Annotated in this window: 51 protein-coding genes and 3 pseudogenes (1 of these 54 only partly in view); 35 read left to right on the top strand and 19 right to left on the bottom strand. The window is 65.0% G+C overall.

What is annotated here, in order from left to right; genetic code table 11:
• From LOS8367_RS07915 to LOS8367_RS07905, 3 genes are all read right to left on the bottom strand, one after another.
• On the bottom strand, positions 1-940 hold the 5' portion of the coding sequence (locus LOS8367_RS07915; protein WP_133056306.1) for a hypothetical protein. 497 nt of this gene lie to the left of the window's left edge; the window shows 940 of its 1,437 coding nt (coding positions 1-940); its start codon is at positions 938-940; its stop codon lies off the left edge, out of view.
• A gap of 77 nt (positions 941-1,017) precedes the next feature.
• The gene (locus LOS8367_RS07910) at positions 1,018-1,425 is read right to left on the bottom strand and encodes a TadE/TadG family type IV pilus assembly protein (RefSeq protein ID WP_085895959.1); all 408 of its coding nucleotides are present in this window, start codon (positions 1,423-1,425) and stop codon (positions 1,018-1,020) included.
• Between the two features lie 308 nt (positions 1,426-1,733).
• A complete protein-coding gene (locus LOS8367_RS07905; RefSeq protein WP_085895958.1) occupies positions 1,734-2,738 on the bottom strand; it encodes a 2-hydroxyacid dehydrogenase in 1,005 nt (334 codons plus the stop codon).
• Between the two features lie 245 nt (positions 2,739-2,983).
• Between LOS8367_RS07905 and fnrL the strand changes: the two genes are divergently transcribed.
• The 5 genes from fnrL (at position 2,984) to LOS8367_RS07880 (ending at position 7,582) form a co-directional block, all read left to right on the top strand.
• The gene (gene fnrL / locus LOS8367_RS07900) at positions 2,984-3,709 is read left to right on the top strand and encodes a transcriptional regulator FnrL (RefSeq protein WP_085895957.1); all 726 of its coding nucleotides are present in this window, start codon (positions 2,984-2,986) and stop codon (positions 3,707-3,709) included.
• A gap of 21 nt (positions 3,710-3,730) precedes the next feature.
• On the top strand, positions 3,731-4,219 hold the full coding sequence (locus LOS8367_RS07895) for an alcohol dehydrogenase catalytic domain-containing protein (RefSeq protein ID WP_306456257.1): 489 nt from the start codon (positions 3,731-3,733) through the stop codon (positions 4,217-4,219).
• A gap of 256 nt (positions 4,220-4,475) precedes the next feature.
• Positions 4,476-4,910 carry a universal stress protein gene (locus LOS8367_RS07890; RefSeq protein ID WP_165761417.1) on the top strand — a complete coding sequence of 145 codons (435 nt, stop codon included), beginning with the start codon at positions 4,476-4,478 and terminating at the stop codon, positions 4,908-4,910.
• A gap of 345 nt (positions 4,911-5,255) precedes the next feature.
• Entirely contained in the window at positions 5,256-7,154 is a 1,899-nt protein-coding gene (gene ftsH, locus LOS8367_RS07885; protein WP_242665536.1) for an ATP-dependent zinc metalloprotease FtsH, read from the top strand.
• A gap of 80 nt (positions 7,155-7,234) precedes the next feature.
• Positions 7,235-7,582, top strand: a complete 348-nt coding sequence (locus tag LOS8367_RS07880) for a TraR/DksA family transcriptional regulator (RefSeq protein WP_085895954.1) — start codon at positions 7,235-7,237, stop codon at positions 7,580-7,582.
• A gap of 311 nt (positions 7,583-7,893) precedes the next feature.
• Here LOS8367_RS07880 and LOS8367_RS07875 read toward each other — a convergent pair whose 3' ends face one another.
• Both LOS8367_RS07875 and LOS8367_RS07870 read right to left on the bottom strand, forming a co-directional pair.
• The gene (locus LOS8367_RS07875; RefSeq protein ID WP_242665535.1) at positions 7,894-8,631 is read right to left on the bottom strand and encodes a VIT1/CCC1 transporter family protein; all 738 of its coding nucleotides are present in this window, start codon (positions 8,629-8,631) and stop codon (positions 7,894-7,896) included.
• Positions 8,632-8,633: 2 nt separating this feature from the next.
• Positions 8,634-9,047, bottom strand: a complete 414-nt coding sequence (locus LOS8367_RS07870; protein WP_085895953.1) for a c-type cytochrome — start codon at positions 9,045-9,047, stop codon at positions 8,634-8,636.
• A gap of 139 nt (positions 9,048-9,186) precedes the next feature.
• Here LOS8367_RS07870 and LOS8367_RS07865 point away from each other — a divergent pair, with 139 nt between their 5' ends.
• Positions 9,187-10,041: a universal stress protein gene (locus tag LOS8367_RS07865; RefSeq protein ID WP_085895952.1), complete on the top strand. Its 855-nt coding sequence runs from the start codon at positions 9,187-9,189 to the stop codon at positions 10,039-10,041.
• A 14-nt stretch (positions 10,042-10,055) separates the two neighbouring features.
• Positions 10,056-10,883 carry a universal stress protein gene (locus LOS8367_RS07860; RefSeq protein ID WP_085895951.1) on the top strand — a complete coding sequence of 276 codons (828 nt, stop codon included), beginning with the start codon at positions 10,056-10,058 and terminating at the stop codon, positions 10,881-10,883.
• 2 nt (positions 10,884-10,885) lie between these two features.
• Here LOS8367_RS07860 and LOS8367_RS07855 read toward each other — a convergent pair whose 3' ends face one another.
• The 8 genes from LOS8367_RS07855 to LOS8367_RS18800 form a co-directional block, all read right to left on the bottom strand.
• Positions 10,886-11,509 carry an ABC-type transport auxiliary lipoprotein family protein gene (locus LOS8367_RS07855; RefSeq protein ID WP_085895950.1) on the bottom strand — a complete coding sequence of 208 codons (624 nt, stop codon included), beginning with the start codon at positions 11,507-11,509 and terminating at the stop codon, positions 10,886-10,888.
• Positions 11,510-11,519: 10 nt separating this feature from the next.
• Entirely contained in the window at positions 11,520-13,205 is a 1,686-nt protein-coding gene (locus LOS8367_RS07850; protein ID WP_085895949.1) for an MlaD family protein, read from the bottom strand.
• A 3-nt stretch (positions 13,206-13,208) separates the two neighbouring features.
• A complete protein-coding gene (locus LOS8367_RS07845) occupies positions 13,209-13,985 on the bottom strand; it encodes an ABC transporter ATP-binding protein (RefSeq protein ID WP_085896274.1) in 777 nt (258 codons plus the stop codon).
• A 14-nt stretch (positions 13,986-13,999) separates the two neighbouring features.
• Positions 14,000-15,112: an ABC transporter permease gene (locus tag LOS8367_RS07840; RefSeq protein ID WP_085895948.1), complete on the bottom strand. Its 1,113-nt coding sequence runs from the start codon at positions 15,110-15,112 to the stop codon at positions 14,000-14,002.
• 275 nt (positions 15,113-15,387) lie between these two features.
• The gene (locus LOS8367_RS07835; protein ID WP_085895947.1) at positions 15,388-16,599 is read right to left on the bottom strand and encodes an efflux RND transporter periplasmic adaptor subunit; all 1,212 of its coding nucleotides are present in this window, start codon (positions 16,597-16,599) and stop codon (positions 15,388-15,390) included.
• 4 nt (positions 16,600-16,603) lie between these two features.
• Complete coding sequence (locus LOS8367_RS07830; RefSeq protein ID WP_085895946.1) at positions 16,604-18,973, bottom strand: ABC transporter permease; 2,370 nt, start codon at positions 18,971-18,973, stop codon at positions 16,604-16,606.
• On the bottom strand, positions 18,967-19,755 hold the full coding sequence (locus LOS8367_RS07825) for an ABC transporter ATP-binding protein (RefSeq protein ID WP_085896273.1): 789 nt from the start codon (positions 19,753-19,755) through the stop codon (positions 18,967-18,969). Before LOS8367_RS07825 ends, LOS8367_RS07830 begins: the two co-directional genes overlap by 7 nt.
• Positions 19,756-20,188: 433 nt before the next feature.
• Positions 20,189-20,674, bottom strand: a complete 486-nt coding sequence (locus LOS8367_RS18800; RefSeq protein WP_503100518.1) for a DUF6639 family protein — start codon at positions 20,672-20,674, stop codon at positions 20,189-20,191.
• Between the two features lie 723 nt (positions 20,675-21,397).
• On the opposite strand from LOS8367_RS18800, the gene LOS8367_RS07815 reads away from it, so the two are divergent.
• A complete protein-coding gene (locus LOS8367_RS07815) occupies positions 21,398-23,338 on the top strand; it encodes a hybrid sensor histidine kinase/response regulator (protein ID WP_207569240.1) in 1,941 nt (646 codons plus the stop codon).
• A 73-nt stretch (positions 23,339-23,411) separates the two neighbouring features.
• On the opposite strand, the gene LOS8367_RS07810 is transcribed toward LOS8367_RS07815, so the two are convergent.
• On the bottom strand, positions 23,412-24,704 hold the full coding sequence (locus LOS8367_RS07810; protein ID WP_085895943.1) for a DUF2254 domain-containing protein: 1,293 nt from the start codon (positions 24,702-24,704) through the stop codon (positions 23,412-23,414).
• Between the two features lie 176 nt (positions 24,705-24,880).
• On the opposite strand from LOS8367_RS07810, the gene LOS8367_RS07805 reads away from it, so the two are divergent.
• From LOS8367_RS07805 to LOS8367_RS07785, 5 genes are all read left to right on the top strand, one after another.
• Complete coding sequence (locus tag LOS8367_RS07805; RefSeq protein ID WP_085895942.1) at positions 24,881-25,936, top strand: endonuclease/exonuclease/phosphatase family protein; 1,056 nt, start codon at positions 24,881-24,883, stop codon at positions 25,934-25,936.
• Positions 25,937-26,126: 190 nt separating this feature from the next.
• Positions 26,127-27,329, top strand: coding sequence for a sensor histidine kinase (locus tag LOS8367_RS07800; protein WP_085895941.1), 1,203 nt, complete (start codon positions 26,127-26,129; stop codon positions 27,327-27,329).
• Between the two features lie 145 nt (positions 27,330-27,474).
• Positions 27,475-29,292 (top strand): sensor histidine kinase, encoded by a 1,818-nt coding sequence (locus tag LOS8367_RS07795; RefSeq protein WP_085895940.1) that lies wholly within the window; start codon positions 27,475-27,477, stop codon positions 29,290-29,292.
• Complete coding sequence (locus LOS8367_RS07790) at positions 29,292-29,663, top strand: response regulator (protein WP_085895939.1); 372 nt, start codon at positions 29,292-29,294, stop codon at positions 29,661-29,663. Before LOS8367_RS07795 ends, LOS8367_RS07790 begins: the two co-directional genes overlap by 1 nt.
• Positions 29,664-29,954: 291 nt before the next feature.
• Positions 29,955-31,190 (top strand): GAF domain-containing sensor histidine kinase, encoded by a 1,236-nt coding sequence (locus LOS8367_RS07785; RefSeq protein ID WP_242665534.1) that lies wholly within the window; start codon positions 29,955-29,957, stop codon positions 31,188-31,190.
• Between the two features lie 168 nt (positions 31,191-31,358).
• Here LOS8367_RS07785 and LOS8367_RS07780 read toward each other — a convergent pair whose 3' ends face one another.
• Positions 31,359-31,814 (bottom strand): MerR family transcriptional regulator, encoded by a 456-nt coding sequence (locus tag LOS8367_RS07780; protein ID WP_085895938.1) that lies wholly within the window; start codon positions 31,812-31,814, stop codon positions 31,359-31,361.
• Between the two features lie 73 nt (positions 31,815-31,887).
• Here LOS8367_RS07780 and LOS8367_RS07775 point away from each other — a divergent pair, with 73 nt between their 5' ends.
• The 10 genes from LOS8367_RS07775 (at position 31,888) to LOS8367_RS07730 (ending at position 40,329) form a co-directional block, all read left to right on the top strand.
• Positions 31,888-32,286 carry a mercuric transporter MerT family protein gene (locus LOS8367_RS07775; protein ID WP_207569239.1) on the top strand — a complete coding sequence of 133 codons (399 nt, stop codon included), beginning with the start codon at positions 31,888-31,890 and terminating at the stop codon, positions 32,284-32,286.
• Positions 32,287-32,303: 17 nt separating this feature from the next.
• Positions 32,304-32,600 carry a heavy-metal-associated domain-containing protein gene (locus LOS8367_RS07770; protein ID WP_085895936.1) on the top strand — a complete coding sequence of 99 codons (297 nt, stop codon included), beginning with the start codon at positions 32,304-32,306 and terminating at the stop codon, positions 32,598-32,600.
• Positions 32,597-32,827 (top strand): mercury resistance system transport protein MerF, encoded by a 231-nt coding sequence (merF, locus tag LOS8367_RS07765; protein WP_085895935.1) that lies wholly within the window; start codon positions 32,597-32,599, stop codon positions 32,825-32,827. Before LOS8367_RS07770 ends, merF begins: the two co-directional genes overlap by 4 nt.
• Positions 32,828-32,838: 11 nt before the next feature.
• Entirely contained in the window at positions 32,839-34,251 is a 1,413-nt protein-coding gene (merA, locus tag LOS8367_RS07760) for a mercury(II) reductase (protein ID WP_085895934.1), read from the top strand.
• A 4-nt stretch (positions 34,252-34,255) separates the two neighbouring features.
• On the top strand, positions 34,256-34,618 hold the full coding sequence (locus LOS8367_RS07755; protein ID WP_085895933.1) for a hypothetical protein: 363 nt from the start codon (positions 34,256-34,258) through the stop codon (positions 34,616-34,618).
• A 46-nt stretch (positions 34,619-34,664) separates the two neighbouring features.
• Complete coding sequence (locus LOS8367_RS07750; RefSeq protein ID WP_085895932.1) at positions 34,665-36,011, top strand: dihydrolipoyl dehydrogenase family protein; 1,347 nt, start codon at positions 34,665-34,667, stop codon at positions 36,009-36,011.
• A 164-nt stretch (positions 36,012-36,175) separates the two neighbouring features.
• Complete coding sequence (locus tag LOS8367_RS07745; RefSeq protein ID WP_085895931.1) at positions 36,176-37,597, top strand: sensor histidine kinase; 1,422 nt, start codon at positions 36,176-36,178, stop codon at positions 37,595-37,597.
• A 7-nt stretch (positions 37,598-37,604) separates the two neighbouring features.
• Positions 37,605-37,973 (top strand): response regulator, encoded by a 369-nt coding sequence (locus LOS8367_RS07740; RefSeq protein WP_165761416.1) that lies wholly within the window; start codon positions 37,605-37,607, stop codon positions 37,971-37,973.
• A gap of 203 nt (positions 37,974-38,176) precedes the next feature.
• Positions 38,177-38,980, top strand: a complete 804-nt coding sequence (locus LOS8367_RS07735) for an alpha/beta fold hydrolase (RefSeq protein ID WP_085895929.1) — start codon at positions 38,177-38,179, stop codon at positions 38,978-38,980.
• A 35-nt stretch (positions 38,981-39,015) separates the two neighbouring features.
• Positions 39,016-40,329: a sensor histidine kinase gene (locus LOS8367_RS07730; RefSeq protein WP_207569238.1), complete on the top strand. Its 1,314-nt coding sequence runs from the start codon at positions 39,016-39,018 to the stop codon at positions 40,327-40,329.
• 230 nt (positions 40,330-40,559) lie between these two features.
• Here LOS8367_RS07730 and LOS8367_RS07725 read toward each other — a convergent pair whose 3' ends face one another.
• Together LOS8367_RS07725 and LOS8367_RS07720 are read right to left on the bottom strand one after the other, a co-directional pair.
• Positions 40,560-42,053 (bottom strand): site-specific integrase, encoded by a 1,494-nt coding sequence (locus LOS8367_RS07725; protein WP_085895927.1) that lies wholly within the window; start codon positions 42,051-42,053, stop codon positions 40,560-40,562.
• Positions 42,054-42,208: 155 nt separating this feature from the next.
• Positions 42,209-42,892 carry a fumarylacetoacetate hydrolase family protein gene (locus LOS8367_RS07720; RefSeq protein WP_085895926.1) on the bottom strand — a complete coding sequence of 228 codons (684 nt, stop codon included), beginning with the start codon at positions 42,890-42,892 and terminating at the stop codon, positions 42,209-42,211.
• 141 nt (positions 42,893-43,033) lie between these two features.
• On the opposite strand from LOS8367_RS07720, the gene LOS8367_RS07715 reads away from it, so the two are divergent.
• The 12 genes and pseudogenes from LOS8367_RS07715 to LOS8367_RS07660 form a co-directional block, all read left to right on the top strand.
• Complete coding sequence (locus LOS8367_RS07715; protein ID WP_085895925.1) at positions 43,034-43,753, top strand: FadR/GntR family transcriptional regulator; 720 nt, start codon at positions 43,034-43,036, stop codon at positions 43,751-43,753.
• Positions 43,754-43,845: 92 nt separating this feature from the next.
• Positions 43,846-44,808 carry an ABC transporter substrate-binding protein gene (locus LOS8367_RS07710; RefSeq protein ID WP_085895924.1) on the top strand — a complete coding sequence of 321 codons (963 nt, stop codon included), beginning with the start codon at positions 43,846-43,848 and terminating at the stop codon, positions 44,806-44,808.
• Between the two features lie 75 nt (positions 44,809-44,883).
• Complete coding sequence (locus LOS8367_RS07705) at positions 44,884-45,657, top strand: ABC transporter permease (protein ID WP_085895923.1); 774 nt, start codon at positions 44,884-44,886, stop codon at positions 45,655-45,657.
• Positions 45,644-46,444, top strand: a complete 801-nt coding sequence (locus tag LOS8367_RS07700) for an ABC transporter ATP-binding protein (RefSeq protein ID WP_085895922.1) — start codon at positions 45,644-45,646, stop codon at positions 46,442-46,444. The genes LOS8367_RS07705 and LOS8367_RS07700 overlap by 14 nt, the downstream gene beginning before the upstream one ends.
• Positions 46,445-46,449: 5 nt before the next feature.
• Positions 46,450-47,202 (top strand): ABC transporter permease, encoded by a 753-nt coding sequence (locus LOS8367_RS07695; RefSeq protein ID WP_085895921.1) that lies wholly within the window; start codon positions 46,450-46,452, stop codon positions 47,200-47,202.
• Between the two features lie 38 nt (positions 47,203-47,240).
• Complete coding sequence (locus LOS8367_RS07690) at positions 47,241-48,770, top strand: acyl--CoA ligase (RefSeq protein WP_085895920.1); 1,530 nt, start codon at positions 47,241-47,243, stop codon at positions 48,768-48,770.
• 22 nt (positions 48,771-48,792) lie between these two features.
• On the top strand, positions 48,793-49,773 hold the full coding sequence (locus tag LOS8367_RS07685; RefSeq protein WP_085895919.1) for a 2-dehydropantoate 2-reductase: 981 nt from the start codon (positions 48,793-48,795) through the stop codon (positions 49,771-49,773).
• Positions 49,774-50,042: 269 nt separating this feature from the next.
• Positions 50,043-50,936 (top strand): fumarylacetoacetate hydrolase family protein, encoded by an 894-nt coding sequence (locus LOS8367_RS07680; protein WP_085895918.1) that lies wholly within the window; start codon positions 50,043-50,045, stop codon positions 50,934-50,936.
• Positions 50,937-51,405: 469 nt separating this feature from the next.
• Positions 51,406-51,951 (top strand): YaeQ family protein, encoded by a 546-nt coding sequence (locus LOS8367_RS07675; RefSeq protein ID WP_085895917.1) that lies wholly within the window; start codon positions 51,406-51,408, stop codon positions 51,949-51,951.
• Positions 51,952-52,060: 109 nt separating this feature from the next.
• Positions 52,061-52,434: pseudogene (locus tag LOS8367_RS18650) on the top strand (transposase); the annotation flags it as partial.
• Positions 52,435-52,546: 112 nt separating this feature from the next.
• Positions 52,547-53,560 (top strand): annotated as a pseudogene (locus tag LOS8367_RS07665) (IS110 family RNA-guided transposase).
• Between the two features lie 284 nt (positions 53,561-53,844).
• Positions 53,845-54,264: pseudogene (locus tag LOS8367_RS07660) on the top strand (integrase core domain-containing protein); the annotation flags it as partial.
• 864 nt (positions 54,265-55,128) lie between these two features.
• On the opposite strand, the gene LOS8367_RS07655 reads toward LOS8367_RS07660, so the two are convergent.
• Together LOS8367_RS07655 and LOS8367_RS07650 are read right to left on the bottom strand one after the other, a co-directional pair.
• On the bottom strand, positions 55,129-56,043 hold the full coding sequence (locus tag LOS8367_RS07655) for a sulfotransferase domain-containing protein (RefSeq protein WP_085895915.1): 915 nt from the start codon (positions 56,041-56,043) through the stop codon (positions 55,129-55,131).
• Positions 56,044-56,104: 61 nt separating this feature from the next.
• On the bottom strand, positions 56,105-56,548 hold the full coding sequence (locus tag LOS8367_RS07650; protein WP_085895914.1) for a YybH family protein: 444 nt from the start codon (positions 56,546-56,548) through the stop codon (positions 56,105-56,107).
• Positions 56,549-56,724 lie beyond the last annotated feature (176 nt).

Below are 56,724 nucleotides of genomic sequence, written 5' to 3'. Positions count from 1 at the left end.
TGCCCTGCGTCGCACGGCCGAGCGAGGCGATCCGTCCGTCACAGGCGACGTCGTAGACCAAGCCTGACGGGATCACCGGCAGAAGCTGAAAGTCGTCGCGTGACAGGTGAACTACGGCACCCCGGGTCAGCGCGGTCACCGGGTATCCTATCTCCGCCAGAGGCAGGAGACTGCCGAGACCGGACTTGCCGTCGAAGAAAGCCGTCTTCTCAGGGCTCCGCGCCTCGAAAACGAAGGCGTCCTCCAAACGGTCGATCAACTGGTCGAGCTTGGGCACCGGCAGGTTCATCTCGTTCGAAGCCTGACCGGCCCCGGGATTGGACTTGTCGTCGCACTTGTTCTTGCAGTCGGTCAGGTTCGGCATGCTGACACTGGCGCCCGACGCGAAGCTGTTGTTCTGCGGCATCCAGACATTCTCCTGCGCGTGCACGCAGTAGCCGGCCGCGAAGCTGTTGTTGGCCGACAGGTGAAGCGTGCCGCCGGCAAGCAGCATGTCCGCCCCTTTGCAGCGCGTTGTCGGCACCTGCGCTGCCACGCCTTCGGCGGTCACCTCCCAGCCCGCCAGGCCGTCGCCGTCCGAAAAGAGCGAGGCCACCCTCAGGAAGGTGAAGGGAATAACGTTGTCCTGAGCTTTGCTGTGCTGGAGCCGCACCAGCGCCGCGTTGGCCGGACCACCAGTGGCGGAGCGCGCGGTGTTGGTGGCTGGATCGTAGCTCAGCAGTTCGATGTCCCGCTCGGGATCGGCCAGAACCTCGCCGACACGATCCGCGTCGAGATTGGCGTACACGGCCTGCCGGGCCGCGCTGCGCATCCCGACCGGATCGACTCCGGTGGCCAGGGCGACCACTGCGGCATGAGCCGAGACGTCCGCTGTCTGCTTCAGGAACTGCTTGTGACGCCAGGCATTAACCGGGTCGACCGCGAGGCCGGCAAGAGCCATCAGGACGAGGGTCCAGAACAGGCTGAAGACGGTCGAGCCATCCTCGTCCGACCACCATCGCAGGAAGGGCCGGGGGGTCATCTCGGCTCGAGGCTTTGCGTGACGGAGGCGGTGAGCTCGAAGCCCTCCGTGAGGTTCAGGACATCGATGGCCGCCACTTCGAGAGCCGGCTTGGCAAGCGTGACCGTCACGAGGCCATTGGCGATCTGGACCGTGGCTTCGGGGGCACCCCCGATCAGGGTGCGGGAGGCGATGTAGGCGTCCACCTCGGTAATGGTCATTGCATGCCGCGAGATCAGCCGGGCGGTATCGCGCGCGAGCGATCCGTAATCTGCCTGCACCATGAACAGCATGGCACCCTGGGCGGCCACGAGCAGGACGACCACCATCACCGGAAGCCACAGGACGAATTCGACGGTGGCTGTGCCCTGGTCGCTTCTGACCAGGGAGGCGAGGAGTTTGGGGGCCTCTGCGGAAGGGGGCAAGTGCCGTCATTCTGACGACGCGCGCGAAGGGGTCGTGCCATTGAACCTGCTTGTTGTCGGTCGTTGAGCCCCGATCTTGCCCCAGCATTGTGGCGGAGATCGGACCTCGGCCGGGCGGAATGAGAGCCACAGTTTTCGTCATCAGATGGATTGGGACACGATGGCCTGATGTCGGAGGGAGGGTCTGACTTGTTGGGGCTTCGGTGTATGCCGCAAGCAGGCGACACCGCTCGCGCGCTTCGAAGAGCGGGCTGATCCACGGGCGCTCCGATCCGAGGCTCGGATATGGATGGGCGGTCGCGGACCGTCTACGCCAGCGGACCCGGAACGGGATGAAGGGGGGCGCCGTCGCGCTCGTAGGCGGTGATGTTGGCGAGGGTGGTCTCGGCGATGGCGGTGAGTGCCTCGGTGGTGAAGAACCCCTGATGGCCGGTGATCAGCACATTGGGAAAGGTCAGGAGCCGCGCGAAGACGTCGTCGGGGATGATCCGGTTCGACAGGTCCTCGAAGAAGAGCTCCCCCTCTTCCTCGTAGACGTCGAGGCCGAGGCTCCCGATCCGGCCGCTCTTGAGCCCGCGGATAATCGCGCGGGTGTCAATCACCGCGCCGCGGCTGGTGTTGATCAGCATGGCCCCGGTCTTCATCCGCGCGACCGCCCGGTCGTCGATGAGATGATGCGTCTGCGCGGTCAGCGGGCATTGCAGGGTGACGATGTCGCTGGCCGCGAGCAGGGGGTCGAGCTCGAGATAGGCGACGCCACGGGCCAGGCAGTCGGGATCGGGGTTCGGGTCATGCGCGACGACGCGGCAGCCGAAGCCCAAGAGTATCCGCGCCAGAATCGACCCGATCCGCCCCGTGCCGATGACGCCGACCGTCTTGCCGTACAGGTCGAAACCCATCAGCCCGTCGAGTTCGAAATTGCCCTCGCGCACCCGGGCCCAGGCGCGGTGCGTCTTGCGGTTCAGGGTGAGGATCAGCGCGAGGCTGTGCTCGGCAACCGCGTGCGGGGAATAGGCCGGGACGCGGCACAGGGCGATGCCGGCGGCCTTGGCAGCGGCGAGGTCGACATGATTGAAACCGGCGCTGCGCAGCGCCACCAGCCGCACGCCAAGGGCCGCGAGCGCCTCCAGCACCGGCCGGTCGAGCCTGTCGTTCACGAAGGCGCAGACCGCTTCGGCCCCGCGCGCGAGCGCTGTGGTGCCGGGCGCGAGCCTTGCCGCGTGGAAGCGCAGGTCGTGCCCGGGATCGGCCGCGTTGGCCGCGGTCAGATACGCGATGTCATAGGGCTTGGCCGAAAAGACGGCGACATGCATGATCTGCCCTCCTGTTCGGATAAGGCCGCTGCTCTCTCTCTTGATCCATGAGCCTCGAGCCTGTCCCAGCCTAGCACGCGCGGGTCCATCGGCGGGGATTCGTGGCCCGCGATGCTCCCGGAGGGCCATCCGCCGAGAACGACCAAGGGGGGCTTTGGTGCCGAAGACGCGAAGTCGAATCGTCTCGCGCTACTCCTCTTCGTCGTTAGGTGGTAACCTTTGATGGTCCAGCAAGGAGAACCGGGATGACTCCCCGACTGAACCTGCGCTGCGCCGATTGCGGTATCCGCCATCGGGCCGTCTGCGCGCGGTGCGACGAGGCCGAGCTGGCGCGGCTCGAAGAGGTCAAGTTCTACCGCAGCTACGAGGCCGGGCAGAAGATCGTCTGGGCCGGCGACGAGCTGAGCTTCGTGGGCTCGGTGGTCTCGGGCATCGCCACCATGTCGCAGACGCTCGAGGACGGGCGGGTGCAGATGGTGGGGCTGTTGCTGCCCTCGGACTTCATCGGCCGGCCGGGCCGCGACATTGCGCCCTACGACGTAGCGGCCGCGAGCGACCTGACCCTGTGCTGTTTTCGCCGCGCGCCGTTCGAGCGGCTGCTCGCGGAGATGCCGCATGTCGCGGGGCGGCTTCTGGAGATGACACTCGACGAGCTGGACGCGGCGCGCGAATGGATGATGGTGCTGGGCCGCAAGACGGCGCGCGAGCGCATCGCGAGCCTTCTGGTCTCGGTCGCCCGGCGCGAGGCGAGCTTCGACATGGTGCCGCGGTCCCACGACCTGCGGCTCGACCTGCCGCTGACGCGCGAGGCGATGTCGGAGTATCTCGGCCTGACCATCGAGACGGTGAGCCGCCAGATCAGCCAGCTCGGCCGCGAGGGGGTGATCGCGCTCGACGACAGGCGGCGTATCCTCATCCCCGATCTCGACCGGCTGAAGCGCGAGACCGGCGACGACGCGATCCTGGCCTGACGCGCCCCCCGGTCGGGAGGCCTGCAACGGGAAAACTGCCAATGGCCGGCTCGATGCACGCGATGGTTCTGCCGAGGCCGGGCGCGCCGCTCGAATAACGAGAGGTCGAGCGTCCTCGACCGGGGGCCCGGCGAGATCGGTCTCAGGGTAGAGGCCAGCGGCGTCTGCCGGACCGACCTGCATATTCTCGTCGGCGAGCTCGCGGATCCCGTTCTACCGCTGATCCCCGGCCACGAGATCGTCGGACGGGTCGAGGCTCTGGGGACGGGCATGACGGTTCCGACGATCGGCCAAAGGGTCGGTATTGGTTGGCTCGGGCGCAGCTGCGGGCGCTGCGGATTATGCGAGGAGGATCGCGAGAACCTGTGCGATGCGCCGCTCTTCACTGGCTATGCCCGTGACGGCGGTCATGCCGAGCATTGCGTGGCCGAAGCACGCTTCGTGTTCCCACTGCAGAGTGCGGCCGATCCGGTGCCCTCCGTTCGTGGCATGAAGCGACTGTGCCGGTGAAAAACGGTGGCAGTGGATGCTAGGTCGGGGCTGCAGCTTCGACTTCGAAGGCGAAGAGAGGGGGGGCACCGATCGGGCGGCGATCCGGTCGGTGCTGCTCGACTCCACTGGTTCCGGCCTCGGGCCCGCGCGTCACCGGTCCGTGGTCGCCGCATGAGCGCTCCGGCCCCCGGAGCGTGAGCCGATGCTCCCGCCGGGCCGGCCCGCCGTAGCTGAGCGGGGCGGCTCCCGCGCGTTTAATCGAATGGAGGCTAGGATGTTCAGACATATCGTGGTGCCCGTTGACCTGCGGCATCTGGACCAGATGCAGCGTGCGCTGCGGGTCGCGGCAGACATGGCCCGCCATTACGGGGCGAGAGTCACTTACATTTCCGCGACCCCCTCGGCCCCGAGCACGATCGCCCGCAACCCCGAGGAGTTCGAAGGGAAGCTCCGCGCCTTCGCCGCCTCCCGCTCGGAAGTCGACGGCGCCCAAGCCGCCTCGCACATGTTCGTGGTGAACGACCTGTCCGGCGATCTCGACCATTTCCTGTCGAGGGAGATCGACGGGCTGAACCCGGATCTGGTGATCATGGCCAGTCACCGCCCCGGCGCAGGAGATTACTTCTGGCCGTCGCATGGCGGCCACGTCGCCGCGCATGTCGCGGCATCGGTCCTGCTGGTGCGCGAGGATGTGACCTTGCCGGGCTGAGCGGCTTCGGGCCGGTTGGCCGGGAAACGTCATGACCGTGACCGACGGGCCCGATGTCCCGGGGCCGGTCTTCATCGCGCCGGGGGATCGCAGGCGCGTCTCGGCGGGCCATGCTTCGGCCGCTCCACGAGGAGCGGCGTCAGCCGCTGCCCGGCTTCGGTTCGGCTTGCATACATTGGCGTTCTCCTTTCGCGCCATGGCATAGCGCCTAGCGGAGCGAAACGCCTTGACCTGCCGCCGACGGGTTCGGGCCCGACGCGATCGCCCGGTTTGACCTGTATCAAGGCCGGAGGACCGGCCATCCGGTAGACCCGTTCCGTGAACGGAGGCGGGAGGGGCGCGATGATGGACAAGGACAAGCGATCTCCGGAGCCCGGTCCGGGCTGGCCGCTTGCCAATCAGTGGCTGTGGGTCGGGGTCTTCTGGGCGCTGTTGATACTGGGCGCGATCTGGTTTCTTCCCGACGAGGTGCCCGAGGAAATCTCCTACAGCGCCGTCAAGCGCATGATCGAAACGGGCGAGGTCGCCAGTGCCGAATTGCAGGAGCACGGCATCGTCGTAATCGCCCCCGAAACCACGGGCGGCGGCGAGACGCGGTACCGGGCGGTGACGCCGGTCCAGGGAGATCCCGGTTTGCTGCCCCTGCTCGAAACGATGCGGGTGGAGGTGAGCGCGACAGAGCCGCAAGACATCACGCTGTTGAACCTGCTGCTGCCATGGGTCGTGATTTTCGGAGTGTATTTCTGGCTGCAGCGTCGCCTGATCGGGCGGATGGCCGGTGGCATCGGCCCGGGGGCAGGTGGCTTCGGCGCGGGCGGGTTGCTGAGCGGCCGCTTCACCAAGCCCAGCCGACCGGCACAGCAGGTCACCTTCGACGACGTGGCCGGGCAGGATCAGGCCAAGCGCGAGGTGGCCGAGCTTGTCGAGTTCCTGCGCGACACGGAGCGGTTCCAGCGCGTCGGCGCCGAGGTGCCACATGGCGTCTTGTTGGTTGGGCCGCCGGGCACCGGCAAGACGCTTCTGGCCAAGGCACTGGCCGGCGAGGCCGACGTGCCGTTCTTCTCGACCTCGGGCTCCGAGTTCATCGAGATCTTCGTTGGCGTGGGGGCGGGCCGGGTGCGCAAGATGTTCGAGGCCGCACGTGCCGCCGCTCCGGCGGTGATCTTCATCGACGAACTCGACAGCATCGGCCGGACCCGCGGCACCGGGCTGGGCGGGGGACATGACGAGCGCGAGCAGACCCTGAACCAGATCCTCGCCGAGCTCGACGGCTTCGGCGGGCGCGAGGCGGTGGTCGTGCTGGCCGCGACCAACCGGCCCGACGTGCTCGACCCGGCGCTTCTTCGTCCGGGCCGTTTCGACCGGCACGTCACGCTCGAACTGCCCGACCGGGCCGCACGGCGCGCCATCCTCGCCATCCATGCGGGACGCCTGCCCCTAGCGAACGTCGACGATCTCGATGCGATCGCGGCCGGAACCCCCGGGTTTTCCGGTGCGGACCTGAAGAACCTGCTCAACGAAGCCGCGATCATGGCGGCGAGGCGCAGCGGGACGGGCATCACCCATGCCGATCTGGAGGAGGCGCGCGACAAGGTGATGATGGGCACGGTGCGCTCGCTGGCGATCCGCCCCGAGGAACGGCACCGGCTCGCGGTTCACGAGGCGGGGCACACCGCCGCGGCCTTCTACACGCCAGGCGCCGACCCGCTGTTCAAGGTGACGATCATTCCACGCGGCCACGCGCTGGGCGGCACGCATATGCTGCCCGAGGCGGAGCGGCATACGCTCGACGAGGCCTATCTGCGCGGGCAGCTGGTGACGCTGCTTGGCGGGCGGGCGGCCGAGCGGACGCTGCTCGGGTCGGTCAGCTCCGGGGCCGACGACGACATCCGCCGCGCGACAGGCATGGCCCGCGCCATGGTGTCCCGCTGGGGCATGGACGAGGCCCTCGGCCCGGTCGACCTGAAGCAGAGCGAGGACCATCCCTTCATCGGCCAGTCCATCGCGCAGCCGCGCAGCCACGCCGACGAGACGGCGGCCCGGGTCGACCGGGCGGTGATGGCGCTGCTCAAGGCCGCGGAGCGCCGCGCGACCGAGATCCTCGAACGGCGCCGCTCGGAGATCGACAGCCTCGTCGAGGCGCTGGAGGCGCGGGAAACCCTCGATGCCGACGAGATCCGCCGCTGTCTCGATCCGGAAGCGAAAGTCACCGTGATCGCCCCGCAGGTGGCGGCGTGTCCCTGAAGCATGATTAGGTCCCTGGTCGGTTCGCCATGAACCGCGGCGCCCGAGCGGAACCGACCCGAAGAGCGAAAGGACCCGACATGGTCGAGGAGAACGCCCGTAGGTCCCGTATCGAGAAGCTGCGGGCTCATCTCGCCGAGATCGAGGGCAGTCTCGATCATGCGCTGGATCCGGATCTCGAGGATCAGGTGACTGATCTCGAAGAGGACGAGGTGCTCGAGAGCATGGGACATGCCAAGCTTCGTGAGCTGCGCCTTCTCGAAGACGCTCTCAATAGGATGGCCCGCGGCGAATACGGGATCTGCAAGCGCTGCGGCCGTGGCATTTCGGAGGCTCGGCGTTGCGCGGTGCACTACGCCGTGCTGGGCCATCGCCGATCTCGATGCGGAGAACGCCGGAGCGACGGGGGACGAGCGATCTGGTCTTGAGATTCTCCGTAGGGCACTGGGCGCACCGACCCTCCAGATCGCCGAGAACGCCGCGGTGGGTGGAGGCGTGGCCGTGGCCGAAATGCTCAAGAGCAGCGGTCAACACGGCGATGACGCCGCGAGGGGCGTGTATGCCGACCTCGTATAGGAAGGTATCCTCCGCCCGACGGAGGAGGTCCTCGTCGCCTTGGAGAACCCCGTGTCCGTCGCGGAGGCGCTGCTGCTGACGGAGGCCACGATGATCGAAGTGGCCACGCCTGCGACGGAGGAGCGCCCCCCGCGGAGTTCGGGTTGCGATCGCCGGATATCCTTTAGCCGATCCCGCGAAACAGCGATCCGACCAGATAGGCGATCGCGGCTGCCGTGCCGCCGATCGCCAGCGTCTCGAGGCCCGAGCGCCACCACGGCGCCAGCGACCAGCGGCTCTTCAGCGCGCCGATCGCGAAGAAGGCGGCCCCGGTCATGGCGACCGACAGGCCGAAGGCCGCGCCGAGCCCGAGCGCGAAGGGCGCGAGCGGCACCAGACCGGCGACGAGGAAGGCCGCGAAGGTCACCAGCGCGGCGGGCAGGGGGGTCGGGGCCCTCGGACTCAGCCCGTACTCGTCAACCAGCATCAGTTCCACCCAGGCGCGGCGGTTGCGCGAGATCGCGGTTACCGCGCGCTCCAGAACCGAACCGTCGAGGCCCTTGGCCGCGAGGATCTGTCGGATCTCCTCGCGCTCGCCTTCGGGATAGAGATCGATGTGACGCTCTTCGACCGCCCTGAGCCGGGCCGCGTCGTCGCGCTCGGCCTTGGTGCCGGCATAGTTGCCCGCCGCCATCGAGAAACCGTCGGCCAGCAGGTTGGCGGCACCCAGCGCAAGGATGATCGCCGGTGACAGCCCGGCGCCCTGCACGCCTGCGACGATGGCGAAGGTCGTCACCGCCCCGTCCATCGCACCGTAGATCGCGTCCTTCAGATGCCCGCCTTGCCCGGCCCGCGCCAGCCGTCGCGCGATCTCGGCCCGGCCGTGGCCGTGATCGGTGGGGCGCTGGCCGAAACGCAGCACGGTCAGCCCGCGACCTGGATGCTCTCGAGCCAGTGGATCAGATCGGTGATCGACTGGCTGGTCAGCACCGGCTGGCCGGACTGGGTCGAAAGCGTGCCGAAATCTGTGTCGAAGACCGGTCCGAAGACCGGCATTTCGCCGCCATGGCCAAGTAGGGGATCGCGGCCGTCGATCTGGCGCGTGGCGCGGGCGACCGGAAAGCTGCCGCCATTGCGCTCCGAAAGCCGCGTAAGATCCGGGGGCACGCGCTTGAGTACCTCTGCGAAGGGCCCGTCGCCGCGGGCCTCCGGGCCGTGGCAGGACTGGCAGAACACCATGTAGAGATCGTGGCCCGCCTCAATCGAAAGCGGGTCCTCCACCTCCTGCGCCTGCGTCGTGCCGGCGATGAGAAGAACGAATGGGAGTAACGGTCGCATGATCGGCTCCTTTGCTGCGACTCCAGCTTCGCCGGTGGACGCGTCATAGGCCTTGACCTGCATCAAGGCAGCCCCGGGGGTGCCGGACCAGACTGACCGACAGAGGGACGAGACGCGTTCCCGGGCGGAGATAGAAGGCATGGAGCGGATTCTGGTCGCGACGGATCTGACGGCGCAGGGCGCCCGCGCATTGCGTCGGGCGGCGATGTTGGCGGAGGCGCTGGGCGCCGGGCTGGAGGTCCTGCATGTCTTGCGCGACGATTTGCCGGACGACCTGCGGGCCGAGTTCGAACGCGCCGCGGGCGGGCGTCTCGCGACGGAGGTCGCGGCCTTGCACGCCAGGCTGAACGGTCGGGTCCGGAGCCGGCTCGAGTTCGGCACGCCCTGGATGACGATCCTCGACGCCGCTGCCGAGGCGGAGCTGCTGGTGATGGGGGCGCACCGCCATGCCGGGATTGCGGAACTGTTCCGCGGCACGACCGTCGAGCGCGTCGCCAAGGCCTGCGACACGCCGCTGCTCGTCGTCCGCGGCGACCCAGTCAGACCCTACGGCTCGCTGCTCGCGGCCACCGATTTCTCGCTCGCTGCGCGCGCCGCGCTCGAGGCGGCACTGCGTCTCGCGCCGAATGCGACGACCCGCCTACTGCATGCTTACAGCGTGCCCTTCCGCTTCCTGCTTGGCGGCGAGAGCCGACGCTCGCTGCTGCATGCCGAACGTCGCCGTCAGCACGAGACCGCCGAAACCGACATGGCCACATTCCTCGGCGGATTGGAGACGCGGCTGGCCGGCGCGGAGCGCATCTTCGTCGAGGATGCGCCGGAGGCCGCGATCCGCCGCGCGCTCGCAATCGCGCCGGCGGATCTGCTCGCGGTCGGCACCCATGCGCGGCCGCGGCTGTCCGAGGCGCTTCTGGGCAGCGTGGCGCGCGGGCTGATGGCGGATCCGCCCTGCGACCTGCTCGCCGTGCCACCGCCGTTCCGGTCCGCCGGATAGAAGGAGACCGAGCCATGACCATCAGGACCATTGCCCTGTGCTTCACCGACGCGGCCCAGGCCGAGCCGCTCGCGCGGGCCGGGGCCGCGCTGGCGCGCGAGAAGGGCGCGCATCTGCTCGGGCTCCACGTGGTGCCCGATCCGCAGATCTACCCAGCCGTTTCGTCGCACATGAGCGGCGAGGTCCTGTCGCAACTCCGCGACCGCCAGCGCGACGCCACCCGCGAGGTGCAGGCCGTATTCGATGCGCGCGTCGCGGCTGAGGGTATTGCGGGGGAGTGGCGCTGCCTCGGGGCGAAATACCTCACCCCCGCCGAACGGGTGGTCGAGAGCGTGCGCGCCGCTGATCTGGTGATGGTGGGGCGCCCCGACGGAGATCGCACCGGCCGAGGTGAGGAGGAGATCATCCGCGCCTCGGGTCGCCCGGTTCTGATGATCCCGCCGGGCTGGGAGCCCGCGCCGCTGGGGCGCGCCGCGGTGATCGGCTGGAGCGAGACCCGCGAGGCCGCGCGTGCGGCACATGACGCCGTTGATCTGCTGGAGGAGGGGGCGGAGGTCACGCTGCTCAGCGCGGCCAAGCTGCCCTACCGCGACGAGCACCACTACCCGGCGCAGGACATGGCCACGATGTTGAGTCGCCATGGCCTGACGGTGAGGGTCGTGCACCGCGAGGCCGGGTCATCGAAGATCAGCGAGATTCTCGAGCGCGAAGCGTGCCAGACCGGGGCGAAGCTGATCGTCACCGGAGCCTTCGGCCATTCGCGCGCCTACGACTTCGTGCTCGGGACGGTGACGTGGAGCCTCCTGCGCAACGCCGAGCGACCGGTGCTGTTCTCCAAGTGACCTCAGCTGCCGGCGCCGACCTCGCCCAGCACCCAGCCGGTGAATTCCCCGAGCGCCGCGCGCATGGCCCGGTCGAAGGCCGCGGCCAGCGCTGCGCTGTCGGTCGAAGGCGCTTCGGACACCGCCTCGATCCGGCGTGTCGAGACAACGGCCGCGTCGCTTTCGCGCACCAGCCGGACCAGCAACTCGATCTCGACCTGCGCGCCCTCGGCGGCGAAGGCCTCCGCTTGGAAACCGATGATCTCGGTCAGCACTGCGTAATCACCGCCCACCCCCAAGGGGCTGCGGCCGACATATCGCAGCGCGGCGCTGTCGCCGAGGCTTCGCACCATCAGCGTCTGGACCATCTGCGGTACCGGGTCGGCCCAGCGCGCATCGGGCAGGTACTGCGCCCGGAGCGGATCAGGACGGATCATGATCCGGTCGGTGGCGATGCTGCCGGAGGCCACGGGCAATTCGACGATCACGTCGAGCGGGCGCGGCGCGACCGCGGGCGCGGCAATCTCCGGCGAGCGCAGTTCGAATACCTCGAGTGGCGCCGAAGCCCGATCCAGGACATCCAGCGCGCCACAGCCGGACAACAGCAGAACGAGCCCGAAACCGGCCGCAGCTTGAACCCGAAGCATTCCATTCCCTTCACCTGCGGTAGGCGGGGGCCCGGTCGTCCAGCAGGAAGCGGGCGGGGTCCCGATCCATCCGGCCGACCATGCGGTCGAGGTTCCCGACCAGGGCACGCGCTTCCCGTGCGAGGCGAGCATAGCCCGGAAGCGCCTCGGCCGTGAAGCCGTCCAGCGCGGTTCCCGACCGCGCCACCGTGGCGGCCAGCGTCTCGAAGGCGGTCGCCGCCGCCTGGCTCGCGCGCCGCAGATCCGCGCCGATCCCGGGCAGTTCGGCGGAAACCGTGCCAATGGCGCTTTCGAGGCCCGAAGCGGTGCCCCGGACGTCCGAGATCAGCGGCGCGATCTCCTCTTCCACGATCCGCGCCGTCTCCGAGAAGGTGCGGTCGGCCGAGGCGAAGGCGGCTTCGCCGCGCTGCATGGCGGTCTCCAGCGAGCGCATGGCGTCCTGCGCGGCCGTAAGCCCGTCCGCTGCCCCCGTAACGAGGGCTTCGGCCGATCCGGCGAGTCGGGCGGCGCTTTCGGTGGCGCTCGCGATGTCGGGGCCCAGCGTCGAGACGAGATCGTCCATCGCGCGTCCGGTGCCGCGCAGATCCGACAGCATCGGCGCGAGATCCTCGTCGACCAGCCGCTCCGCTCGCGCCACGAGGTCGCGGGCAGAGCCCGAAAGGGCCGCGATCTCGCGCTCGGTGGTTCCGATCGCGGGGCCGAGCCGGACCGCGGCGTCCATGGCGCTCTGCAGCAGTTCCGCGACCTCGTCGAGGCGGGCCCCGGCCGCGTCCCCAGCTGATGCGAGCGTCTCGATCATGCGCCGGGCCTCGGGGCCCAGCGCACTGATCTCGGCCCGCAGTTCGTCGAGCATCTGCTGCAGGGCGGTGCTGGCGGCGCTGGCCTCCTCGGCCATGTAGCGGTCGGTCTCGGCCAGCAGATCCTGCGCCGCCTGAAGGGTGTCGGAGCCGCTTCGCATTGTCTCCCCGGCGGTCTCCGCCAGCGTGTCGATCCGGGCCATGGTGGTCTCGGCCCGGTCGGACAGGCGCAGGAGCCCATCGGCGAGATCGTCCCATGTGTCGTTGAAGCGCCGGGCCTCGGCCGTGACGCCTGTGATCGCCTCCGCCGTGCCGGACAGCTCGTCGAGCGTATCCGCTAGCGCCGCGCTCGCCCGTTCGGTGTTGTCGAGGATCCGCACGATGCGGTCGCGGTTCGCCTCGTCGAGCAGGGTGTCGAGGCGCTGCATGACCGAGAGCGCCTCGTCGAGCAGTTCGGGCGCGCTGCGGGTCAGCGATTGCAGCGTCGAGGGCCCGGCGACGATGCGCGGCAATGGCTCGCCGGGGGCGGCGGAAAGCAGCGGCGTGTCAGGCGATCCCGCCTCGATCTCGACATAAGACACGCCAGTCACGCCCAGCGCCTCGATCCGGGCGATGCTGTCGCGTCGGACCGGGGTATCGGCCTGCACCTGCACCACGACCCTTATGGCGCCCGTTTGTTCGGGGGCGAGGGCGAGATCGGTGACCTGTCCTACCAGCAGCCCGCCGAAGCGCACCTCCGAGGCGCGGCCGAGCCCGGAGACGCTGTCGAACTCGATCTCGTAGGTGGCGAACTGCCGGTCCAGCTCGACCCGGGCGAACCAGAGCAGGAAGGCAAGAATGCCGAGCAGGCCCGCGAGGGTGAAGGCGCCGACGAGGACGTAGTTGGCCTTGGTCTCCATGTGTCACCTCCCTTGCGGTGCGGCCGGGCCGGACCTGCGGGCGGCCCGGCCGCGGGGGCCGTGGAAATAGTCGCGCACCCAAGGGTGCTCGACCGCCAGCATGTCATCGAGCGTGCCCGTCGCGAGCACGCGGCGCTCGGCCAGCACGGCGACGCGGTCGCACAGCGCGTAGAGCGTATCGAGATCGTGGGTCACGAGGAACACGCTGAGCCCCAGCGCCTGCACGAGATCGCGCATCAGCCGGTCGAAGGCCGCGGCGCCGATCGGGTCGAGCCCCGCGGTCGGTTCGTCGAGAAAGACGATCTCGGGGTCGAGCGCGAGCGCGCGCGCGAGGCCCGCGCGCTTGCGCATGCCGCCCGAAAGCTCGGCCGGATAGGTTTCGGCCGCGTCGAGCGGCAGCCCGACCATGGCGATCTTGAGCTCGGCCAAGGCATGGCGGGTGTCCGGATCGAGCCCCGCGACGCCGCGCAGCGGCACCTCGACATTCTCGCGCAGCGTCAGCGAGGAGAACAGCGCCCCGTCTTGGAACATGACGCCCCACCGCGCCGCGAGCGCGGCGCGGCGATCCTCGTCGATCCCGGTCATCTCCTCGCCGAACACCGCGATCCGCCCGGCATTGGGTCGCCGCAGACCGACGATGCTGCGCAGCAGCACCGACTTGCCCGTGCCCGAGCCGCCGACCACGCCCAGCACCTCTCCGCGCCGCATATCGAGATCGAGCCCCTCATGGACGCGATGCGGCCCGAAGCGGTTCTCCAGCCCCCGAATGCGGATCACCATGTCGTCGGCCCCGGTCACAGGCCGACCTGCGCGAAGAGGATCGAGAACAGCGCGTCGATGACGATTACCGCGAAGATCGCGGTGACGACGGCGCTGGAGGTCATCCGCCCGAGCGATTCCGCGCTGTTACCGACCTGCATTCCGGCGCGGCAGCCGACGATGCCGATGATCAGCGCGAAGACCGGCGCCTTGACCAGCCCGACGACGACATGAATCGGCTCGACGCCCTCGATCAGCCGGGTGCGGAACATCGCGGGCGAGATGCCGAGCTCGGCCCATGACATGAGCGCACCGCCCAGGAGACCGCTCAGATCCGCCACCAACCCGAGGATCGGCAGCGTGATCACCAGCGCCAGGATGCGCGGCAGTATCAGCGCGTTGGCCGGGTCGATGCGCAGGGTCAGCATGGCGTCGATCTCCTCGCGCATTTTCATCGAGCCGATCGCCGCCGTGAAGGCCGAGGCGGTGCGCCCGGCGACGATGATCGCGGTGAGAAGGATGCCGAGTTCGCGCAGGATCGAGATGGCGATCAGCTCGACCACGAAGATCTCCGCGCCGAAGGGACGTAGCTGGGTCGCGCCCTGAAAGGCGAGCACGACGCCGATCAGGAATGCCATGAGCGCCACGATCGGCACCGCGCGCAGCCCGACCTCCTCGCAGTGATGCACGAGCGAGGTCAGGTGAAACCCGCGTGGCCGCCGGAGCGCTCCGAGCAGCCGTGCGGTGAAGATCCCGAGATATCCCAGCAGGTCGCGCAGGAAGGCAGCGCCGCCGGCGACCTTCCTGCCGAGCCGGTCGAGCAGCGCGGCGACGGTGAGCGGCGGCCGGGTCGCGGGCTCGGCCCGTGCGAGGTTCGCGCGTACGACCTCCACGAGTGGCAGGGCGTGTGGCGGCACCGATGCGATGATGAGGTCCGTCCCCTCCTGCCGCAGCCGCGCCTGTTCGGTCAGCAGCAGCCACGCGCCGGCGGAATCGAGGCGCTGCAGCGCCGAGAGATCAAGCGTGGCATGGGGGGCGAAGGGGGTCTGCGCGAAACGACGGCGGGCCTGTTCCAGTTCGGGCAGGCCGAGAGAGCCCGAGATTTCGATCTTTGGCTGTCCGGCCGTCGTGCCGATCTTGATGCTCATCGGTCGGGCCACCCCGACGCGCGGGCCTCGGACCGGCAAGCCGCGCCCCTCGGGCGCAGGGAAGCAGGTACGGGGCGAGCCGTGTGGGGTACGGGACGCGCCGCTATGCATTCGATCGCGGTGGGGATCATGGAGCGGCCTTTCCAGCGGAGGTGGGGCGAGTATCGCCGCCCGTGGACAACCCGGCTCTGATCTGGATCAAGGCAAGGGAGCCACGGGTCGATATGATGCCGCCCCGCGGTGGCGCGGCGCCTGTCGGCTCGGCGGTCTCCGGGTCACTCGCGCTCGGCCGCCCGGACCGCGACGCCCTCGGCGATCTTCTCGCCGGGATGCGCGATGACTACGTCACCGATCTCCAGCCCGCCCAGCACCTGCGCGGCCGTGTCGTTGCGCTGGCCGATCTCCAGCACGGCGCGGCGGGCGCGACCCTCCTCGACCACGAAGCTCGCCCAGTTCTGACCCTCGCGAAACAGCGCGGCGATCGGCACCTGCAACTCGTCCGGAGACCGCCACAGCACGATGCGCAAGCGCAGGGCATAGCCGTCCCCGAGCCCGACGGGCGGTGCGTCGGGCTCGGTGAAATCGAAAATCGCCTCGACCCGTTGCTCTTCGATCCCCAGCGCCGAGACCTCGGTCCGCGCCGATGGTTCGATCCGGCGCAGATGGGCGGGCGGCTCGCTCGCCCCGCCCCAGCGCGCGACATGGGCCAGGGCATCCTCGGGGAGGCGGACGGCATCGCGCGACAGCAGGTCCGCGACGATCTCCAGATCGTTCGGATCGCCGATGTCGAGCAGCCGCTCGCCGGCGGCGACCGGCCGCGCACTGAGCTGGTCGATGGCGAGGACGACGCCGGTGGCCGGGGCGCGGATCTCGACGCAGCAGCCGCTGCCATCCCCGGTCCCGTCGCCGGGACCGATCAACGCGGCGCGGGTCCGGTCGAGCGCGCTCTGCGCCATGATGCGTGTCGACAGCGCCGTGTCGCGGGCGGCCTGCGCGACCTTGAGCGCCTGCGTCGCCTCCTCAAGCCGGTCGGCCGGGGCGGCGCCGCGATCGACCAGCGTCCGGGTCTGGTCGTGACGCGATTTGGCGTAGCTGAGCTCCTGCAGGGCCTGCTGCAACCGGCTCTCGGCGGCGGTGAAGGCGGCCTCGGCCTCATGCGTGGCTGCCTCGGCCTCGACCCGGCTGCGCCGGTCGAGCAGGCTGGGTTCGATCGGCTCGACCACGGCGACCAGCGTCTCGCCGGCCACCACCGGGTCGCCGACCCGGACCGGCGAACGCCGGGCCGTGCCCGCGATCGGTGCCGAGACCTCCCAGACCTCGCGGATCCGCGCCTTTCCCTCGACCTCGAGCGTGACCTCCATTGGCCCGCGCGCCACGGGTACCAGCTCGGCGGTGACGGGCAGCGGTCGAAACGCGACCCAAAGGAGGCTCGCGACGATCAGCGCCGGGATGGCAAACAGGACGATCAGGCGGATAGGGCGGGCCATGGTTTCATTCCCTCGTCTTGAGGACGTCCAGAAGATCCAGCCGGTCGAAACGCCGCCGGACCAGCAGCGCGGCGGCCAGGATCGCGGTCAGCGTCAGCAGGCTCGCGCGCGCGAAATTGGCCGGGGTCAGCACCAGTGGAATCCGGTAGAGGTCGCTGTCGAAGCCCGAGACCATGCCCTGCGCGATCAGCGCACCGATCCCCCAGCCCAGCGGCTGCGCCAGAAGCGCCAGTACGGCGGTCTCGCCGAGCAGGATCGACGCCGCCTCGGTGCGGGTGAAGCCGAGGATGCGCAGGCTGGCCAGCTCGCGCGCCCGCTCCGAGAGCTGGATGCGGGCGCCATTATAGGCGACGCCGGCCGTGATCAGCCCGGAGATCGTCAGGAACAAGATCGTGTTCCAGCGGATGTTCTGCCGGATCGTCTCGCGGAAGCTGTCGCGGACCCCGGTCAGCATGACGCTCGCCGCCAGCGTCGGCAGAGTCTTGAGCGCCGCCTGGAACTCGGGCAACGCGGCGGGGTCCAGCGCCAGATGCAGGGCCGTGACCTGCGGTGCCCGGCCCAGCCGCGCCGCGAGCGCGTCGTGGTCCATATAGGCCCCGAGGCCGAGATATTGGCGCGTCACCGCCGCGACCGGCTCCCGGAAGTCGCGCTCCCGGTCCCCGGCGACCTCGACCTCGACCACGTCGCCCGGTCCGACCTGCAGCTGATCGGCCAGCTGGCGCGACAGCATCAGCGCCGTCTCCGGGGCGGCGACGACCCGGCCCTCGGTGTCGAGGATCCGGACCAGATCGCCGTCGGGGGGCTGGGCGGTGATCGAAAGGCGCTTGGACAAATGCCCGTTGCGCAGCGTCACGGCGAGATCGAACTGCGGCTCCACCCGGAGAACGCCGGGCAGGGCACGGGCCTGCAGAGCCGCCTCGGCCGGCGCTTCCGCGCCAAGGACCAGCGTCGCGTGCTGGCGGTTCGCCCGGTAGAAGGCGCTGTCCATCACCACGTCCATCGCGTCGATCATGAAGCTGGAGGCGACGAGGATCGCGACCCCGGCGGAGAGCCCCAGCATCGTCATCGCGGCACGGACCGGCCAGCGCAGCAGCCCGCGCAGCACCATCTTCGCCGGCTGCGAGAGCCAGCGCCCGGCCGCCAGCCGGTCGAACGGCCCCTTGCCGAAATTCGGTGGCGCGGGCGGGGCCATTGCCACCGCCGGGGCCAGTCGCGCCGCGGTCAGCGCGGCCCGCGCGGCCCCCAGCCCGGCCACCACGAGGGCCAGGAGCCCCGAAATCGCGTAGACGTCGAAACCATCTGGTCGGATCAGCCACGGAAAATCGAAGAACCGGGCATAGATCCGGGCCATGCCGCCCGCCAGCCAGCTTCCGGCGAGCCAGCCGATCGCGATACCGATGCAGGCCACCAGCATCGCGAGAAGCAAGTAATGCAGCGCGATCTCCGACTTGCGGTAGCCGACCGCCTTGAGCAGCCCGATCTCGGCGCGCTCCAACGCCACGATCCGGCCCAAGAGCATGTTGACCAGGAAGCCCGCGATCACGAAGAAAATCGGCGGCAGCACGACGGTCATGTTGCGCAGCTGTTGGAGTTCGGCGGCGATGAAGGCATGGCTTGGATGCTGGTCGCGCAGCCGGCTGCCGGTGCCACCCCAAGGGGCGAGCAGCGCATCGACCCGGTCCGCGACCTCCGCCGTGACAGCGGTCGCGTGCAGGGTCAGGGCGACGTCGTTGATGGCACCTTCGAGGTCGAGCACCGCGCCGGCGGCTCGTTCCGGCATCCAGATGATCGCGAACCCCGCATCGTCGGGCATCAGCCCGCCGGGGGGCAGGCTGTAGAGGAATTCCGGGCTACGCAGCGTGCCGGTGATGATCAGGTCGAGCCGCTGTCCATTGGCGATCGCCGCAAAGCTATCGCCGGGGCGAAAGCCATTGGCCTGAGCGAAGCGGGCGTTGACGGCGACTTCGCGGTCGCTGTCGGGGTCCGGCATCCGCCCCGAGACCAGCAGGGGCGCGTTCAGAAGCGGCGCACCGGCTGGCAGGGACAACAGCCGGCCCGAACCCGGCGCCGGTCGATCCGGCAGGTCGAGCGTGACCGGACCGACCTTTCGCACCTCGGCAGAGCGAACGCCCTCGATCGCGCGTATCTCCTCGACCAACTCGCCGGGCGCGCGGCGGACCGAGGCGAACATCTCGGCGAAGCGCTGGCGGCCGTAATAGTCGTCGAGCGTGGTTTCCAGCGCCCGGATCATGCCGAAGGCGGTCAGCAGGATCGCCACGCCGCAGGCCAGCACGAGCGCGATCGCCGTGACCTGGGACCACAGCCGGCGCAGGTCGCGAAGCAGCTTGCGGTCGATGGCGCGCGCTCTCACCATCGGATGCCCTCGGCCGCGACGCGGTCGGGGTTGCGCGCGATGTCGATGACCCGGCCGTCCTGGAAACGGATCACCCGATGCGCCATGCGTTCGATGTCGGAGTTGTGGGTGATGACGAGGATGGTGGTCCCGAAACGGGCGTTGACCGCTTCGAGCGCCGACAGCACCGCGACCCCGGTGCGGCTGTCCAGCGCGCCGGTCGGCTCGTCGCAGAGCAGCACCTCGGGGCGCTTGGCGATGGCCCGCGCGATGGCGACGCGCTGCTGCTCGCCGCCCGAGAGCTGGGCGGGGAAGTGATCGAGCCGCGCGTCGAGCCCGACCAGCGACAGGGCCTCGGCGGCAGGCATGGGATCCGCGGCGATGTCGGTGACCAGCTCGACGTTCTCGCGGGCGGTGAGGCTGGCCACGAGGTTGTAGAACTGAAACACGAAGCCGACATGATCGCGCCGGTAGCGGGTGAGCTGCCGCTCGGTCATCGCGGTCAGCTCCATGTCCCGGAACCATGCGGTCCCGCGCGTCGCGTGGTCCAGCCCGCCGAGGATGTTGAGCAGGGTGGACTTGCCGCTGCCCGACGGGCCGAGAAGCACCACGAGCTCCTCGCTCGGCAGTTCCAGATCGACGCCGTCGAGCGCGCGGACCTCGTTCGGCCCGCCGGCGCCGTAGGTCTTGCTCAGCCCCTCGGTGCGGAACGCGGCCAAGCTGCCCGTGCCTGCGTCATCGGTCGGCGCGCCGGTCTTCGGCCCCGCCGAGAGGTTGCGCTGTCGGTCGCCGAGATGATCCATGGGCATCCGGGCCCCCTGTTCCGAGCGCGCGCCGAACTCCTTCTTCGAGAGGCGCCTAACGCTCGTTCCGCCCCGCGGGCGTTTCGCCCGCCACGACGTCACCCCTCATCACGGGCTTCGCGGCTGAACCAGTGTCTCGCCCGATGCTGCGGCCATCGGCTCGAGGCCGCGTTGATCTAGGTCAAACGACCCCGGCGCAGGTCCGACCCAACCAGCGTCGACATCTACCGCATCGTCAACGACCGGCTGGCTGGCGACGAGATGACGTCATTCATCTGCTGGAGCCACAACTGGCGGTTCCCTCCGCTGTTCATGAACGCCGGGCCGGGCAGTGGTATCCTACCTCTCACCGCGATCGGCGGGAGCCAAGAGTAGCTTGGAAAGCACCAGATCCCGTATAGGGATCGGGGAACCCTTCAGTCCGACACCCTCGTCAGAAGCATTCCCTATCAATGAATGCCGCGCCGCCCATGATCCGTCCAATGAGCTGGCAGCCGTAATCCCGTGAGACACAGTGGTCGAAGGCGGAGGTTGCCTCGAATGCCTCGCGCGCCTCGGCCGGCAGCGACCGAACCTGCGTCGCATAAGCGGCGTATTCGGCCGTTGCCGGGCAATCGACGAATGGGCATTCTGCACTGTCGTAGGCCGCGTGCGTCAATTCGTGTACGACCACGCTATCGAAACAGGGCTCATCCGGTACGCTGGCAAAGGCGCGGTCCGGATCGCGGCGCTTGGCCATGAGCCCCGGCGACAGCAAGCGGATGAGCGCTTCGCCGCAATGGAAGATGCCCAAGCAAGGCTTAGGAGGAGGATCCACGGACCTGAGCGTGACCCCCTCGGGCACGGCAACATTGCAGGCCGCAAGCTTTGGAATCTCACGGGCGGCAATCCGGCAGATGCGGCCCCGAGACATTGACATCCCACCTTCGACGATAAGATCCGCAGTCTGGCAGACGGTCTCTTCCTCGCCTGCAACGCTTGCGGTGGCCGCCAAAAGCCCGTCCCCAGGAACCTGAGCACATCCTCCTCCTCTGGCAGCTCGTGAAAAGGGTATCACTCTGATCTAAGATACTTATTTCAATTAGAATACGGAATAAGGAATAAGGAAGTATATGGCGTCAACTGCCGGGTAAACAAAACGCCTTCTGTGTCACAGGCTGTGCCACAGTGCATCCGACCATTCGAAAGCAGCACTCGAAGGCTATTTGTAAGAGATGACCTCACTGGCTGGAGTCGGCGAAGGGGACGTGATGAACAGTAAATCCCGGACCGTTGCCGCAGCCCGGACTGAGATCCCCTGAACGGACATTCCCACCCTTCGCTGCGAGCGCTTGATAGGTGCTATGCCTGCCAAGCTACGGGTAAGAACGGCGGGAAGCGGACTTTCGCCGCACATTGGCTCAATGGTCATTCCCGGCGAAGAGCAGTCTCAATGCATCAAACTTGATTTTCAGGTCAGTGCGGCAACGGGATCGTGCAAACGTGTCATTGCCCCCTGAGGACTCTCCTTTGAACGAGCTCCAGTTGCCTGAATTGGTGTGCTGGACGCCGCTACCGATGCGCTGCAACATGTCAGGTGCCATAGTCTATCGGAGCGCTTCGCGGACAATCGTGGTGCTCCAACGATTCCGGGGAGATGCGCGTGACTGAAGCCGTGGCGATTCCGGTCAGCGAAGACGAACGTCATCGGCTTCTGCTCGAGGCGATCACCGACTATGCGATCTACATGCTGGATTCCGCGGGTCACGTCTCGAGCTGGAACCCGGGGGCAGAGCGCTTCAAGGGCTACACGGCGTCCGAGATCATGGGGGCGCATTTCTCTCGCTTCTATACTGAGGAGGATCGGGCGAGAGGGCTTCCCGAAGAGGTCCTGAGAACCGCTGCCAATGCCGGCCGCTACGAGGGGGAGGGCTGGCGGGTTCGCAAGGACGGCCACCGCTTCTGGGCGCATGTGGTCGTCGATCCGATCCGCTCGCCCACAGGGGACCTTTTGGGCTTCGCGAAGATCACGCGTGATCTGACCGAGCGTCGCGCCCGGGAAGAGGAACTGCGGCGAAGCCAGGAGCAGTTCCGCCTCCTGGTGCAGGGTGTGACTGACTATGCGATCTACATGCTCGATCCGAAGGGACATGTGGCCAGCTGGAACGCCGGCGCGCAGCGGATCAAGGGCTATGCCCCATGGGAGATCCTCGGGGAGCACTTCTCGCGTTTCTATACCGAAGAGGATCGCGAGGACGGATTGCCTTCGCGCGCGCTCGAAACCGCCAGACAGGAAGGGCGGTTCGAGCATGAGGGCTGGCGGGTGCGCAAGGACGGCACGCGGTTCTGGGCCAGCGTGGTCGTGGACGCCATCCACGACGATGAGGGCGAACTGATCGGCTTTGCCAAGGTGACCCGCGACATCACTGAGAAGCGGGACGCGCAGAAGGCGCTTGAGGTTGCCCACGAGGAGCTTCTTCAGTCGCGTAAGATGGAAGCGCTCGGCCAGCTGGCAGGTGGCATCGCGCATGACTTCAACAACCTCTTGATGGCCATCTCGGGCAGTCTCGAGTTGCTTCAGCGGCGCCTTCCGGACAATCCCCAGATAGCCAGCCTCATCGACAACGCGCTGCAAGGCGCGCAGCGCGGTTCGGCCTTGACCGGCCGATTGCTGGCGTTCGCCCGCCGTCAGCCGCTGGAGCCACAGCTCGTGGACCTGCCGTGCCTTGTGAAGGGGCTGCGGGACCTCATGCAACTTTCGCTGGGACGTGACATCCGGATCGAGCTGTCGGCACAGCCCGCCGTGCCGCCGGTGATGGTCGACGCCGCGCAGCTCGAGCTGGCGCTGCTCAACATCGCCACGAACGCGCGGGATGCCATGCCCGATGGTGGTTTGCTCGGCATTCGGATCTCCCATGAGGAAGCTCCATCCGCTCATGGCACGGACCGGATGTTGGCTCCGAGAGTTTGTCTTGCCATATCGGATACCGGCGAGGGCATGGACGAGGAGACGCTCGCTCGGGCAGCCGACCCGTTCTTCACGACGAAGGGCCCCGGCAAGGGCACGGGGTTGGGCCTTTCGGTGGTTCATGGGCTGCTGGAAGAGTCCGGGGGGCGCCTGGTCCTGAAAAGCACCAAGGGCGAGGGCACGACGGTAGAGATGTGGTTCACCGCAGCCTCAGCCCCGCAGGGACAGCTGGCCGACACCTCGGTCCAGACCTCCGACAAGGGCACGGTCGACACGCCCCTCACCGTGCTCGCCGTCGACGATGATGCCTTGGTCCTGATGAATACCGTCATCATGCTGGAGGATCTCGGCTATGAGGTCATCGAGGCGAGCAGTGGGGCCGAGGCGCTGGCCAAGCTCGATGAGCACGAAGTGGACCTGCTACTCACGGATCATGCGATGCCGCAGATGAGTGGCGCAGAGCTCGCGGATGCCGCTCGTGAGCGTCACCCCGGCTTGCAGGTAGTTCTCGCGACCGGCTTTCTCGAACTGCCGAACGACAGCACCTGCGCGAACCTGCCGAAGCTTATGAAGCCATTCTCCATGGAACAGCTTCAGGCCGCCATTCGTGAGGCTACTAGTAGCAAACAGCCGTAGTGCTGATCATGGTGTGAAGGAGGAGCCTTGTAGAAAATCCCATGCGTCCAATCCACGTCCCCCGTATCCCCGATCAGGTGGCTGTCACACCCATCGGTTTTGCATCGCGTCTTGCAACAGAAGAATGCGCCCGTCGAATCCGTTCGAGATCGTGCGGAAAGCTCAGCTCCTGCTCTGCGCGAGCGAAGGCGAGAGCTGCCTGATCGCGAGCGGCTCGACTGATATCCGTCGCAGACAATTGGGCCAGTAGCGCAAGCGAACGCTGAATCCAGATCCCGACTTCGACCGATCCCACGCCGTCCTTGCTGACTGCGGCATAGGCATCTTCCAGCAGGTCATGGGGGGCCAGTGGCGGCACGAACACCCGTTCGAGCTGCGGTTGCGCACTGTCTTCGGCGTCCTGTTCGATGCTCCAATCCCGGATGATCCGCGCCATGCGAATGACGATGTCGATGGCCGTCCCGGGGTCGTTGATCCCGGGCGACAGCGCACGAGACCCGATCTCCGACATGACGATCAGGCCGAACCGTGGGTCGCTGGCATAGGTGCGGCGCTCCGCCATAACGAAGGCATCGAGCAGATCACTCATCTCGAGCACTGTCTCTCCGGCCAGAGGCTTGATCGTGGCGAGCGCCCGCTGCGGATGGACAAATGCCCCCGGCAGACTCCGCACGTAGACCACCGCGTCGTTTTTCTTGGCCCATCTGTCGAGGCGGCCGGTATCGATGTGCTGGATGAAGCCGAGGTCTTCGGAGTAGAGGTCGATCCCACCCTCCGGAACTGTGCCCACGGGCCGTCCGCCCAAAGGCGCGGTGCGGTGAAAATGGCCGAAGGCCTCGCGCGTCGCCGCATCCACCTTCTCGATCGTGTTACCCAACCGTCCAAGCCGCGCAATGTTGTCGACCCAGCGGACGAAGGTAAGGACGACCCAGGCGAAGATAGCGATTGTGAAGAGAAACAGCGCAAAGCGTCCGGCAACGCCGAAGTAACCCACCTTGATCGCGATGATGCCGACGATGCTGAAGATGAAGGCGCCGATAAAGCTCGACAGCGCTTCCTGTGACAAGCTGTCCGATATGATGAGCGCGAACGCCCGCGGCGTCGCACTTCCCCCAGCTGAAGCATAGGCCGATACCATGGAGGCGACGGCGAATGTCGCGACGCCCAGCATGCTGGCGGAGATCACCGTGAGCAACTTTTCGACCGTTTCGGTGCTGATGTCCGGCACGATGTCCTGTAGTGGAAGCCCGTCGGCGAGATGCGCCACGAACACCGCCGCGACCGCGAGAACCGCATTGCGGAGCGGCTTGATCCAGAGCTTTTCGCGCAGGTGCTGCACGGTGAACTTCAGGCGGCTTCGGATCATGACACTCGCTCCTCTTGGATCCGGCATCCTCGTGCCGCAACCCGCCGCATTACAAGGCCAAAGCGGGAGGGCGCTCGGCTGACAGAACTCGTGCGGCGGCCAGCGCTGATGCCGCTTGCCTGCTGCTTGGATCGCTATACCTCTACTAGGCTGTATTGCGCGAAGGATTGCCGATCATGAGGCCGTTATTCTGGCTGGTCTCCGCCTTCTTCGTGGTGCAGACGGTCTTTCCCCTGATCCGCAGTGCCAGATGGTGGGTTCGCATGAGCGATTTCCCCCGCCTTCAGATCGCGGCGGCGCTGGCGGTTCTGCTGGTCGGCTATCTACTTCTGTTCGGGATCGCCGACCGCTGGGATATCTTTTACTTGGCTGTTGTCGTGCCGGCGCTGAGCCTCCAGCTGTTTCGGGTCTTTCCCTATACGCTGGCAGCTCCGAAGCAGGTCATGCGGGCTTCGTCGCGGCGCCCGGAGAACCGAGTTCGGGTGATGATCTCGAACGTGCTAATGGAGAACCGGAAGTCGATCGATCTCCTTCAGGTAGTGCGTGAGGTCCGCCCCGACCTTCTGCTCCTCGTGGAGACGGACGACTGGTGGCACGAAAAGCTCCAGTCTCTTGATGACATGTTCCCGTATCGGATCAAGCGACCGCAGGACAATTACTACGGCATGGAGTTGTTCTCGAGGCTGGAACTCGAGGCTCGCGACGTCCGCTTTCTGCTGTCGGACAAGATCCCGTCCATTCGAACCGGCGTGCGTCTGCCCTCGGGCGTCTGGATCGACTTCTTCGGCATTCATCCTCGGCCGCCGGACCCGGATCACGACAGCGAAGGGCGGGACGCCGAACTGCTTCTGGTCGCGAAGGAAATGCGCCAATCAAAGCGCGCCGCTATCGTGGCCGGCGACATGAACGATGTTGCTTGGTCCCACACCACCCGGCTGTTTCAACGCATCAGCGGTGCTCTGGACCCGCGGCGTGGCCGAGGCATGTTCAGCACATTTCATGCCGGCCACCTCCTTCTGAGATGGCCGCTCGACCACATCTTCCACGACAACTCCTTCACACTGGTGGAGTTGCGACGCCTGCCCAACATCGGGTCGGATCACTTCCCCGTTCTCGTCGAGCTTCAATACGAGCCGAAGGCGGAAGCAGAGCAGGAAGCGCCAGTAGCCGACCAAGCCGATCGCGAGGAAGCAAAGGAGATGATCGAAGAAGGGCGCGAAGCCATAGCCTGACGCGGACACCTCGATCAGTTCAGGCGTCGGGCAGCATCTGGTTCCAACCTCTGTGAGCGGCATACCTTGTGCTAGATTCAATGAAGGCCCGGGCCCTCATGTCAGGCGCTGCGGCACGCCGGTTTCCAAGGTCGACGGGGCGCCCGGGGCGCAACGGAAACTGGGTTTGTCAGGGACCAATTGTCCCGTCATGCTGCGTGAAGCGGCTCAAGGGGTGGAAAGCATCAACTTGGAACACGTCAACCTGTCATACGATGCTGAATCTGCGCGTTTGTCGGCGGTGCGCCGGTATGCGGTACTCGATACGCCACCGGATGGTGCCTTCGACCGTATTGCCAGACTGGCGTCGGGGCTTTTGAATGCACCAATCGCCATCATCTCGATCGTCGACGAGGACCGCATTTGGTTCAAGAGCCATGAAGGGCTCGAAGGCGTGCAGGAAATTCCTCGCGAACCAGGTCTTTGCGCCTCGGCGATCCTGCAAGACGGGCCATGGATTCTTAACGATGCGCTGGTCGAGCCAGTGGCGCTTTCCAACCCACTCGTTGCCGGGGAGTTCGGACTCCGCTTCTACGCGGGCATCCCGCTCAGAACCCATGATGGACATGGCCTCGGCACGCTCTGCGTCATCGACAAGGCGCCACGCGAGTTCACGCCGGAGCAGACCGCAATCCTTCAGGATTTGGCGGCGGTGGTCATGGACGAGCTCGAGCTGAGGCGCGAGGCCATCGCCACACATGAGGCGCTTCGGCGCGAGATGCGGGAAAAGGAGCTCTTGGCCGGGGAAGTCGAGCACCGGGTCATGAACAGCTTGCAGCTCATCTCCTCGGTCGCGCGGCGCAAGGCGGCGCAACATGCAGGACAGACAGCCTCCGAGCTCAATGACATTGCTGCCCGGATCGGAGCCATCGCTCAGGCCAATCGGCACATTCAGCAAAGTCTGCCCGGTCTTGCCCAGCACGGAGACTTGGCTCTGTTTCTCCAGGTGCTGAGCCGGGAGCTTTTTCCACTGTGTCCGCAAGGTGGCCTGATCGAGGTGGACTGTCCCGCGCTTCATCTGGCTCGTGACCAGTTGGTTCCAATCGGCCACCTGGTCACGGAACTCGTATTGAACTCGGTCAAGAGCGGCGCCGGTTGCATCGGACTTCAGGGCGAACTGGCTGATGGGTATTTCCGGCTCGAGGTTGATGATGACGGCCCCGGCCTTCAGGAGGGCTTCGATCCGAGCAAGAGCAAGGGGCTCGGCATGGCTATTCTACAGGCGATGGCGCATAAGCTTGATGCAAAAGTGACCTGGGGACGGGGGCAACGCGGTGGTGCGCGATTTACTGTGAAGCTGCCCCTCAACATCGATGCGGCACGAACCGAGAGCAGGTCCGAGCGATCGCACTGATCCCCAGACTCTTAACCACACGGACTATTTTGACCGCCCTATACCGGAGGCCGCGACGTAGTGGCCATCTGGTTGATGAGAGGCACTGTGGCGTTAGCTTCCGTGGCGAAACCAGCCGCACCGATATGATTGCCGAGGAGGCTGCATGATCGAACTGTCTTCGGCCCAGTCTGCACCGGGTCTCGCTGAGCTCTTCGAGCACTCACCGGCCTGCCTTGGACTGTTCGAGGCCGAGGAGCCGTTTCGTGTCATCGCTCACAACCCGGCCTTCCAGAAGGTGCTGGACGAGCCGTTTCGAACAAAGGGCGTGGCTGGGCTGACGCTGCCCGAGTTCGCGAGCAATCCGGACCGGGTTCTGGCCGTATACCGGCAGGTCGCCGAGACCGGCGAGCCCTTCGTCGTCGAACGCTATCGCTATGACGGTCTCGAGCGCGGTCCGACATGGTGGAACTGGAGCCTGACCCCCGTGCGGCGAGATGGCCGCATCACTTCGCTCGTCCTGACCTCGGTGGAGGTCACCGAGGCCGTATTGGCCCAGCAAAAGTTGGAAGCGGAGATCGAGGCACGACGTGATGCCGAAGAGCTTCTGGCCGGCGAGCGGGAGCTGTTCCAGCGCATCGTCGACATCATTCCCGTGATGATCACCATGTATGACGCGGACAAGAACCTGCTTCTGGTCAACAAGGAGTTCGAGCGACTGGCGGGTTGGTCGACCGAGGAAGCTCGCGCCGAGCCCGTGTTCGAGATCTGCTATCCCGACCCCGACTACCGGGCCGAGGTGGCGCGGTTTATGGAGAGCTGCCAAGGCTGGAAGGACATCCGCCTTGTCACGCGGAATGGGCAAACCTTGCAGACAAGTTGGGCCAACGTCCGGCTGTCCGACGATCGGCAGATCGGTATTGGCCTGGACCTCACCGATCGCAAGGCGGCCGGAGATGCGCTGGAGGACAGCCGGCGCGAGCTGGCGTTGGAACGCGCGTTTCTTGAGGCCGTCATCGAAACGACGCCGGTGGGCATCAGCGTGGCACGTGATCCCCAGGGCAAGCCGCCGATCATAAACCGAGAAGCACGGCGCATGATGGGAGTGGACCACCTTAATGGCGGGCTGGAGCGCTATCGCCATCTGCCACTGCGCCATCTGGACGGCCACCGTTATTCCTTGGACGAACTCGCGATCATCCGGGCGCTGGAGCACGGGGAGGAGACCACCGGACGCGAGGTGATCTACGACACCAGCGCTGGCGAGCGGCGCTGGATCGTCAACGGTCGGCCCTTGCGTGATGAGACCGGCAAGGTCGTCGCCGCGATCACGTCCTTTCTGGATATCGAGGATCGACGTCGCGCCGAGGAAGCGCGGCAGCTGCTCGTCGACGAGTTGAATCACCGGGTGAAGAACACGCTCGCAATCGTGCAGAGCATTGCCGTGCAGTCGTTTCGTGACCTTTCCGACCCCCAGCAGGCCCAGTCGAAATTTCAGGCCCGTCTGCGCGCGCTTGCGGGGGCGCATGACCTGCTTACAAAGGAGAACTGGGCGAATGCGATGCTGTCCGATGTCCTCACCACCGCGCTCCACGCGTGTGGGATTGCGGCTGGTAAAAGCAGCCAAGCGGACCTGCTCATCGATACGGACGAGCGCCTGACCCCGAAATCCGCGGTCTCTCTCTCCATGGCCCTGCACGAGCTCGCCACGAATGCGATCAAGCATGGCTCGCTTTCCGTGCCAGATGGGAAGCTCAGGGTGCGGTGCGCAACGAGTCGCGAGCGCCCGGAGTGCATTCGGATCGATTGGCACGAAACCAATGGGCCGGCAGTCCCGAGCGAACAGAAAAGTGGTTTCGGTATGAGGCTGCTTCGCAGCACAGTGGAGCGAGAACTGATGGGTAAGCTGCGGATCGACTTCGGGACAGTTGGCACCACCTGCGTGTTTGACCTGCCGCGAACCAAACTCGGCGGGAAAGCGTGATGGGGGAGCTTCAGGGCAAGCGCGTACTGCTCGTTGAGGACGAGCTGTTCATCGCCATGCATGCCGAGGAGATCCTTCGGGATCTCGGGGCGGAAATCGTCGGCCCCGCAAGCTCGCTGCAAGAGGCTTGGTCGTTCGTCGAGAACGAGACCTTCGACTGCGCCATGCTCGACCGGAACCTGAATGGGGAATTCTCGGATGAACTCGCGCAAGAGTTGAAGCGTCGCGGCGTAGCCGTGATCTTGGCGTCGGGCTATGGTCCTATCGCTTCAGATCGAGACCTCATTGTCGTGTCGAAGCCCTACGACGAGAACATGATTGCTGCGGCATTTCGATTAGTGATGAAGGAGCAGTGCTTGGACTCGGAATGATGGAGACCGGTTCACGGCAGAAGTCATTACGCCCAGCGTAAGGGGGCGGTTCGGAAACGCTCCGGCGAAGCATTCGGGCGACATACTAAAGGCAAGTATGAGCTTCTTGCGACGCCCGTATGGACGGCAGAATGACCACCGCTCCCTCCTTTCTGAGCCCGCGACCGCCGACTTGCACCTGCCTCCCCAAGATAATGGCGGCCTCGCTTCCAGTCACAGCCTCGAAACCAGATCCTGCATTGCCGTTTGGCAGCCCCGTGTTACTGGGGGTGAAGGTAATGGAGACAGCGAGTGGACGGAGACATACAGCGGCGCGCCGCCATCCAGAATCATGCGGCCTTCCTGACCGGGACGCATGATTTTCAGGCCGACATCGAAATGCTGGCAGCCAGCGAGCTCGTGGGCACCATCCTCGAAACCGTCATGCTGGCCACCGACATGCGGTTCGCCGCCGTCGCTCGGGTGACGGCCGACCGCTGGGTCGCCTGTCGCACCGTGGACGAAGTCAACTTCGGGCTGGCCGAGGGCGACGAGATCGAAATCCAGTCGACTTTCTGCCAGTCAGTGCGGCAGACGGCCCAGAAAGTCTTGTTCAGCGATGTCGCCACCGACGAGACCTACAGGGATCACCCCATCGCGGCCAAGTTCGGCATCGTCAGCTACGCTTCCATTCCAATACATCGCAGCGACGGCACCATCTTCGGCACGCTCTGCGCGATCGACACCGTCCCGCGCGATGTGAAGCAACCGCGCGTGGTCGCCATGCTGGAGATGTTCGCGGAGACCATCGGCCGGGGGCTGGAGACCGAAGAGCGACTGGAAGCGCAGGAGCGGCTTGTCGAATACGAGCGCGAGATGGCGCGGGCCCAGGAAGAGTTCGTTGCAGTTCTGGGGCATGACCTGCGCAATCCCGTCGCCGCTCTCGTCGCCGGGCTCAGGCAACTTGACAAGGAGCCCCTACCGGAAAGGGCGCAGCAGATCCTGCCAATGATGCGTGCATCGCTCCATCGCATGAGCGACCTGATCGACAACATCATGCTGCATGCCAAGGCCCGTCTGGGCGGCGGCATCCGGATTTCCGCGATCCCGGACGCCCCCTTGGCGGACGCCATCCGACAGGTCGTCGACGAGGTCCGTGCGGCCTGGCCCAAGCAGGAGGTTTTGCTCGACCTGCACTTCGACAGGCCGATCAACTGCGATGCGCCGCGCGTGGCACAGGCGGTTTCGAACCTGTTGTCCAATGCCACGCGACACGCAGCGCATGGTTCACCGATATCGGTGCGGGGCGTGGTGCGGGAGAACGAAGTCGAGATTAGCGTCGCGAACCGCGGGCTGGCCATCCCGGAGGATGTCCAGCAGACCCTGTTCCAACCTTTCCAGAGAGGCGCGAATGCGACGAGCGAAGGTCTGGGACTTGGGCTCCATATCGCCTCCTCCATCGCAACCGCACACAATGGTCGGATTGAGGTAACCTGCAAGGACGGGACCACGACCTTCGCATTCAAGCTGCCTCTTTTTGCGCGATAGGCACTCGCACGGCTACTTGCTCTTCGGCATCGGCAGGCGACGTGCTCGGTCTTTTTGACCAAAGCCGCCCTCCGTCGAATACTTCCACGAACGGCCGGTTTGGGCCAAGACCGCCTATGCGGGGAGGGGCGGATACCGGACTTTCGCTGCACCGCACGTGGATGGCAGCTAATCGGATGCGCTCACCACCTCTTCCGACTTGGCCTGCCCTTCATTGAGAACATCGAGCAACGGGCAGTCGGGAGTATCAGACCCGGTGCAGCGGGCGATGGTCCGGGCGAGAACGGACTCGATCGCCTGAAGGTCGCGGATCTTGGCGCGGACCACGCCGAGATGGTGGCACCCCATCCGTTCGACCTCGGCGCAGGTGTGGCTGCCGCGATCAACGAGGGACAGCAGGCCGCGGATCTCTTCCATGGTGAAGCCGAGATCCCGTGCCCGCTTCACGAAGTTCAGCCGCTCGACATGCGCGGAGCCGTAGCGGCGATGGCCAGAAGAGGTGCGCGGCGGATCGGGCATCAGGCCGACGCTCTCGTAATAGCGGATCGTCTCGAGATTGCAGCCGGTCAGGCGGGCCAGATCGGAGCGCTTCAGGTCGCTCGCGGCGGCGTGATCGACCGGCATTGGATTTCTCCTTGATCCTGTAGCTACTACAGACCCTATCTTGCCTGTCATCAAGCGACAACGGGGCGACGCGATGACGGCGGAGACAATCAACACGGAACGACGGATGGGTAAAAGCCTCGACCGGACCGGGTGGGCCGCGACCGGCGCCGGGGTGCTTGGCGCGCTGGCGATGACCTCCTGCTGCATCCTGCCGCTGGTTCTGGTCAGCCTCGGTGTCACCGGCGTCTTCATCGGCCAGCTCACCGCGCTCTACGCCTACAAGTGGGTGACCTTTTCCTTCGCGGCAGCGGCGCTCGGCTATGGCTTCTGGAAGGCCTACCGACCGGTGCCCGCCAAAGACTGCGGCACCGGGACCAGCGCTCGTCCCGTGGATCGCGGTCTAATGCGCGCGCTTCTCTGGGGCGCCCTCGCCGTGGCGCTGCTGGCCCTGATCTTCCCCTATGCCGCGCCCCGCATCCTGACCTTCTGAACCGGAGTCCCCAGCCGATGAAACACCTCCTGCTCGCCGCATCGCTCAGCCTCGCACCGGTTGCGATCCAAGCCGAAGAAGCCGAGACCCGTCTCCACGTCACGGGCCTGACCTGTCCCTCGTGCAGTTACATCGTCGCCACTGCGCTCAAGCGCATCGAGACGGTGGAGATCGCGGAATTCGCCGAGGGCGAGGCCGAGGATGGCCTCTATGTATTGCGCTACGACGACCTCATCACGGATCCCGAGGCGCTGATCGCCGCTGTCACCGGCGTCGGTTACGGGGCCTCGCTTGTCTCCGGGAGTGGGTCATGAACCAGCCCGAGACGCCCTCCACCAAGAACGATCGCCTCCTGAAATACGGACTGATCGGCACCGTCGTCGCGGCGCTGTGCTGCTTCACCCCGATCTTGGTGATCCTGCTGGGCGCGGTCGGACTCTCCGCCCTGCTGGGCTGGCTCGACATCGTGCTTCTGCCAGCGCTCGCGGTGTTCATCGGCATCACCCTTTACGCGCTCTGGCGGCGCCAACGCACCAGCTGAAGAGAGAAGACATGACAGATTGCTGCACACCCAAAGGCGCCTACGACCTCGCCGTGGTCGGCGCCGGCTCGGCCGGGTTTTCGGCCGCGATCACCGCCGCCGAGGCCGGTGCGCGAGTGGCCCTGATCGGCGACGGGACCATCGGCGGCACATGCGTCAACTTCGGCTGCGTTCCCTCCAAGGCGCTGATCCGCGCTGTCGAGGGCCTGCACCACGCCCGCGCCGCGAACCGGTTCGACGGCATCGAGGCCGGGGCCCGCGTCACCGACTGGGCCGCGACGGTGGTGCAGAAGCAGGCGCTGGTGGAGGAGCTGCGCACGGCGAAATACGCCGACGTGCTGCCCCGGCACGAGAACATCGACTACATCGAGGGCCGCGCCCGGTTCGGCGACGCTGGCCAGCTAACAGTGAATGGTGCCGTCTTTCCTGCGACGAAGATCATCGTTGCGACCGGCTCCCGCCCGCATGTGCCCACGATCCCCGGTATCGAGCAGGTCGACGCCCTCGACAGCACCTCGGCGCTGGAGCTGACCGAACTGCCGGCCTCGCTGCTGGTCCTCGGCGCGGGCTATATCGGGGTGGAGCTGGCGCAACTCTTCGCCCGCGCCGGCGTCGCGGTGACGCTGGTCAGCCGCCGCGGCGTGCTGCCAGAGGCCGAGCCGGAAGTCTCTGAGGCGCTGGAGGGCTACCTCGCCGAGGAGGGTATCCGACTGGCGCGGGTCGCTGGCTACGAGAGCGTGGCACGCGAGGGAGGCAGCATGCGCCTGACCGGAACAGGCGGTGAGAACTTCGAAGCCGAGCGGCTGCTGCTCGCCACCGGGCGGGTACCGAACAGCGGCGGGCTGAACCTCGCCGCCGCCGGGGTCGAGACCGACGCGCAGGGCGGGATTACCGTCGACGCGCAGATGCGCACTGCCAACCCGAATGTCTGGGCCGCGGGCGACGTCACCGGGCGGGACCAATTCGTCTACATGGCGGCCTACGGCGCCAAGCTCGCGGCCCGCAACGCGGTGTCGGGCGAGGGGCGCAGCTATGACAACAGCACGATGCCCTGGGTGGTCTTCTCCGACCCGCAGGTGGCGGGCGTGGGGCTGAGCGAAGCACAAGCGCGGGCTGCCGGACATGAGGTCGTGACCTCGGTTCTGCCGCTTGATGCCGTGCCGCGCGCGCTCGCCGCTCGTGACACGCGCGGGCTGATCAAACTGGTGGCGGATGCGAGGAGCAAGCGGTTGTTGGGGGCACAGATCCTCGCCCCCGAGGGCGCAGACAGCATCCAGACGGCGGCGATGGCGCTCAAGGCTGGCATGACCTACGAGGAGCTGGGCGACACCATCATGCCCTATCTCACAACGGTGGAGGGGCTGAAGCTCGCGGCCCAGACCTTCGAGAAGGACGTGGCTGCGCTCAGCTGCTGCGCGGGGTGAGACCATGAGCGAAGGACCGAAACGCGATCTCCTCAGCTCGGCTCGCAGCGCCGTTCTCGCATGGTGGCTGCCGGTCGGCGTCATGGTCTTGGCAATCCCACTGCCCGATGCTCCCAAAACGGTGATCTGGGTGCTGGCCTTGGCGTGGATGGGCGGGGCCTGCCTGCTCAACGCCCGGCGCTGCGGCCGTGTGCACTGCCGCTACACCGGGCCCTTTCTGCTGGCGATGACGTTGCCGGTGCTGGTTCACGGCACCGGGCTGGTGCCGCTGGGCGAGGATGGTTGGCTCTGGCTCGGCCTCGCGATTGGTGGCGGCATGGCCGCGATCTGGGGGCTGAGTGAACGATTGCTGGGCCGCTATCGTTGAGACCGCGTTCCACACTGACCCGACCCATGAAGACCAAGGAGCAGAAATGACCGACACGCTCGACCTGATCGTCATCGGCGCCGGCATGGCCGGGATCAGCGCCGCGAAGAAATGCGCCCGCGCCGGCTGGTCCGTCGCCATCGTAGACGAGCTGCCCTATGGCGGCACCTGCGCGCTCAGGGGCTGCGATCCGAAGAAGATGCTGCGCGCCGGGGCCGAGGCGGTGGAGGCCGCGCGACGGCTCGCAGGCAAGGGTGTCACGGGCGAGACCCGGATCGACTGGCCGGCGCTGATGAAGCACAAGGAGAGCTTCACCGACCCGGTGCCCGAGAGCATGGAAAGCGGGCTGAAGGAGGCCGGGGTGCGGACGCTTCATGGCCGCGCGCGCTTCACGGCCGAGGATCGGATCGAGATCGACGGTCATGGCGAGATCGCGTTCCGCCACGCGCTGATCGCCACGGGAGCGAAGCCGCGGCCGCTGGATTTCCCCGGCGCCGAGCGGCTGATCGACAGCACCGACTTCCTGAACCTCGCCGAGTTGCCCCGCCGGATCGTCTTCGTCGGCGGCGGCTACATCTCCTTCGAGTTCGCCCATATCGCGGCGCGGGCTGGGGCGCAGGTGACGATCCTCGACCGCGGCGCGCGGCAACTGAAGATGTTCGACCCCGACCTCGTCGACATGCTGCTCGAGCGCAGCCGCGCCGCCGGGATCGAGATCGTGGCCGAGGCGGTGCTGGAGAGCGTCGAGGAGGCAGATGGCGCGCACCGCGTGGTCTACCGGAAAGCGGGCGAGAGCCATGCCATCGACGCCAACCTCGTCGTGCACGGCGCGGGTCGGTTGCCCGCCATCGACCATCTCGACCTCGCCGCTGCCGGGATCGAAACCGAGAATGGCGGCGTGAAGGTCACGCCCTGGCTGCAATCTCCGTCGAACCCGCGCATCTTTGCGGCTGGCGACACCGCCGCCTCGCCCGGCAAGCCGCTGACCCCGGTGGCGGTGTTCGAGGGCAAGATCGCCGCCTCGAACATGCTCAAGGACAAGCGGACCGAGCCCGACTACACCGGCGTGCCGAGCGTGGTCTTCACCATTCCCGAACTGGCTCGGGTTGGCCTGCTCGAGGAGGAGGCGCGCGCGAGGGGCGATGTCGAGGTGAGCTTCACCGACACCTCTGGCTGGTTCTCGCAGAAGCGCCTGGGTGAGAGCCATGCGGGCGCGAAGGTCATCACGGACAAGGACGGCAAGATCCTCGGCGCGCACATGTTCGGGCCCGACTACGCCGAGCTGATTAACGTCTTCTCCCTGGCAATCAAGCTGGGGCTGACGGCGGCGCAAGTGAAGGCCATGCCGGCAGCCTACCCGACCGGGGCATCCGACATCGGCTCGATGTTCTGAAGAACGAGCGGCCCCGCCGTATAATTCTCCAACGTCGGCTGAGGGCCGTTCCTACAGGTCACACTGTCCCACAATCGATCCAAGCGTATTTCCTTACCGGGATCGAACGCTACATATCGAAACCAGCGCTGCTTCGGTGCTGCTGCGACTCATGAAAGGGCAGTATGTTCGACACAGCGGCGCAGCCCGGCAAGGCGATCCTTCACGCGATTCCATTGCCGGCGATCATCATGACAAGCGATTTGCAAATCGTTGATGTCAATGCCGCCTTTGCCTCTGTCGTCGCCCGTGAACGAGTGACGCTATTGGGCAAGCAACTCTTCGACGAGTTCCCCTCACGGCCGGACAGTCCCAACTTGGAGGCCGCCATCCGAGCTTCCGTCCAGCGGGCCCTGGCCTCGGGCAGGACCGATGCGCTTCCGCCCGGCCGACATGACATCGTGCTCCCGGACATCGGCTACGAGACACGCTACTGGCGACTGTCGCATTCACCGATCCTCGAGGGCGAACGATCGGGCGATATCCTTCAGCTCGTCGAAGACGTCACTGCCGAGGTTACGAGCGAAAAGTTGCGAGAGGCGCGGGAACGGACGGCGGCGGAGGGGGCCGCGCTGTCGTTTTGGGATCTCAACCTCGTCACCGGTGATCTCATCAGGTCACCCGCAGTCGATCGGTTGCATGGCTTCGAGCCGGGGGAGGCCGGAGGCAACATCGAGGCCTTTCTCGATCGGGTACATCCCGACGACCGCGAGCAGGCGCGCGCGAACGCCTTTTCCGCGGCGGAGCGGGGGCCGGGCCCCACGATCCTCGAACATCGTTTGCTCTTGCCCGACGGTCGGGTCCGCTGGATCTCGGCCCGCGGAGAGATAGTGATCGGGCCGGTCAACGACGAGCCGCATCTCGTCGGCATGGTCGTCGATGTGACGGAGTTCCGCGAACAGGAGGCCGAGTTGCGCAACGCCCTCGCGAGCCAGAAGCTTCTGCTCGACGAGATGAACCACCGCGTCAAGAATTCCCTCCAAATGGTGGCAAGTCTGCTGAACCTGGAATGCGCGCGCGCCTCCGCCGAGACGCGAGGGAAGCTGCTTTCCGCCAGCGCCCGGGTGAACGCGATCGCAACCATTCATGCGAGCCTCTACCAAGACGGAGACGTGGCGAGCGTCGCGGTCGACAGCCAGTTGCAAGAGCTGTGCGAGCATCTGATCTCCTCGACCGGATGCGATATCAGGGGCATCCGCGTCGAGCTCGACGTGGCACCCCTGCGGCTTTGCCCGGACAAGGCGATCAGTATCTCGATCATCGTCAACGAGCTGGTCACCAATTCGTTGAAACACGCGTTCCACGACCGCGAGCAGGGCATGATCGAGGTCCAGCTGAAACGGGACGGCGGGGGGTCTTTGCTTCTCACGGTCCGCGATGATGGGCATGGGGCGCGGGACGGGCTCGACCGTGAGGTACGGCGCAGCTCCGGCCTTGGCGAGCGCTTGGTTCAGATGTCTGCCCGCAAGCTTGGGGGCCGAGTCGAGCATTCGCATGACCAAGGGGGATGGGAAACGACCGTTCTGCTTCCGGCAGCCGAAAGCTGAGGGACAGATGCGTGTTCTCATCGTCGAAGATGAGGTCTTCATCGCCATGGATCTCGAGGTCCAACTCATCGACATGGGCCAGCAGGTCACTGGCATCGCGGTATCGAAGGCCACGGCGCTCGAGATGGCCCGGGCCGACAGGCCGGATCTGGCGCTTGTCGACCTTCGTCTTTCGGGGCCGTCGAGTGGCATCGAAGCTGCCGCGATCATGCGGGTGGAGTTGGGTATCCCCATCGTTCTGGTCAGCGGCAGCCTGCACGAACTGACTGACGACGACTTGGCGGAAATCGCGCCCATTGCCTTGCTGGGGAAGCCATACAGCCCGACAAATCTGGCGGCCGTTCTGGCTAAGGCGGAAGGCGATTTGGGCAAGTGATCTCCCGGACGCCTTGGGCAAACGCGAGACAGAGGATTGAAACGCCAGGCACTCGGATTTGGGAGAGTACAGGTGCCGCGCCTGCGCGAGCTGGGAGGAAAGGCCTGGCGAGCCCCCGAGATGTTACCGATGGCGTTGCCGAACCGCATGCGATAGCACGAGTGAGGCAGCTGCGGAGTCTGGTACTGCTATTGAGGACTGGCATGATAGTCGAGCGCAACCAAGTCGTCGTGTCAGGCTCTCCAGAGGGCCAGCCCATCGTGTTCATTCATGGATTTGGCTGCGACCAGACAATGTGGCGTCAGGTTGCGCCGATGTTCGAAGATACGTTCCAAGTCGTCACTTACGACCTGACTGGTATGGGCAAGTCGGACCTCGCGGCCTACGACATGAAGCGCTATGCCGAACTTGAGGCGCATGTCATCGACCTTCTGTCGATCATGCAGGAACTCGATCTTGAGAACGTCGTGCTCGTCGGTCACTCGATTGGGGCCACCATCGCACTGCTTGCGGCCAACCGGGCGCCGGAGCGCGTGGCAAGCCTCGTGCTCGTTTCTCCGACGCCCTCCTTTCTCGACGATCCCGCGAACGGCTTCGGGGGCGGATTCTCCAATGCGGATCTGGCTGAGCTGATCACCTTTCTTGAAGTGAACCACCTCGGCTGGTCGACGCGGATGGCACCGACCATCGCGGGCCAGCCGGCAGGCGAACCCTCGGCGGAGGAGCTTACGCAAAGCTTCTGCCGCACCGACCCTTCCATCGCTCAGTACTTTGGTCGTGTGACCTTCTTTGCCGATGAAAGATCCGCCTTCGAGCAGGCAGCTCGGCCGGCGCTGATCCTGCATTGCAGAAACGATGCGCTGGTGCCGATGCAGGTCGCCGACTGGATGGGCGCGCGGGTACCTGGTGCGACCATGAAGGTGCTGGACACGACCGGCCATGCACCGCACATGACGGTGCCTTCGGACGTCGTCGGTGCGATGCGCGACTATCTTGCCGGCGCATGATGGCAAAGGACGCGAGCGAAGAGCGCCTGGAGACCTTGGCCGAGCTGGTCGAGGATGCGCCGTGCGGAATGGTGATCACCGACCCGCATGGGCGGCTGCGATACGTCAATGAAACGCTGAGCCGGTGGCTCGCTCTGCCGGCAAGGGCGCAAGACAGGCCCGCCCAGCTGCCCGACCTGATGACCTTGCCGGGGCAGCTGTTCTACGAGACCCATCTGGGCCCGATGATGCGCCTTCAGGGGTTCGCGCGCGAAATCGCTTGCTCGCTGAAGGTCGAGGGTGGCCCGCCGCTGCCGGTATTGATCACCGGGGTGGCCCGCTACGACGCGGCGGGAGATCCAGTCCGGTTCGACTACACGATCTTCGATGCCCGCGAACGCCGTGCTTACGAGGACGAACTGCGCCGAACGAGGCGCAAGGCGGAGGAACTGGCGGCGATCGTGCGCACGTCTCCAAATGCCATCCTGAGCGTCGATTCCACCGGTTGCATCAGCAGCTGGAACGCGAGCGCGGAACACTTGCTCGGGCGACCTTTCGACGCGGTTCTGGGGCGTCCGGTCCAAGAAGCTATTGAGTTCGAGGGTCGACCGGACTGGTTCGAACATGCCGTTGGCATCTGCGAGACCGCCGAAGACGCCAGCTTTGAAATGGTCGGTCAGCAGGGATACCACTTCGAAGTCACGGTGGCGCCCATCCAGGAGCAGGAGCAGACGCCATCGTCGCGGGGTTACTCCGTCGTGCTGCGCGACATCTCGAAACGAAAGAGGGCTGAACGTCGACTTCATCTGGCCCTGGATGAGATGAAGCATCGTGTGAAGAACACACTTGCCGTGGTCGCGGGAATCGCACGGCAAACTCTGCCTGCCGATATGCGCAGCGGCTTCGTCGCCCGGCTGCATGCGCTGTCCCGCGCACATGATGCCTTGGCGGAACAAGATCAGGAGGGGGCGGACCTGCGTGACCTTCTCGCGTTCACGGCAGAGGAGGCAGGTGGCCACGAGCGTTTCCGCATTACCGGACCAAGCGTTCTGTTGCCGCCACACCAAGTGACGAGTCTTTCGATGGCGCTGCATGAGCTTGCCACGAACGCCATCAAGTACGGCTCGCTATCGGCACCCGAGGGGCATGTGCTGGTCGAATATGATCGCGAGCGGCATGATGTAGGCCAAATTAGGCTTGTCTGGCAGGAGTTTAATGGTCCTCTTGTCGCCCCACCGACGCGTCAGGGGTTCGGCAGCAAGATGATCAACTCGGTGATCAAGGCTGAACTCTCTGCCAAGGTGCATTTCGACTACAGACCTGACGGTGTCCGGTGCGAAATCGTATTCACGCCAGGGACAGCCGAATAGGCTCATATGCAAGTACCGCCCAGCCGCGCCACTCGTCGTTGCGAATAAAGAAGTTCTATCCTCCCAATTTGCACACATCCGGTTTCCGGACATTTGCGATAAAGCCCTTTAACGGCGGCTTAGGGCCGATCGCAATCTATCATCGAAAGGCTGGAACCTGCTTTCACAGCGCATGCTCTAATTATTGGTCGAGCCCACTTACCTATCGCGCGAGAAGGTGGTCTGAGTATTCAGATCCGATCATCTGGCAAGCGAATGCCAATTAAGTCGCGGGGCTCTGGACCAGTCTTCGTGTTGCAATAGCTGCCAAGGGTGCGCGTCAGTGCTTTGCCAAAGGCCTCGGTGACCTTCCCAGTTTCGGTACGTCGCGCGATTTCTGGGAGGAGTAGGGGGCCATGAACGTCATCGAGCGACTTGATCCAGTCCACGAAGCCAAGGCCGAGTAGAAGCTGCGGAATCGGGATGATCCGCTCGGCGTCTTCCGTCTTGCCGAGGGCCTCGCTGGTGAACCCAAGGGCAAGACAGTGCACCTGGTTCCGCAGCCGCAGGCTGTTGCGTTTGAGCAGGAGGACTTCCTCGATTCGGGTGCCCACGGTGAGAAGAATGAGCGGCACCCAATAGAAGGCGTCGCGCACGATGACTGACCCGGGCTTCCAGCGGCGGTGCTCCGAGGCGCAGCCCGTGTAGATGGGACAGGTGAGGAATTGTGCAAGCCGCTCCTCGGTCCACGGCATGCGGAACTTGGGCTTGGTGACGCGAATATAGAGGGGATCGTCAGGTGTTGCTGCCTGGATTGCCTGCTCGACTTCCTTGTAGGAGAGGGCACTGGGTGCCTCTTTGCATCCGAGGTCGGAGGCCGCCTTGAAGAGACGGTTGAGCCCGTCGCGGTTGCGGCGCAGCGATGTCATGGTCAGCCGAGGCACCAGCTTCTCGACGAGGAGCGCGCGCTTTTCGAGGTCGCAAATGTCCGTCTGCGCACGGATCTCTTCGGTTGCGGCCTCGTCCGCCGCGTCGGCGATGTCGATCTCGTCCTGCTTCGTGAGCTGCCGGCGTTCTTTGACGGGGCGGCCCTCACTGCGGGCCTTTTCGGTGAACCGGTTCTTGCCGTGGCTCCGCCCTTGGCTTTTCGGCAGGCGTACCATCCAGGCAAAGAACTCTTCCTGTTTCTGTTTGGTGATCATGGCCACCGGAACGTCGCCGAGGAACTCGATCGCGACCTTGGCGATCGCGTTGATATTCCCCTTCATGCTTTTGGTGGGATAAAGCTTCAGTGCGCGCTCCCAGCATTCCGAGAGCCGGACGGGGCCGGAGGACACGAACGTGTCGACCGGGGCCGCACTGAAGCGGGCCACGAGAGGGGAAGCCTCCCTACGTGCATCCTCGCCATCAAGCGCCTTGCCTTCAATATCTTTCAAGTCGCGGAACAGGTCGACGGCGCGGCGGCCAAGGTCGCTGGGGATCGTCTCAGGCAGCGTGATGCCGAGAACCTGAGCGGCGGCTCGAAGCGGCTCTGCGACTTGGGCAAAGTCGTTGTGACGGGCGCGGCGCTTGAGCGTAAGGTTTTCCTGCTCGAGAAGCTCGATGCGGGCGTCGATCTCCTCATCGACGAGGAGGGGGCCTTGATCTTGCTCGATGAGGATGCGGGCAAGCTCCTGCCGCAACGCTTCCGTAAGAACCGCCGTGATCTTTTCGGCGGGCATGTCTTGGTAGGCGGAGTCGGGCATTATTCTTGTCTCTTCGCGCTCTACGATTGCGAGGAGACGAGCCGTCCGGCTCATCGCCTCGGATAGTAGAGCCTTGCGACGGCAAGACAAAGCCGGCCACGATCTGTGGCCGGCCGAAGTAAGGTTGCATATGGTCGGGCGAAACGTGGGGCTGTTCAGACCACCTGTACGGACAAGGTTCCAAGTCCTTCAATGCTCGCCTGCATGGTGTCGCCACGCGAGATGGCGCCGACGCCAGAGGGCGTGCCTGCCATGATCACATCCCCTGCAGCGAGGTCGAAGTATTCTGAAAGGTAGGAGATCATCTCCGGCACCTTCCAGATCATCTGGTTCAGATCGCCTTCCTGCACCAATTTGTCGTTGACCTTCAGTTCGATGCGGCCTTGATCGGGGTGGCCGGTCTGCTCCACCGGGACTAGGGGAGCGACGGGGCCAGAGCGCTCGAATGCTTTGCCGATCTCCCAAGGGCGGCCCATCTTCTTTGCGTTGCCCTGCAGGTCGCGCCGGGTCATGTCGAGAGACACTCCGTAGCCCCAGACGTGATCAAGCGCATTTTCGACGGCGATGTTTTCACCGCCGGATTTTAGGGCCACCAGAAGCTCGACCTCGTGATGCACGTCGTTGCTGTGTGGCGGGTAGGGAAACTCGCCCGAAGCATCGAGGTTGTTGGGATTCTTCTGGAAAAAGAAAGGCGGTTCGCGGTCAGGATCATGACCCATCTCGACTGCATGAGCAGCGAAATTCCGGCCGATGCAATAGACGCGGCGAACCGGAAACTGCCCCCCCTCAGACGTGGGGATGGCCGGGACAGGCGGAGTCGGGATAACGAAGTCGGTCACGTCTAGCCTCGCTGAGCTGGGATTCGAGACGACCCTAGCTGGCGCAATGACCGCGATCAATAGAAATCAATCACGATCTGATGCCCAAACAATGGCCAATCGCACATTGATCGCGATAAATCTTGACCAGAATCGGGATCAATGGTAGATATTGGTCGACCAATTCGGAGTGACATTGCTGTGGCCAATAGTGACCAGTCCAGCGATCCTACTGTTCAGTTGCGCGAGTATGTGGCGCGAGGCGGTTACGGCCCCGGTGCCAAGCTACCGCCAGAACGCAAGCTGACGGATGATCTCGGATTGTCGCGCTCGACACTGCGCAAGGCGCTCGACGTACTCGAACGCGAGGGGGTGATCTGGCGCCATGTGGGGCGCGGTACCTTCGTATCGCAGGATACCGAGGTTGAGCCTCCCGACGCGCTGGTCGATCTCGGGCGCAAGCTAACCCCTTTTCGGATGATGCGGGCGCGGGTGGCGATCGAGCCCGCAATAGCGCGGGAAGCAGCGATCAATGCTTCGGCCGAGGATATTGCTCAGATGGAAATGGCCCAGCAGGCGGCTTATTCCGCCGAAACCTGGCGCGCATACGAGAAGCAGGACGACCTTCTGCACCGTGCCGTGGCCGAGGCCGCCGACAATCCGCTGCTGTTGTATCTTTTCGATCAGCTCAACCAAGTGCGACGTGCCGTGGCTATGGGCAACGTGACCCGTCGGACGGCGCGGCCGTCGCGCGAGCACGTCAGCTTTGCCGAACACGAGGTACTGGTCGCTGCGATCCGGAATCATGACCCTCAGGCTGCCTACGAGGCGATGCGCACGCATTTGCGTTCTGTCTCGGCAAGGCTCTTCGAGGTGGGCTGAGAGGGCAGGTCGGAGAGGGTCGGCAGAATGAGAACGCTCCAAGGCGTCGGATCAGCGGATTGCGGAACTGTTTTTTTCAGGGAGGGACTTCAATGACTAAGATCACCAGGAAACTGGTAGGCGCCGTATTCGCAGGAGCGCTCACGGCCTCGGCCGCGCAGGCCGAAACGATCCGTATCGCGCTGGCGGAGACCCCGTCGGACGAAATGGCGGCCTTCTTCGTCGCACTGGACCGGGCCCGCGCGAACGGGCTCGACTACGAGTGGACCGCCTTCTCCGACGAGGAGCTTGCGATTCAGGCCGTACTGTCGGGGCAGATGGATGTCGGATTCGGCACGCCCTACTCGGCGATGCAGCGCTCGCGGGCGCCGTTGCGGATCATCTTCCAGCTTTCCAAGCTGGTCTTCTTTCCTGTCGCGACAAAGGAGTACCAGACCCTCGCCGACTTGGATGGCCAGCCGATCCTGCTGCATTCGCGCGGTGGTGGCACGGACTCGATCGCCAACGTCATCGAGGATCGCGAAGGCATAACCCTTGGCAAGCGCTCCTATGTTCCGGGCTCCTCGAACCGGGTCGTCGCCATGCTGGCAGGGCAGGCGCAGGCGACGATCCTCGACCTGGCCAACAAGAACAAGATCATCGAAGAGGCGGGCGACAAGTTCACCGCGCTGCCGATGTTTGAGGTCAACGCCAGCGACGAGGCGCTGTTCGCCAACCTAGAGTGGATGCAGAACAACGAAGAGGCGGTCGATATCTTCGTTTCCGCTTTGGCCAGCGTCTGGCGCGACATGGCCGAGGATCCAACGATCATCAGCCGCGAGACCGATCCGGATGGTCCGATCGGCGAACTGCCGGCTGAAGTGCTGGCGGGACTGGACAAGTTCTACACCGAAGCGGTCGAGGGTGGGCTTTATGATCCCAAGGGCGGCGGCCGGGTCGCCGCGCAGGCCGATCTGGAATGGTACGCCGCCGCGGGGCAGATCGAGGGCGATCCGGCTACCATGAACCTCGAGGATTATTGGTACTTCGCACCGCTCGACAAGGCTGTCGAATAGCCCTGCGATTGATCGCCCCGTCCGGCCGCGGACGCGGCTGGACGGCCTTCGAGACATCCTTGTGAGGATCGCCGCATGGACCGATACCAAAGCCATCGTTCGCTATTGCTGAAACTGCTGTCCGCCGTACTAGTCTTCGGCGCCTGGGAGGTCGCTGGGCGGATCCCGGTAAGCTACGCCTTTCCGACTTTCTTGGAATCCATGGCCGCGCTGGCGCGCATGACGTTCGATGGCACGATTTTCGTGGCATATGCCGAAACGTTGAAACCACTTTTGATCGGCATCGTCATCTCGGCGATCGTGGGCATCGGCATGGGGCTGTGGATCGGCCTCAATCTCAAGTCGGAGTGGCTATTCTCGCCGATCTTTGTCGTGATGCAGGCCGCGCCCCTTGCGGCACTGATCCCGATCCTGGTGATGATCTATGGCATCGGGCTGACCTCCAAGGTCTTCGTCGTATGCATCATGGCGATGCCCGTGATCGTGCTCAACACCAGCGGCGCGGTGCGCAACACGCCGGCCTCGCTCACGCAGATGGCCACCTCTTTTCTCGCGAAAGACCGTGATATCTTGCTCAAGGTCATTATTCCGGCGGCATCTCCGATCATCTTCTCCGGCCTGCGACTGGGCGTGTCGGCGGGCTTCATCGGGGCGATCCTGTCAGAGCTGAAGATCACGCCGACCGGCGTCGGCGACATCATTACCTACAGCCGGTCAATTGCGGATTACGAAAGCATGTACGCTGCGATCTTCTCGATCATCCTTCTGGCGGTACTGTTTCTCAACCTATTGGAAAAGCTCGAAAGCTACCTCTTTGAAGGGAATGATCGTGGTTATGTCTCAGATTGATTTGAAGATCGGAACCGCCGCCATGCCGGTCACCGACAGTGCCGTCTCCGTCCGCAACGTCTCCAAGTCCTACGGCCAGGTCGAAGCGCTGCGCGATCTTTCCCTCGAGTTCCCGCGCGGTCAGCTGACATCCCTCCTCGGACCTTCGGGCTGTGGGAAGACGACGCTGTTGAAGATCATCGCGGGGCTTCTTCCGGCCAGCTCGGGCACGATCGAGGTCGGCGGCAAGGCGGTGGTCGGGCCTGGGCCAGACCGAGCCTTCGTGTTTCAGGATTTTGCACTGCTGCCTTGGGCTAGCGTGATCCGCAACGTGGCCTTCGGGCTCGAACTGCGCGGCGTCGCCCGCTCGGAGCGCGAGGCCAAGGCCGAGAAGTATATCCGCGAGGTCGGCCTTGCGGGTTTCGAGAAGAGCTTTCCGCACGAGTTGTCGGGCGGCATGCGACAAAGGGTCGGGCTGGCGCGGGCGCTGTCGGTCGACGCGCAAGTGCTGCTTTTGGATGAGCCCTTCTCGGCGGTCGACGAACAGACCCGACGCAAGTTCCAGGAGGACCTGATCGCGCTGGTGCAGAACGAGAACAAGACCTTCATCTTCGTCACCCATTCTATCGAAGAAGCGGTCTATGTCTCGGACCAGATCGCGATCCTGCTTCCGCGTCCGAGCCGTGTCCACGAAATCATCAGGCCCTCGATTTCGCGTGCCCAGGGGCTGGGCAGCATCCGCCGCGACCCCGAGTATCTCGATATCGTCGATGAGATCTGGGCGTCGCTGCGCAGCTACGTGGAGTGAGCCCGATGACCATCCATGGATACAAGCTGCCGATGATGTCGTCCTTACTGGTCTGGGGGCTGTTGTGGGAAATCGTCGGGCAACTCGACCTGACCTTTTTCGTGCCGCCATTGTCAGAGGTGCTCGTCACTCTCTTCGGTCTCGTCCAAACCCCGGCCTTCCTCAGGGCGCTATCCACCACCGCCTATGCCTTCTGGGTGGGCGTAATCTCGGCAATCGTGATCGGCATCCCGGTCGGCATCCTGATGGGCAAGAGCCGACTGCTCGACGAGCTGCTGCTGCCTTGGGTGAACATCTTCCTCAGCGCGCCGCTCACGGCGCTGGTTCCGGTGCTGATGGTTCTGTTTGGCTTCGGGACCAAGACGATCATCATCACCACGGCGCTCTTCGCGGTTTGGATCATCATCCTCAACGCGCGGGCGGGGGTGCGTAACATCAACCGCTCGCTGGTGGAGATGTCACGCAGCTTCGGCGCCTCGCCCCTAGACGCCTTTTTCAAGATCTACTTCTGGGCGGCGCTGCCCGAAATCCTCGGCGGGGTGCGGATTGGCGTGATCCGCGCTGTGAAAGGGGTAATCATCGGCCAGCTGCTGATCTCGATCGTGGGGTTCGGCGCTTTGTTCGAGCTCTATTCGAGCAACTTCCTCATGGCAGAGTTCTGGGCTGTGTTGATCGTGCTCTTCGCGCTGGCGTTCACGCTCTCTGAATTCCTCGCGTTTCTCGAGCGCAAGGTCGCCTACTACGCCGCTTCCCGCTGATCTTCGTCGCCGCTCTCCGTGTTTTAAAGGACATCGACATGACTTTGACGCTTGCCGCACTTTTGCAGGACCACGAGGCTTCGGCGCCGGCAATCGGCGCTCCAGATCGGGAGTGGATGTCCTACGGAGAGCTGCGGGGGCTATCGTCGCTGGTTGCCGGGCAGCTGCATGCCCTGGGCATCGGGAGGCAGGACCGGGTGGCGATCGTTCTGCCCAACGGGCCGGAGATGGCGACGGCCTTCGTGACAATCGCGCAGATCGCTACTACGGCGCCGCTGAACCCGGCCTACCAGCAGGACGAATTCTCTTTCTACCTTCGAGATTTGCGCGCCAAGGCGCTGGTCGTTGCGGCACACGAGGAGGGGCCGGCGGTCGCAGCGGCGAAGGCCTGTGGCATCCGGGTCTTGCGTCTGCATGCCGACCCAGCCGCACCGGCGGGACAGTTCGAGATCACCGGCGCGGACGATCCCGGCGCTCGGCCCGAAACCGCGGCCCCAGAGCCCGGCGACACCGCGCTCATACTGCACACTTCGGGGACGACCTCACGGCCCAAGATCGTGCCCCTGTCGCAGGCCAACATCCATGCTTCGGCACGCAATGTCGCGGCCTCTCTGGCGCTCACCTCGTCGGACCGGGCCCTCAATGTCATGCCGCTTTTTCACATCCATGGGCTGATCGCCGCGGTGACGGCCTCGCTCTCGGCGGGGGCGTCGATCTGGTGCGCGCCGGGCTTCGATGCGCTACGATTCTTCGGGTGGATGGGGATGGCGCGACCGACTTGGTACAGCGCCGTGCCGACGATGCACCAGGCAATCTTGTCGCGGGCGTCGCGCAACGCCGACGTCATTGCCGCAACGCCGCTGCGCTTCGTCCGCTCCTCTTCAGCCTCGCTCCCGGCCCAGGTCATGCACGCGCTGTCAGAGACTTTCGCAGCCCCGGTGATCGAGGCCTACGGGATGACCGAGGCGACGCACCAGATGGCCTGCAACCCGCTGCCGCCTCGCGCCCAGAAGCCCGGCTCGGTCGGTATCGCCGCCGGTCCGCTGCTTCGGATCGCCCATGAGGCCGAAGATCGTCTGGTCGAGGGAACCGGGGAGGTGGTGATCTCAGGCGACAATGTGACCTCGGGTTACGAGAACAACCCCGAGGCCAACCGCACCAGCTTCTTCGAAGCCGAGGGACGACGTTGGTTCCGCACCGGTGACCAGGGCGCACTCGATCCCGAGGGCTACCTGCGGCTGACCGGACGGCTCAAGGAGATCATCAATCGCGGCGGCGAGAAGATCAGCCCGCTCGAGGTGGACGGCGTGCTGATGGACCACCCCGCGATTTTGCAGGTCGTGACCTTTGGCATGCCGCACCAGAAACTGGGCGAAGAGGTAGCGGCGGCGGTGGTCTTGAGAGAAGGCCAGTCAGCCTCCGAACAGGACATCCGTAGCTTCGCGGCTGCCCAAATGGCCGAGTTCAAGGTTCCTCGCCGGATCGTCATCCTGGGCGAGATCCCCAAGGGCGCCACCGGCAAGATGCAGCGGATCGGCTTGGCAGAAAAGCTGGGACTGGGAGCCTGACCGCGGTCGGGGCGGGGGATACATGAAGATTTGCATTTTTGGGGCCGGTGCCATCGGCGGCTACATGGGGGCGAAGCTCGCTCAGGCGGGGGCCGACGTGAGCCTCGTCGCCCGCGGCCCGCACCTGGCGGCGATCCAGAGCCGCGGGCTGACGCTGATCGAGGAGGCGGCGGAGCCGATCACCGTGCCGGTAAAGGCCAGCGCCGATCCTGCTGAGTTGGGGATACAGGACTACGTCATCGTCACGCTCAAGGCGCATTCCGTGCCCGCGGTGGTCGGCGCGATGCGACCCCTGATCGGCAAGGACACGACGATCGTGAGCGGCGTGAACGGTTTGCCGTGGTGGTATTTTCACAAGTTCGGCGGCCCCCTCGAAGGCACCCGTCTCAAGACGGTCGACCCTGGCGGCGTGCAGTGGTCGGGGCTGGGGCCCGACCGGGTGCTGGGTTGCGTCGTCTACCCGGCGGCCGAGGTCAGCACACCAGGCACAGTGCGCCATATCGAAGGCAACCGGTTCTCGCTCGGGGAACCCGACGGCTCGAAATCGGAGCGTGCGCTGCGTCTTTCGCGCGTGCTGCAGGATGCGGGGCTGAAGGCGCCGGTGCGACCAAAGCTTCGCGACGAAATCTGGATCAAGCTGTGGGGCAACCTATCGTTTAACCCGATCTCGGCGCTGACCCATGCAACGCTGGATGTGCTCTGCACCGACGAGGGGACGCGGGAGGTGGCGCGGCGGATGATGCTGGAGGCGCAAACGATCGCCGAAGCATTAGGCGTGAGCTTTCCGATCGACGTGGATCGGCGGATTGCGGGCGGGGCGGCCGTCGGTGCGCATCGGACCTCAATGCTGCAGGATATCGACGCTGCACGGCCTATGGAAATCGAAGCCTTGGTCGGGTCGGTGCGCGAACTGGGGCGGATCGTCGGGCAACCCACGCCGACCATCGACACGGTGCATGCGCTTGTGACGCTGAGGGCACGGGTGGCGGGCCTGCTGCCTTGAGCATGGTTTTCGAAGTGCGCGCTTGCCAGGGGCCAGCCGCCGCAGCCCGGTTTCACATGAGCACGCAGCAAGGAGGCCGCGTCTCCATGTCAGCGCGGCGCATCTGCTCGGCCTTGCTCGCTCCCTTTCGCAGAGGGGCATCGGTCGAAGCGCAGTCATAAGGACGTCTAACCACTTGATCTCGTAAAGCCGCGATCTCTACCACGTCCGACAGCAAGGCATTTCGCGATAGCGGTTGCCGAAAGTCATTAGGAATTAGGGAGTTGACCATGCGTTTTCTGGTAGGTGTCACCGAAAGCGGCCCTGCAGTTCATTTGGTTCGCGACGCGCGCGCATATAACCTCAGCGAGCGTTTTGACGGGGTGGGGGAGGATCTGGCTGGGCTGATCGGCAACCCCAGATTGCTGCAGCAGATTGCCGGGGCGGTGGATCTCGGCCCCGGCGTCCCGGTGTCGCATGTGACGCCAAGCCTGCCGGTTCGTCGCCCGCCTAGCATCATATGCATGGGTCTGAACTATATCGAACACATCAAGGAGGGCGGTTACGATATTCCCGACTACCCGGCGCTCTTCATGCGGGGACCAAAGTCGATCATGGCTGCCGGCGCGCCGATGGTGCTTCCACGTTGTTCGGAGAAGCTCGACTACGAGGCCGAGCTGATGGTGATCATCGGGCAGGGCGGTCGGCACATCGCCGAAGAGGAAGCGCTCTCGCATGTGTTCGGCTACACGGTCTTCAACGACGGTTCGATCCGGGACTACCAGCGCAAGACGCACCAGTGGACACCGGGCAAGAACTTTGACGACACCGGCGCCATCGGTCCTTTCGTTGTCACTCCCGACGAGTTGCCCGAGGGCGCGTCAGGGCTCTCGATCGAAAGCCGTGTCGGATCCGAGATATTGCAACGATCAAACACCGCCAACATGATCTGGCCGGTCGCCCGGGCGATTGCGATCATCTCAGAATATACTACTTTGCAGCCGGGCGATCATATTGCCATGGGCACGCCGCCGGGCGTGGGTCACGCCAAAACGCCGCCGCGCTGGTTGCGCTCGGGCGAGACAGTCGAAATCGAGATAGAGGGCATTGGCATCTGCGCCAGCCCGGTCGTGGATGAGGCCGAACCGGTTCGTAGCAAGTCGTCGGTGGCGGCGAACGCTTGAGGCTCGAAGGGTTTTCCGTGCAGTCTTCGGGAGGGTTAAGGGTACGTCTTGGTTCCAAGACCACATTCAGCACCAGTTCGCCGGTGTCCTGCCCCCCATGAAGCGCTCCGCCCACTGAGAGATTTAGGGGGTGTCCGCAAACCGTGTTGGTCGGCTATGCGGGAGCTTCCTGCCGTTCGCCGCGAGTGCTCGATTTGCGCTGCGGCTGCGAAGGCACTCGGAAAAGAGGGCGGAGAGCCGTCATTCGCTGCGAACCCCGCGGGCGACGGCTTCGCGGACGCTTCTTGCTGTTCGCCGTGAGCGCGCAATGCAGCCAAGGATAATCGTGAGGGGCCAACCATGCTGATCCGTCACGTCACGAAGCTTGGCAACACATCTCCGACTCCGATCAGGCCCGGCCATCGTGTCTGCTTTTCAAAGGTCGCCAGAGGGAGTAGGCATCCCAATCTTTGGAGATCTGGGACAAATCATGGCGCAAAATGCCACCATTTACAAAGCTGAAATTTCAATCTCAGACATGGATCGTCACTATTATGAGACCCACAAACTAACCATTGCCAAGCATCCCTCAGAGACGGATGAACGGCTGATGGTGCGCATTGTCGCTTTTGCGCTAAATGCTCATGAGCACTTGGAAATGACGAAGGGGCTTTCAACGGATGACGAGCCAGACATCTGGCAGAAAAGTCTGAGCGGCGAGCTTGATGTGTGGGTGGCCTTGGGTCTTCCAAGCGAGAAGGTGATGCGTCAATCCTGTAGCAAGGCCTCCAAGGTGATTGTCTATCCCTATGGTGGCAGGACTGCCGATATGTGGTGGGACAAGATGAAAAACAGCACCACCCGTTTTGATAATCTTCAGGTAATAAGTTTCTCCGCGACCGACACAGGCGCTCTGGCAAAACTGGCAAGCCGCGCGATGAAGCTCCAGATCAATATTCAGGACGGCGATGTGATGGTCAGTGTTGATGAGAGCATCGTTTACGTTACCCCCGCAAAATGGAAGAGTGCTGCGTAATTCTCCGTTGCCCGCCGCAGTGATTGACTTGGGTTGCGCAGTTGGTTTGCCCCCACTGAAGTGCTCCGCCCACTGAGATAGATTTATCTCGTCAGGAGGGGACGAAGCGATGGGTGGAAAGCGCGAGAAGCCCAAGGACATCGTGCTGAAGCTGCGGCAGATCGAGGTGCTGCACGGCCAAGGCATGCCGGTTGCCGATGCAGTGCGTCAGGTCGGGATCACACAGCAGAGCTACTACAGGTGGCGGCGGCAATACGGCGGCATGAGCCGGTCTCAGCTGAAGCGGCTGAAGGAGCTCGAGTAGGAGAACCAGCGGCTTCGACGGGCGGTCTCCGACCTGACGCTCGACAAGCTCATCCTGGCCGAGGCGGCGCGGGGAGTGAGGACTGTCACGGAAACGGTCCGGGGGACCGTTTCAGGCTTGTACGGGCGAAGCCCCTGCGCCCCTCGCGCCGCCGCCAATGCATCGACCATGTGCGGCAGTCGCTTGGCAGCGAGCCTTGTCCGCCATTGATGGAGTGGATGGCTCCCGCTCCCGGCATCGCAATGTGCCACATTGGGTGCTGTCATGCTGAACCCATGAAGGGAGCCATCCATGGAACAGCCTATCACGATCGGCGTCGATCTCGCCAAATCGGTCTTCCAGCTTCACGGCGTTGATGCCGAGGGCGCCGTCGTTCTCAGGCGTCAGCTGCGGCGCAGCCAGATGCTCGAGTTCTTCCAGAACCTGCCACCCTGCCTCGTCGGGATGGAAGCCTGCGCCGGATCCCATCACTGGGCCCGCGCCCTTGGCCGGTTCGGCCATGATGTTCGCCTGATGCCACCGTCCTACGTCAAACCGTATGTTCGGCGCGGCAAGACTGACCGGGCCGACGCGGCCGCGATCTGCGAGGCGGTCACACGGCCCTCGATGCGCTTCGTTCCGGTGAAGAGCGAGGAGACGCAGGCGCTGCTGCTCTGCCACAAGGCCCGCGAGTTCCTGGTCCGTTAGCTCACGCAGATCACCAATGCCATCCGGGCCCAACTGGGCGAGTTCGGCATCGTCGTGGCCAAGGGCGTCCACAACATCGGCAGGCTGCTGGAGGCCGGAGACCGCGCCGATCGTCCGGCTTCTGCGCGACAGCCGCTCCGCCTGCTGGCCGAGCAGTTCTTTCAGACCAAGGAGAAGATCGATGAGCTGACCCGGGAGATCCGCCGTGAGGCTGAGGCCAGCGCACCGGCACAGAGACTTCAGACCGTCCCCGGCATCGGCCCGATCACCGCAACCGCGCTGGTGGCGACCTTGCCAGACGTGACGAGCTTCCGGACCTCGCGCGATCTGTCCGCCTGGCTCGGTTTGACGCCAAAGCCGCATTCGAGCGGCGGCAAGGAACGGCTGGGACGCATCTCGAAGATGGGCAATCGCTACCTGCGTCGTCTGCTGTATCTTGGCGCCATGGGCGTCATCACGTCTCGCCGACGGGGGCAGCCTGGCGAGGACTGGTTGTGGCGGATTTTGCAGCGGAAGACCGCGAAGCAGGCCGCCATCGCCTTGGCCAACCGCATGGCCCGGATCATCTGGGCACTGCTGAGAAATGGGACGGAATACGAGGCCGTGCGCGCAGCCTGAGAGCTACGAGGCCCTTGGCCTCGGACGAAATGGTGAGGTGCAAGGTGGCATGATGGCCAACTGAGGGACATATCGCCGGAATACCCTGTTCGGACCGGAGCGCCTTCGAGCGCGTGCCATTGATCGGGATCAAAGGCGAGACGCGGAGTTTCATCAAGGCGCGCAGCCTTCGAGCTGCAATCTCGACGCCGAATAAATGGCCGCAACCGACCAGTCGCCGGAACGCCACAGAAGCCCTTGCCACGCGGGAGCCATCCATAAATGGTTCGAGCACAATGGCGAGTGACGAGTTCACGAAGGAGGCGCTGATGATCCGCGTCGACAGGAAGCTCGACTCCACCGACGTGGTGGATGTCCTGACGGACCTGTTCATCCTGCGCGGGCCGCCCGAGTTCATTCGCTCCGACAACGGCCTCGAATTCGTGGCCACGAAGGTGCGGGACTGGATCGAAGCCGTAGGCGCCAAGACCGCCTTCATCGAACCCGGATCGCCATGGGAGAACGGCTACTGCGAGAGCTTCAACGCCCGCTTCCGCAACGAGCAGCTCGACGGAGAGATCTTCTGCACGCTGCGCGAGGCCCAGATCCTGATCGAGCGATGGCGGAAGCACTACAACACCGTCCGGCCCCACAGTGCCTTGGGCAACTGCCCGCCCGCGCCGGAAATCGTCGTGCCCGTCGACTGGAGGCCGACCATGCACTAACAATTAATCTGGAGCACTCAGGTGGGGCAGCTCAGGGTTTCATGGCCCAAGATACAGCTCCGCTCTGCGATGTCACAATAGCGGCGAGGCGCTTGGCGGCCGGTAATCCACAGGTTTGTAAGCTCAGCTGCAGCACGCCAAGCGCTCCACGCCGGACCAGCGTGCGAAGCAGTTGACGGCGCCACGTATAGACGGCGCCTCTTCGGAAGACATGGTTCATTGCGGTCATGCCGCCCTCCATCGAGAGCAGGCCGTCCGAGATCCCCGTCATCCAGTGCTGCACCGTGGTGTGACAGCTCTGTATGACATCCCCAGTCACGTTTCGGGGCATCAACAATATCAATGACTTGGAGAAAACCTGGCTGGGGTGGTAGGATTCTATACTAAGTTACTGATATAAATTAAAAATATGGCATAACGGAGTATATGATGTCAATCGCCGGGCATGCAAAACGCCTTCTGTGTCACAAGCTGTGCCACAGTGCATCCGACCATTCGAAAGCAGCACTCGAAGGCTATTTGTAAGAGATGACCTCACTGGCTGGAGTAGGCGAAAAGGACGTGTTGAACAGTAAATCCCGGACCGTTGCCGCAGTCCGGACTGAGATCCCCTGAACGGACATTCCCACCCCTCGCTGCGAGCGCTTGATAGGTGCTGTGCCTGCCAAGCTACGGGTAAGAACGGCGGGAAGCAGTCATTCGCTGCGGCATAAGCGAATGACTGAATTGGCCGATCTGCGACATCCCCTTAGCGAAGCGACCGGTCGTCCAAGGCGGACCGAGAGCACGCTCGAGATACCAAGCGGTGCCGACCTCATTCACGACGCTCCGATTGGCCTGCACCGCAATGGCAAGATTTATGAACTACCGCACCTGCCGGCCCTCTTTCAGCCACGCGGCCGCATCCTTCCCGAGCTCCTGCTCTGCACGCTGATCATACGCGTCTGATAGGTCGGACGGCAGCCGGTCCTTCCAACGCCCATTCGTGCCCTTGTAGATGAAGCTCCGCGCACCGCCCTCCCAGAACGCGCCGCCGAGCGGGACCGAGGCCGCCGCGTTGCACTTCATGTAGTCGAAGGAGCAATGTTCGATGATCCGCGCGCGTGAATCTTCCGGGATGGGGATCTCGAGAAACGCCGCGATGCGCTCCAACTCGCCTTCGAAGTCGCGCTTCAGATCGGCGAAGTGCACCATCAGCACGTTGGGCAGGCCGCGGATCTCCCACCACGACCGGACATTCTCCCAGAACGGCCAGAACGGCGCCCCGTCATTCTCGAGCCAGTGGCGGAAATACGCGACGGGGTCCTCGTGCGGCGGCCCGATCTCGGGGCCGACCAGGCCGGGGGTCTTGTTCAGCGCATCATACCAGGCATGGTTGGCGGTCGAATGGTGGTTGTGCATCGACCACATCACGTCACGCCCGTCCCGGCCGATGTAGATGTATTTCGCCTTCGACGACATGCGGAGCGCGTCGACCGGCAGGTGAGTCTTGAGGAACCGGCGGTGCGTCTGGGCCTCGACCTCCGGCAGCTTGACTTGCTTGGGCGGCACCCGCAGATCGAGCCAAGGCGACATCTCGGCCACCGGTAGCGCCTCCGCACCCTCGAAGATCAGCTGGCTGACGATCTGCTGCATCCATGTGGTGCCGGACTTGGCATAGGTCGAGATGACGATGTCGTCGTCGCGAAACACGAGGTCGTTCCAGATCGTGCTGTCGAAATGATGGTTGTGCATCTCGCGCGTCTTGACTGGCATCCGGTGCTGCGTAGCGGTGGTCATGGTGGTTTCCTTTCTTGGCATCTGCATGGCCGTGGTCGGGCCCGGCACCGCGCGAGATTGGTCAGCGCTCCACGCCACGGGCGGGGAAGGCGACGTGGCGCAGGAGCTTCATCCCATCGGGCGTGTTCTCCGCGACCAACACGTATTCGCCCGGCAGCGTGGCCCCGCCCATCTCGGGCGGCAGCGTCACGCTGTAGGTGCCGATAAAGAGCGTGTGACCCTCGCCCAGCGGGACCCTGTCGTCGATCTCGGCCGTGAAATCCGCGACATCCGGAAAGTCTGACAAGCTCCTTGCGATGCTCTCGGCGCCCTCGAAGCGGCCGCCGGTGGAAGGCATGTAGACTGCGGAGTCCGCGAGGTGCGGCGCGAGCGCATCGTCCTCGCCGCCGAGGGCCTGGGCGAAGGCCTCGATCAACTTCGCCTCTTCAGCCTCGATTGAATCGGCCGCGACCGGAAGGGTGAGAGCTGCCATGGCGAGGGCGGCCAGGATTGTTGTGCGAAGCATGGTTATCCTCTTAAGGTAATGCCTGCCGCCGCGTCATGCGGCGCCAGGGTCTACCATCGAGGATCATGCGACAGACCGTTTTCGAGTAGCTCATCCGTCGCAGAACCGTCCTGCGGGAATGCAGACGCGCTTGGGGGAGTGGGTTTCATGTTCGACTGGGACGATATTCGGCTATT

It is taken from the genome of Limimaricola soesokkakensis, assembly GCF_900172345.1.
In the GTDB taxonomy this organism is placed as follows: domain Bacteria; phylum Pseudomonadota; class Alphaproteobacteria; order Rhodobacterales; family Rhodobacteraceae; genus Limimaricola; species Limimaricola soesokkakensis.
The sequence above is the reverse complement of the archived record's forward strand: the minus strand, read 5'-3'. Positions and strand labels throughout refer to the sequence as shown.

What these genes read in the sequence shown, in the direction of transcription:
- LOS8367_RS07710 (WP_085895924.1), top strand. Translation starts at nt 43,846, where the DNA reads ATGACTAAGATCACCAGGAAACTGGTAGGCGCCGTATTCGCAGGAGCG.
- LOS8367_RS07745 (WP_085895931.1), top strand. Translation starts at nt 36,176, where the DNA reads ATGTTCGACACAGCGGCGCAGCCCGGCAAGGCGATCCTTCACGCGATT.
- LOS8367_RS07850 (WP_085895949.1), bottom strand. Translation starts at nt 13,205, where the DNA reads ATGGAGACCAAGGCCAACTACGTCCTCGTCGGCGCCTTCACCCTCGCG.
- LOS8367_RS07810 (WP_085895943.1), bottom strand. Translation starts at nt 24,704, where the DNA reads ATGATCCGAAGCCGCCTGAAGTTCACCGTGCAGCACCTGCGCGAAAAG.
- LOS8367_RS07890 (WP_165761417.1), top strand. Translation starts at nt 4,476, where the DNA reads ATGTTCAGACATATCGTGGTGCCCGTTGACCTGCGGCATCTGGACCAG.
- LOS8367_RS07690 (WP_085895920.1), top strand. Translation starts at nt 47,241, where the DNA reads ATGACTTTGACGCTTGCCGCACTTTTGCAGGACCACGAGGCTTCGGCG.
- LOS8367_RS07865 (WP_085895952.1), top strand. Translation starts at nt 9,187, where the DNA reads ATGGAGCGGATTCTGGTCGCGACGGATCTGACGGCGCAGGGCGCCCGC.
- LOS8367_RS07735 (WP_085895929.1), top strand. Translation starts at nt 38,177, where the DNA reads ATGATAGTCGAGCGCAACCAAGTCGTCGTGTCAGGCTCTCCAGAGGGC.
- LOS8367_RS07680 (WP_085895918.1), top strand. Translation starts at nt 50,043, where the DNA reads ATGCGTTTTCTGGTAGGTGTCACCGAAAGCGGCCCTGCAGTTCATTTG.
- LOS8367_RS07725 (WP_085895927.1), bottom strand. Translation starts at nt 42,053, where the DNA reads ATGCCCGACTCCGCCTACCAAGACATGCCCGCCGAAAAGATCACGGCG.
- LOS8367_RS07870 (WP_085895953.1), bottom strand. Translation starts at nt 9,047, where the DNA reads ATGCGACCGTTACTCCCATTCGTTCTTCTCATCGCCGGCACGACGCAG.
- fnrL (WP_085895957.1), top strand. Translation starts at nt 2,984, where the DNA reads ATGACTCCCCGACTGAACCTGCGCTGCGCCGATTGCGGTATCCGCCAT.
- LOS8367_RS07740 (WP_165761416.1), top strand. Translation starts at nt 37,605, where the DNA reads ATGCGTGTTCTCATCGTCGAAGATGAGGTCTTCATCGCCATGGATCTC.
- LOS8367_RS07845 (WP_085896274.1), bottom strand. Translation starts at nt 13,985, where the DNA reads ATGGTGATCCGCATTCGGGGGCTGGAGAACCGCTTCGGGCCGCATCGC.
- merA (WP_085895934.1), top strand. Translation starts at nt 32,839, where the DNA reads ATGACAGATTGCTGCACACCCAAAGGCGCCTACGACCTCGCCGTGGTC.
- LOS8367_RS07855 (WP_085895950.1), bottom strand. Translation starts at nt 11,509, where the DNA reads ATGCTTCGGGTTCAAGCTGCGGCCGGTTTCGGGCTCGTTCTGCTGTTG.
- LOS8367_RS07795 (WP_085895940.1), top strand. Translation starts at nt 27,475, where the DNA reads ATGATCGAACTGTCTTCGGCCCAGTCTGCACCGGGTCTCGCTGAGCTC.
- LOS8367_RS07675 (WP_085895917.1), top strand. Translation starts at nt 51,406, where the DNA reads ATGGCGCAAAATGCCACCATTTACAAAGCTGAAATTTCAATCTCAGAC.
- LOS8367_RS07830 (WP_085895946.1), bottom strand. Translation starts at nt 18,973, where the DNA reads ATGGTGAGAGCGCGCGCCATCGACCGCAAGCTGCTTCGCGACCTGCGC.
- LOS8367_RS07780 (WP_085895938.1), bottom strand. Translation starts at nt 31,814, where the DNA reads ATGCCGGTCGATCACGCCGCCGCGAGCGACCTGAAGCGCTCCGATCTG.
- LOS8367_RS07700 (WP_085895922.1), top strand. Translation starts at nt 45,644, where the DNA reads ATGTCTCAGATTGATTTGAAGATCGGAACCGCCGCCATGCCGGTCACC.
- LOS8367_RS07880 (WP_085895954.1), top strand. Translation starts at nt 7,235, where the DNA reads ATGGTCGAGGAGAACGCCCGTAGGTCCCGTATCGAGAAGCTGCGGGCT.
- LOS8367_RS07775 (WP_207569239.1), top strand. Translation starts at nt 31,888, where the DNA reads ATGACGGCGGAGACAATCAACACGGAACGACGGATGGGTAAAAGCCTC.
- merF (WP_085895935.1), top strand. Translation starts at nt 32,597, where the DNA reads ATGAACCAGCCCGAGACGCCCTCCACCAAGAACGATCGCCTCCTGAAA.
- LOS8367_RS07840 (WP_085895948.1), bottom strand. Translation starts at nt 15,112, where the DNA reads ATGAGCATCAAGATCGGCACGACGGCCGGACAGCCAAAGATCGAAATC.
- LOS8367_RS07790 (WP_085895939.1), top strand. Translation starts at nt 29,292, where the DNA reads ATGGGGGAGCTTCAGGGCAAGCGCGTACTGCTCGTTGAGGACGAGCTG.
- LOS8367_RS07705 (WP_085895923.1), top strand. Translation starts at nt 44,884, where the DNA reads ATGGACCGATACCAAAGCCATCGTTCGCTATTGCTGAAACTGCTGTCC.
- LOS8367_RS07805 (WP_085895942.1), top strand. Translation starts at nt 24,881, where the DNA reads ATGAGGCCGTTATTCTGGCTGGTCTCCGCCTTCTTCGTGGTGCAGACG.
- LOS8367_RS07650 (WP_085895914.1), bottom strand. Translation starts at nt 56,548, where the DNA reads ATGCTTCGCACAACAATCCTGGCCGCCCTCGCCATGGCAGCTCTCACC.
- LOS8367_RS07755 (WP_085895933.1), top strand. Translation starts at nt 34,256, where the DNA reads ATGAGCGAAGGACCGAAACGCGATCTCCTCAGCTCGGCTCGCAGCGCC.
- LOS8367_RS07770 (WP_085895936.1), top strand. Translation starts at nt 32,304, where the DNA reads ATGAAACACCTCCTGCTCGCCGCATCGCTCAGCCTCGCACCGGTTGCG.
- LOS8367_RS07825 (WP_085896273.1), bottom strand. Translation starts at nt 19,755, where the DNA reads ATGGATCATCTCGGCGACCGACAGCGCAACCTCTCGGCGGGGCCGAAG.
- LOS8367_RS07860 (WP_085895951.1), top strand. Translation starts at nt 10,056, where the DNA reads ATGACCATCAGGACCATTGCCCTGTGCTTCACCGACGCGGCCCAGGCC.
- LOS8367_RS07905 (WP_085895958.1), bottom strand. Translation starts at nt 2,738, where the DNA reads ATGCATGTCGCCGTCTTTTCGGCCAAGCCCTATGACATCGCGTATCTG.
- LOS8367_RS07835 (WP_085895947.1), bottom strand. Translation starts at nt 16,599, where the DNA reads ATGGCCCGCCCTATCCGCCTGATCGTCCTGTTTGCCATCCCGGCGCTG.
- LOS8367_RS07695 (WP_085895921.1), top strand. Translation starts at nt 46,450, where the DNA reads ATGACCATCCATGGATACAAGCTGCCGATGATGTCGTCCTTACTGGTC.
- LOS8367_RS07715 (WP_085895925.1), top strand. Translation starts at nt 43,034, where the DNA reads ATGGTAGATATTGGTCGACCAATTCGGAGTGACATTGCTGTGGCCAAT.
- LOS8367_RS18800 (WP_503100518.1), bottom strand. Translation starts at nt 20,674, where the DNA reads ATGTCAATGTCTCGGGGCCGCATCTGCCGGATTGCCGCCCGTGAGATT.
- LOS8367_RS07655 (WP_085895915.1), bottom strand. Translation starts at nt 56,043, where the DNA reads ATGACCACCGCTACGCAGCACCGGATGCCAGTCAAGACGCGCGAGATG.
- LOS8367_RS07750 (WP_085895932.1), top strand. Translation starts at nt 34,665, where the DNA reads ATGACCGACACGCTCGACCTGATCGTCATCGGCGCCGGCATGGCCGGG.
- ftsH (WP_242665536.1), top strand. Translation starts at nt 5,256, where the DNA reads ATGGACAAGGACAAGCGATCTCCGGAGCCCGGTCCGGGCTGGCCGCTT.
- LOS8367_RS07800 (WP_085895941.1), top strand. Translation starts at nt 26,127, where the DNA reads ATGCTGCGTGAAGCGGCTCAAGGGGTGGAAAGCATCAACTTGGAACAC.
- LOS8367_RS07685 (WP_085895919.1), top strand. Translation starts at nt 48,793, where the DNA reads ATGAAGATTTGCATTTTTGGGGCCGGTGCCATCGGCGGCTACATGGGG.